45 protein-coding genes (2 of these 45 cut by a window edge) are annotated in these 57,671 nt (G+C 67.8%); 20 read left to right on the top strand and 25 right to left on the bottom strand.

Features of this window, described 5'->3' with window-relative positions; all coding sequences use genetic code 11:
- Nucleotides 1-1,867, bottom strand: the 5' portion of a protein-coding gene (locus tag KEG38_RS19860) for an FAD-dependent oxidoreductase (RefSeq protein ID WP_272421288.1). The gene continues 1,679 nt to the left of window position 1, outside the view; 1,867 of the gene's 3,546 nt are visible here — the first part of the coding sequence; the start codon lies at nt 1,865-1,867; the stop codon falls past the left edge of the window.
- A 226-nt stretch (nt 1,868-2,093) separates the two neighbouring features.
- Here KEG38_RS19860 and KEG38_RS19855 point away from each other — a divergent pair, with 226 nt between their 5' ends.
- Both KEG38_RS19855 and KEG38_RS19850 read left to right on the top strand, forming a co-directional pair.
- Nucleotides 2,094-2,969, top strand: coding sequence for an acetoacetate decarboxylase family protein (locus tag KEG38_RS19855; protein WP_272421287.1), 876 nt, complete (start codon nt 2,094-2,096; stop codon nt 2,967-2,969).
- Between the two features lie 131 nt (nt 2,970-3,100).
- A complete protein-coding gene (locus KEG38_RS19850; protein WP_272421286.1) occupies nt 3,101-5,278 on the top strand; it encodes a polyprenyl synthetase family protein in 2,178 nt (725 codons plus the stop codon).
- Here the strand turns inward: KEG38_RS19850 and KEG38_RS19845 are convergent.
- Together KEG38_RS19845 and KEG38_RS19840 are read right to left on the bottom strand one after the other, a co-directional pair.
- The gene (locus KEG38_RS19845) at nt 5,272-6,321 is read right to left on the bottom strand and encodes a zinc-binding dehydrogenase (RefSeq protein WP_272421285.1); all 1,050 of its coding nucleotides are present in this window, start codon (nt 6,319-6,321) and stop codon (nt 5,272-5,274) included. The two genes, KEG38_RS19850 and KEG38_RS19845, sit on opposite strands and share 7 nt — an antisense overlap.
- 48 nt (nt 6,322-6,369) lie before the next feature.
- The gene (locus KEG38_RS19840) at nt 6,370-7,347 is read right to left on the bottom strand and encodes an acetoacetate decarboxylase family protein (protein ID WP_272421284.1); all 978 of its coding nucleotides are present in this window, start codon (nt 7,345-7,347) and stop codon (nt 6,370-6,372) included.
- Between the two features lie 241 nt (nt 7,348-7,588).
- On the opposite strand from KEG38_RS19840, the gene KEG38_RS19835 reads away from it, so the two are divergent.
- Together KEG38_RS19835 and KEG38_RS19830 are read left to right on the top strand one after the other, a co-directional pair.
- Entirely contained in the window at nt 7,589-8,425 is an 837-nt protein-coding gene (locus tag KEG38_RS19835; RefSeq protein WP_272421283.1) for an acetoacetate decarboxylase family protein, read from the top strand.
- Nucleotides 8,426-8,452: 27 nt separating this feature from the next.
- Nucleotides 8,453-13,777: a trifunctional serine/threonine-protein kinase/ATP-binding protein/sensor histidine kinase gene (locus KEG38_RS19830; RefSeq protein WP_272421282.1), complete on the top strand. Its 5,325-nt coding sequence runs from the start codon at nt 8,453-8,455 to the stop codon at nt 13,775-13,777.
- An 8-nt stretch (nt 13,778-13,785) separates the two neighbouring features.
- Here KEG38_RS19830 and KEG38_RS19825 read toward each other — a convergent pair whose 3' ends face one another.
- The 11 genes from KEG38_RS19825 to KEG38_RS19775 all read right to left on the bottom strand — a co-directional run bounded on the left by KEG38_RS19825 (nt 13,786) and on the right by KEG38_RS19775 (nt 24,565).
- Nucleotides 13,786-14,403, bottom strand: coding sequence for a hypothetical protein (locus tag KEG38_RS19825; protein ID WP_272421281.1), 618 nt, complete (start codon nt 14,401-14,403; stop codon nt 13,786-13,788).
- 44 nt (nt 14,404-14,447) lie between these two features.
- Complete coding sequence (locus KEG38_RS19820; protein ID WP_272421280.1) at nt 14,448-15,026, bottom strand: C-type lectin domain-containing protein; 579 nt, start codon at nt 15,024-15,026, stop codon at nt 14,448-14,450.
- Nucleotides 15,027-15,085: 59 nt separating this feature from the next.
- A complete protein-coding gene (locus KEG38_RS19815; RefSeq protein WP_272421279.1) occupies nt 15,086-16,105 on the bottom strand; it encodes a hypothetical protein in 1,020 nt (339 codons plus the stop codon).
- Nucleotides 16,106-16,110: 5 nt separating this feature from the next.
- Complete coding sequence (locus KEG38_RS19810; RefSeq protein WP_272421278.1) at nt 16,111-17,613, bottom strand: serine/threonine protein kinase; 1,503 nt, start codon at nt 17,611-17,613, stop codon at nt 16,111-16,113.
- Between the two features lie 190 nt (nt 17,614-17,803).
- Nucleotides 17,804-18,340 (bottom strand): OsmC family protein, encoded by a 537-nt coding sequence (locus KEG38_RS19805; RefSeq protein WP_272421277.1) that lies wholly within the window; start codon nt 18,338-18,340, stop codon nt 17,804-17,806.
- Nucleotides 18,341-18,371: 31 nt separating this feature from the next.
- Nucleotides 18,372-19,232: an alpha/beta fold hydrolase gene (locus tag KEG38_RS19800; RefSeq protein ID WP_272421276.1), complete on the bottom strand. Its 861-nt coding sequence runs from the start codon at nt 19,230-19,232 to the stop codon at nt 18,372-18,374.
- A gap of 25 nt (nt 19,233-19,257) precedes the next feature.
- Nucleotides 19,258-20,475, bottom strand: coding sequence for a tetratricopeptide repeat protein (locus tag KEG38_RS19795; protein ID WP_272421275.1), 1,218 nt, complete (start codon nt 20,473-20,475; stop codon nt 19,258-19,260).
- A gap of 256 nt (nt 20,476-20,731) precedes the next feature.
- Complete coding sequence (locus KEG38_RS19790; RefSeq protein WP_272421274.1) at nt 20,732-21,259, bottom strand: hypothetical protein; 528 nt, start codon at nt 21,257-21,259, stop codon at nt 20,732-20,734.
- Nucleotides 21,260-21,282: 23 nt separating this feature from the next.
- Nucleotides 21,283-22,239, bottom strand: a complete 957-nt coding sequence (locus KEG38_RS19785) for a metallophosphoesterase family protein (protein ID WP_272421273.1) — start codon at nt 22,237-22,239, stop codon at nt 21,283-21,285.
- Nucleotides 22,240-22,267: 28 nt separating this feature from the next.
- The gene (locus KEG38_RS19780; protein WP_272421272.1) at nt 22,268-24,166 is read right to left on the bottom strand and encodes a hypothetical protein; all 1,899 of its coding nucleotides are present in this window, start codon (nt 24,164-24,166) and stop codon (nt 22,268-22,270) included.
- Nucleotides 24,167-24,283: 117 nt separating this feature from the next.
- Nucleotides 24,284-24,565, bottom strand: a complete 282-nt coding sequence (locus tag KEG38_RS19775) for a hypothetical protein (RefSeq protein ID WP_272421271.1) — start codon at nt 24,563-24,565, stop codon at nt 24,284-24,286.
- 135 nt (nt 24,566-24,700) lie between these two features.
- Between KEG38_RS19775 and KEG38_RS19770 the strand changes: the two genes are divergently transcribed.
- On the top strand, nt 24,701-25,873 hold the full coding sequence (locus KEG38_RS19770) for a ferritin-like domain-containing protein (protein ID WP_272421270.1): 1,173 nt from the start codon (nt 24,701-24,703) through the stop codon (nt 25,871-25,873).
- A gap of 32 nt (nt 25,874-25,905) precedes the next feature.
- Nucleotides 25,906-26,340 carry a DoxX family protein gene (locus KEG38_RS19765; RefSeq protein ID WP_272421269.1) on the top strand — a complete coding sequence of 145 codons (435 nt, stop codon included), beginning with the start codon at nt 25,906-25,908 and terminating at the stop codon, nt 26,338-26,340.
- An 18-nt stretch (nt 26,341-26,358) separates the two neighbouring features.
- On the opposite strand, the gene KEG38_RS19760 is transcribed toward KEG38_RS19765, so the two are convergent.
- Genes KEG38_RS19760 through KEG38_RS19750 form a run of 3 tightly spaced genes read right to left on the bottom strand, consistent with a single transcriptional unit; the run spans nt 26,359 to nt 30,465 of the window.
- Entirely contained in the window at nt 26,359-29,088 is a 2,730-nt protein-coding gene (locus KEG38_RS19760; protein ID WP_272421268.1) for a M1 family metallopeptidase, read from the bottom strand.
- A 32-nt stretch (nt 29,089-29,120) separates the two neighbouring features.
- A complete protein-coding gene (locus KEG38_RS19755; RefSeq protein WP_272421267.1) occupies nt 29,121-30,212 on the bottom strand; it encodes a hypothetical protein in 1,092 nt (363 codons plus the stop codon).
- A gap of 31 nt (nt 30,213-30,243) precedes the next feature.
- Entirely contained in the window at nt 30,244-30,465 is a 222-nt protein-coding gene (locus KEG38_RS19750) for a DUF350 domain-containing protein (protein WP_272421266.1), read from the bottom strand.
- 78 nt (nt 30,466-30,543) lie between these two features.
- Here KEG38_RS19750 and KEG38_RS19745 point away from each other — a divergent pair, with 78 nt between their 5' ends.
- The 4 genes from KEG38_RS19745 to KEG38_RS19730 all read left to right on the top strand — a co-directional run bounded on the left by KEG38_RS19745 (nt 30,544) and on the right by KEG38_RS19730 (nt 34,698).
- The gene (locus KEG38_RS19745; RefSeq protein ID WP_272421265.1) at nt 30,544-31,389 is read left to right on the top strand and encodes an alpha/beta fold hydrolase; all 846 of its coding nucleotides are present in this window, start codon (nt 30,544-30,546) and stop codon (nt 31,387-31,389) included.
- 57 nt (nt 31,390-31,446) lie between these two features.
- Complete coding sequence (locus tag KEG38_RS19740) at nt 31,447-31,677, top strand: DUF378 domain-containing protein (RefSeq protein WP_272421264.1); 231 nt, start codon at nt 31,447-31,449, stop codon at nt 31,675-31,677.
- 123 nt (nt 31,678-31,800) lie between these two features.
- Nucleotides 31,801-33,849: an EGF domain-containing protein gene (locus KEG38_RS19735; protein WP_272421263.1), complete on the top strand. Its 2,049-nt coding sequence runs from the start codon at nt 31,801-31,803 to the stop codon at nt 33,847-33,849.
- A 42-nt stretch (nt 33,850-33,891) separates the two neighbouring features.
- A complete protein-coding gene (locus KEG38_RS19730; protein ID WP_272421262.1) occupies nt 33,892-34,698 on the top strand; it encodes a fibro-slime domain-containing protein in 807 nt (268 codons plus the stop codon).
- 3 nt (nt 34,699-34,701) lie between these two features.
- Here the strand turns inward: KEG38_RS19730 and KEG38_RS19725 are convergent, their stop codons facing one another.
- Nucleotides 34,702-36,312: a putative signal transducing protein gene (locus tag KEG38_RS19725; RefSeq protein ID WP_272421261.1), complete on the bottom strand. Its 1,611-nt coding sequence runs from the start codon at nt 36,310-36,312 to the stop codon at nt 34,702-34,704.
- 98 nt (nt 36,313-36,410) lie between these two features.
- Here KEG38_RS19725 and KEG38_RS19720 point away from each other — a divergent pair, with 98 nt between their 5' ends.
- Nucleotides 36,411-37,514: a hypothetical protein gene (locus KEG38_RS19720; RefSeq protein WP_272421260.1), complete on the top strand. Its 1,104-nt coding sequence runs from the start codon at nt 36,411-36,413 to the stop codon at nt 37,512-37,514.
- Between the two features lie 7 nt (nt 37,515-37,521).
- Nucleotides 37,522-38,259, top strand: a complete 738-nt coding sequence (gene deoD, locus KEG38_RS19715) for a purine-nucleoside phosphorylase (protein WP_272421259.1) — start codon at nt 37,522-37,524, stop codon at nt 38,257-38,259.
- A gap of 9 nt (nt 38,260-38,268) precedes the next feature.
- On the opposite strand, the gene KEG38_RS19710 is transcribed toward deoD, so the two are convergent.
- From KEG38_RS19710 to KEG38_RS19690, 5 genes are all read right to left on the bottom strand, one after another.
- Nucleotides 38,269-39,051: a hypothetical protein gene (locus KEG38_RS19710; protein WP_272421258.1), complete on the bottom strand. Its 783-nt coding sequence runs from the start codon at nt 39,049-39,051 to the stop codon at nt 38,269-38,271.
- A 12-nt stretch (nt 39,052-39,063) separates the two neighbouring features.
- Nucleotides 39,064-40,341, bottom strand: a complete 1,278-nt coding sequence (locus KEG38_RS19705) for a tetratricopeptide repeat protein (protein ID WP_272421257.1) — start codon at nt 40,339-40,341, stop codon at nt 39,064-39,066.
- Between the two features lie 260 nt (nt 40,342-40,601).
- On the bottom strand, nt 40,602-42,749 hold the full coding sequence (locus KEG38_RS19700) for a hypothetical protein (RefSeq protein WP_272421256.1): 2,148 nt from the start codon (nt 42,747-42,749) through the stop codon (nt 40,602-40,604).
- 7 nt (nt 42,750-42,756) lie between these two features.
- Nucleotides 42,757-45,414, bottom strand: a complete 2,658-nt coding sequence (gene tssI / locus KEG38_RS19695; protein WP_272421255.1) for a type VI secretion system tip protein TssI/VgrG — start codon at nt 45,412-45,414, stop codon at nt 42,757-42,759.
- A gap of 24 nt (nt 45,415-45,438) precedes the next feature.
- The gene (locus KEG38_RS19690) at nt 45,439-46,509 is read right to left on the bottom strand and encodes a class I SAM-dependent methyltransferase (protein ID WP_272421254.1); all 1,071 of its coding nucleotides are present in this window, start codon (nt 46,507-46,509) and stop codon (nt 45,439-45,441) included.
- 159 nt (nt 46,510-46,668) lie between these two features.
- On the opposite strand from KEG38_RS19690, the gene KEG38_RS19685 reads away from it, so the two are divergent.
- The 8 genes from KEG38_RS19685 (at nt 46,669) to KEG38_RS19650 (ending at nt 55,563) form a co-directional block, all read left to right on the top strand.
- Nucleotides 46,669-47,454 (top strand): hypothetical protein, encoded by a 786-nt coding sequence (locus tag KEG38_RS19685; protein ID WP_272421253.1) that lies wholly within the window; start codon nt 46,669-46,671, stop codon nt 47,452-47,454.
- Between the two features lie 98 nt (nt 47,455-47,552).
- Nucleotides 47,553-48,314 carry a CDP-alcohol phosphatidyltransferase family protein gene (locus KEG38_RS19680; protein WP_272421252.1) on the top strand — a complete coding sequence of 254 codons (762 nt, stop codon included), beginning with the start codon at nt 47,553-47,555 and terminating at the stop codon, nt 48,312-48,314.
- A gap of 414 nt (nt 48,315-48,728) precedes the next feature.
- Nucleotides 48,729-50,414 (top strand): hypothetical protein, encoded by a 1,686-nt coding sequence (locus tag KEG38_RS19675; protein WP_272421251.1) that lies wholly within the window; start codon nt 48,729-48,731, stop codon nt 50,412-50,414.
- Nucleotides 50,415-50,485: 71 nt separating this feature from the next.
- Nucleotides 50,486-51,379 (top strand): alpha/beta hydrolase, encoded by an 894-nt coding sequence (locus KEG38_RS19670; RefSeq protein WP_272421250.1) that lies wholly within the window; start codon nt 50,486-50,488, stop codon nt 51,377-51,379.
- 87 nt (nt 51,380-51,466) lie between these two features.
- Nucleotides 51,467-51,646 (top strand): DUF4177 domain-containing protein, encoded by a 180-nt coding sequence (locus KEG38_RS19665; protein ID WP_272421249.1) that lies wholly within the window; start codon nt 51,467-51,469, stop codon nt 51,644-51,646.
- On the top strand, nt 51,643-52,449 hold the full coding sequence (locus KEG38_RS19660; protein ID WP_272421248.1) for a CPBP family intramembrane glutamic endopeptidase: 807 nt from the start codon (nt 51,643-51,645) through the stop codon (nt 52,447-52,449). The genes KEG38_RS19665 and KEG38_RS19660 overlap by 4 nt, the downstream gene beginning before the upstream one ends.
- Before the next feature lie 827 nt (nt 52,450-53,276).
- Complete coding sequence (locus KEG38_RS19655; protein WP_272421247.1) at nt 53,277-54,278, top strand: MBL fold metallo-hydrolase; 1,002 nt, start codon at nt 53,277-53,279, stop codon at nt 54,276-54,278.
- An 82-nt stretch (nt 54,279-54,360) separates the two neighbouring features.
- Nucleotides 54,361-55,563 (top strand): hypothetical protein, encoded by a 1,203-nt coding sequence (locus KEG38_RS19650; protein WP_272421246.1) that lies wholly within the window; start codon nt 54,361-54,363, stop codon nt 55,561-55,563.
- Between the two features lie 605 nt (nt 55,564-56,168).
- On the opposite strand, the gene KEG38_RS19645 is transcribed toward KEG38_RS19650, so the two are convergent.
- Nucleotides 56,169-57,359 (bottom strand): hypothetical protein, encoded by a 1,191-nt coding sequence (locus KEG38_RS19645; protein WP_272421245.1) that lies wholly within the window; start codon nt 57,357-57,359, stop codon nt 56,169-56,171.
- Nucleotides 57,356-57,671: the 3' portion of a hypothetical protein gene (locus KEG38_RS19640; protein ID WP_272421244.1), read on the bottom strand. It continues 188 nt past the right edge of the window; only the last 316 of its 504 coding nucleotides appear in the window; its start codon lies off the right edge, out of view; it ends in the stop codon at nt 57,356-57,358. The genes KEG38_RS19645 and KEG38_RS19640 overlap by 4 nt, the downstream gene beginning before the upstream one ends.

Genomic DNA, 57,671 nt, shown 5'->3' with positions numbered 1-57,671 from the left:
ACGAAGCCCCGTTCCAGCCGAGATTCTGGAGGCTCGGGCGCATCCAGAGCTGCATGGACTGGGTCTGCACGGTGGGGATGTGCTCGACCATGTCCTGCCATTGCCGGCTGTGCTCGATGAGCTCCTGGCAGATGAACGGCAGCGCGCCGAGCGCGATGCCGAGGACCACGATGTCGAAATCCTCGCCCTTCTTCAGAACGCGCTTCTCGACGGGCTTCCACGAGGACCAGAAGGATTCGAGGTTGTAATTGAGCTTCGTCCAGCCCGCCCGCAGCGCGTCGCCGTCCACGATTTGCTCGTAGAGCGGCTCGCTCGGCCAGGAGAGCAGGCCCTTCGTGGAGAAGAGCGGATAATATTCGCGGAGATGGGCCGGCCGCACCGACTTGGGTTGTTCCGAGGGCGGGGGCTCGTCCGTCTCCAAGACCAGCGGCGCTTGCTGGATCGGGGCGTCGTCCTCGTGGCGCGGCGGCTCCTGCGGCCCCGTGGGGGGCGGCTTGATCCACACCTGCCGGTCGATGCGGATTCGCTCGATCTCCGTTTTCGACGCGTCGAGCTCGAGCTTGGTCACGCGATGGAAGAATTCGAAGCGCACGCCGCGGCTCTTCAGGACGATGTAGAGCGGCGCGAAGACGACGTCGCCCATGCCGGCCTGCATCTTCCAGAAGATCGCCCCGCGGTACTCGAAGAGCATCCGCAGCATGGCGCGCACCATCGCGCCCGCGGCCATGTTCGGCCTTCGCGGGTCACCCTTCTCGTAAGCGAACACGAAATCGTACGTGCCGCGGATGATGCCCGATCGGAGCGTGAGCTCGTTCGCCCCATTGCGGCGCAGCCATTCGACGAGATCGTACTTGTCGATGACATCCCAGCCGTGCTCGAGGACCCCGTCGAAGACCACGCCGCGCACACCGGCCGTGATGAGATCGATCAGGATCCACAGGCGCCGGAGGACCGTGTTTTGCTCGACGATGTGCTCGATCTCGTCCCACAACCACTCCCTCAGGTCGGCGAGGATCTCGCAGATGGTCGACCCGTGCTCGTGCGAGGCCCGGGCGAGCTCCCGTGCGCGGAGGAGCTGCAGGTGCGCGGTCGTGGGACCGAGGACGAGCCGCGTCCGGTGCCGCTGGCTCGATGCGTTCGAGCGACGCGCCACGAGGCCGAGCGCGCTGCCCACGACCCCGACGGTCATGGTGGCGATGTCCGCCAGGAAGCTCTCCTTGCGCACTCCCTCCGCGGAGGCCAGACCGACCGGCGGCGAAGTATTTTCGGGGGGAGGGGTTTGCGACGCGGCGCTATCCGGGTTTGCCCCCGGAACGGGCGCGCCCTGGGGCGGGCCGAAGGGCGACGTTTGGAACGCGTGGAGCGCGAGGCCGATCATTTCCCCGGCGATGTCCCAGATTGACAAGAACTCCTTGCCTTGCCCGGGCGTCTGCTTGTTTTCCCGGAAATGCTCGATCCAGAAAACCCAGTCCGGATCGACTTCGAGGCCGCGGATTCCCGCATCCTCCCCCTCGATGCTCTCCATCACGCCGACGTACGAGAATTTCTTGAACGCCTCGTCCCAGCTCGACAGGGGCATGTTTGGATTGCGGCCGAGCTCCTCGTAGCAGCGCCGCATCATGTTGAAGGCGTTCTCGTAGAAGCCGAGCCAAACATGCAGCCCGTGCTCCTCGATGCGATCGGAGGCCTTGCGATTGCGACCGCTCGCGCCCTTGCCGCCGAGGCGAAACCCTTGCTGATAGACGGTCACGTCGTACTCGTCTTTCCAGCCTGGGACGCTCGTGAGCTCGAATGCCGCCGTCATCGCGCCCACGCCGCTGCCGAGGATCGCGATCTTTTTCTTTCTGGTCGGTGCTGATCCGGACATCACTCGCTCCGCCTCCGCGAGAGCCCCCTCCTCAGGTCGCGCGTGTCGCACGCCCGCGGGGAGGGCCGTCGGGAGCCACCGGCCATGGTAAACGTCTTGCGAGAAGCCACGCAAGCTCAGAGCAACGTTTGGCCGAGCGCGGAGCCTGCGTGCAATTGAAGTAGACTTCAGGGTGCGTCTTGGTGTACCATGACGAGTTCCGTACGAGGTCCTTTGCGGAGGATGGATGCTCGAGAGCCCGTACCGGTCCATGAACATCGTCGGAAAGCTGTCCAGTTGCTATGTGACGCTCGTCATGCCTCGTGACGAGGTGGCGTGGATGCTGCCGGAGGGTTTGGCGCTCGGACCCCAGGACCACACGCCTCCGGGGACGCACCCCGTCGTGCTCTCCTTCAGCCACCGCTACGACGTGCGCGTCACGTTGCCTCGCCTGCTCCTGCCCGGGACGACGTACAAGGAGCAGGCCATCGGCGTGCCGTTCGTCCATGCCAAGCGCGACCTCTGCGGGGGGCGCGCGCGTGGCCCTTTCCTCTACGTGCCGCGCCTCTTCGCGAGCCAGATCCTGCCCGTGATCGGCGGATGGCTCTTCTGGGGTTTGGCGAAGCAACTCGGCCGCATTCGGGAGATGTCGTTTGGCCCGGACAAGGGGGCGAACGGCGCGGGCGCGGAGGCGCCTCGTTCCGAGAAAAACCCCCACGAAACGAGGCACGAGACCGGGACGTACCGCGTCTTTCCCCCCGGGGACGACGCCGAGTCGATCGTGTCGCTGAGCTACGAGGTGACCGGCGATTTCCAGCCCATGGCGCGGGTGCCGAACCACGAGGCGATCCTCGACGTCCTGCGCCAGCCGCTCATCTGCTGCCAGCCGGTCGGCCGCGGTCCGCTCTTCTCGTGCGCCGATCACGAAAATGACTGGGAGCGCGCCCAGGCGCGGCCTCTTCATACGACGACGCGCATCGAGGATGCGTTCGTCCCGGGGCTCGTCGTCGGGACCTATCGCTCGCGCGGGCTCGACATGTCGCCGCTCGGGTCGTTCCAGCTCCGCGCCCCTTTCAAGCTCACCCTGCCCCATTGCTGCGGGCGCGGGCACAGCCTCGCTTGATCGATGGAGAACCTTCGGCACGAGACGACGAGATGACATCGACCCCGGCAGCCATGAAGCTCGGAGCCGCGCGCGGCCCGGATCCCGCCCGGACCCCTTCCGAAAACGAGAAAGCCCCCGAGCATGCGAGCGTGGATTTCACGCAGCGCGACGCTCCCGAGGGCGCGTGGTTCGAACGCTGGTCCGCCGCCGTCCACGTCGAGACGAAGGATCAGCGCGCCCTCACGGTGTGGGCCGCCTTCGATCGGAGGCTCTACGCCGGCGCGGACGGCGAGCCGGTGCCGACCCACGGCCTCTCCTTCGCGCTCAGCGACGAGAGCACGAAGCGATACCGCCCGAGGCTGGAGCTCGACGCGGCGCGCCGAAACGCCCTGCGGGACGCCATCACGCACGGCACGGCGCCCATGGATCGGCACCTCGCCCGCGCCGCGCTGGAGATGCTCGACGCGGAAACGCTCCCCGCCCCCGCGCACGGGATGCACGCCGAGCCCACCCTCGACCCGCGGGGCCTCGAGCTGCGTTACGGCGGCAGCCTGCTCTCGCGAAGGCCGGACGGGAGTTATCGGCTCGTGCTCGGGCAACTCCGCGGCGCGCGCGGCTGCGACCTGCGCTTGCGCGCGCTCAAGCCCGCGCTGCTCCTCCACGACGCGCGTGAGAGTTCTCCCGGCGAGGAGGGGGCCTCGCTCCACTACACGCTCCCGAGCTGCTTCGTCGACGGCACGATCTTCCTCGACGGCCAGGAGCTCCGGGTCTCGGGGTTCGGCCACTACGATCGCCTGATCGGGCCTTCTTCCGGCGCATCCGTGAGCGAAGGGCCGAAAGCGCCGAGCGTGGTGCAGCGGGCGTTCCTCCACCTCGACGACGGCAGCTCAGTTGTCGTGCAGGTCCTCGCGCGGGAAGGTCAGGACACGAAGCGCGCGCGGGCCATCGTCATGGACGTCCGCGGGCGTTCGCTCGCCGAGGCGCACGCCACGCTCGCGCCGATCGGCACGTGGCGGAGCCCGCGCTCGTACCAGGAGTATCCTGTCTCCTTCACGCTACGGATCCCCGGCGGCGGGCTCGAGCTCGTGCTCGAAGCGACCATGCCTGCGCAGGAGGTCCATGGCCTTCTGGGCAGCGTCTCCGCGTGGCGAGGACGCGCGCGTGTCAAAGGCACGCGCTGGGGGCGGCCGATCGAGGGCGTCGGCTGGGTCGAGCAGACGTCTCCGCCTGCCTACGTCGATCTCGGGGGCTTCCTCTCCGCCGCGCATCGGAGCGTGCGACGTGAGATCGCCGCGCTCGTCTCGCGCGCCCCTTCCGAGCCGGTGCTCGCGGAGATCCTCGGCTGCGTGGGCCACGAGGAGCGGCTCGAGGGCGTCGAGCCCGAGCTCATCGGCCGTTCGCTCACGGGGCCGCTCCTCGACGTCCTCGATCGCGGCGGCAAGGGCTGGCGCTCGTTCGTCACGCTCGCGTGCATCGACGCGGTTGGCGGCGACGCCACGGGGTTTGCTCCATGGCTCGCGATCCCCGAGCTCATCCACACGGGCTCGCTTCTCGTCGACGACGTGCAGGACGGTTCGACGATCCGCCGCGGCGGCCCGGCCTGTCACCTCCTCCACGGCGAGCCGACGGCGATCAACGCGGGCACGGCGGCGTATTTCCTGGCCGAGCTCTTCCTCTCGCGCTCCGCGCTCCCGCCCGAGCGCGCCGAGCGTGTCATGCACCTCTACTTCGACGCGATGCGCGCGGGGCACGGAGGGCAGGCCCTCGACATCGCCGGCCTCGAGGATCTCTTGCCGGCCGCGGTGGCGTCGGGCGACACGCAGGAGCTCGTGCGTCGCGTCACGGCCATCAACCGGCTCAAGACGGCCGTGCCCGCGGGCGCGCTGGCACGCATGGGCGCGATCGCCGGAGGCGGCACCGAGGCGCAGGTCGAGGGGCTCGGCGTGTACGTCGAGTCCATCGGGCTCGCGTTCCAGATCATCGACGACGTCCTGAACGTGCGCGGCTTCCAGGGGAACTTGAAGCAGCGGGGCGAGGACATTCGTATCGGCAAGGTCACGTTGCCCGTCGTGCGCGCGCTCGGACTCCTCGATCGCGACGAGCGCGAGCACCTCGCGCGCACGCTCCGGGACAAACCCGACGACGACGCCGTGGTCGAGGACCTGATCGGGCGCATCGAGCGCACGGGCGCGCTCGACGCGTGCGTGCGCGACGCCCAGAACCTCGTCGAGACGGCGTGGACGCGGCTCTCACCGCTCGTCGCGCCCTCGGTCGCGACCGCGCGACTGCGCGCGTTCGGCTGGTACGTGCTCGATCGGAGCTACTGAGGACGAATCGAGGCCGGGCCCGCGCCGATGCGCACGACGACCTTCCCGACGTTTTTCCCGGTGTGCAGGTGCTCGACCGCGTCGATGCACGACGCGAGCCCTTCGAATGGCGTCGGGTCCACGTGGACCGAAAGGGCGCCGGCGCCTGAAAGCTCGAGCAGCTCCGCGAGATGCCCGGCGATCCGATCGGCGAAGTGGAACAGGAAGAAGCCGCGAATCTCCGCGGATTTCCAGAGCAGCTCGTGGTAGACGCGCGGCGCCGTGGTCGAGGCGGGCTCGGGGCGCGTGTACTCCGAGACGAACCCGCACACGAGCAGCCTTCCGCGGATGGCCAGGTTCGCGAGCGAGGCGTCGAACAGGGCGCCGCCGACCGATTCGAATGCGATGTCGACGCCCCGCGGGTACTCCTGGGCGAGGACCTCGCCGAGATCCTCGGTCCGATGGTTCACGATACGGTCGCAGCCGAGCCTTTCGAGGAACTCGCGTTTTTCCTCGGCGCCGCAGACGCCGATGACGTGATTGCCCGCGCGCTTGGCGAGCTGCACCGCGAATTGCCCGACACCGCCCGCCGCGGCCGTCACCACGACCGTCTCGCCGGAGCCCATGCGCCCGACCTCCTTCAGGCCGATCGACGCAGTCAGGCCGTTCACGAGGATGGCGAGCATCTCGGGCGTGGCGCGGGGAATGGGGATACACGCCGATGCGGGGGCGAGCAGGTACTCGCGAAACCCGCCGCCGATGACCAGGGCCATCACCAGATCGCCCACCTTGAGGCTCGTCACGCCGGGCCCTACCGCGACGACCTCGCCGGCCGACTCCGCGCCGAGATCGATATCGGACGACCTCGTGCTGGCCACCTTGAACGCATCGTAAGCGGATGCGGAGATGTTCGGGTCCGAAGCGTTCACGCCGGCGACCACGTTGCGAACGAGGACCTCTCCCGGCCCCGGCAAGACGAGATCGGCGTCCACGATCTTCGCGACGGCGCGGAAATCACGGCTCGGGTGAACTGCGATGAGCTTCTTGTAGGTTGTCGGTAGCATGTCGACCGTCCGTGCCTTCCTGGGGCGCTCGCGCGCGCGTGGCTCGATTCAAAACGCCTTCCAGCGCGTGACGCCGGTGTCGAGCGTGAAATCCATGTCCACGAAGAAACCGCGGACCGCGTCGAAGCTGCGCGGCGTGAGCCCCAGCGCGGAGACCATCGGGTGGCTGTCGGCGGTCTTCACGTCGAGCGTGTAGCGCCCATCCAGCAAACCGGCCCAGCGAAAGCAGTCGATCCGCGTGCCGGCCTCGATGCCGGCCTGATAACAGGCGCGGCTGGGATCCGAAACGTCCCGGAATTGCTTGAGGAATGCGAACCTGGGCCCCGTGCGCAGGAGGTCGACCATCGACAGGACGAGCCCGAGGCCGGGGACGGTGATCATGGGGCCGCCGAAGACGAGGTCGACGAGCGCCTCGAGCGCGGCTTTGCCCTCGGTAAAACCCTGCGCCACGACCCCGCGCGAGGTACCTCCGACCCGGTTCACCTGCACGAGGTACTCTCGCTGCGCGAGCACGTCGGGCCCGAAGCGATCGAAGAGCGTGGGCCGGATCTGGAAGAGATCGGCCACGGAGGGCCTCGTCGGGACCGTGATCTCCGCGATTTCTTTGGGCCATCCCTGGTCCTCGCGCCCGCTCGCGACGGCGTGGCTCGAGGTCGCGAACATGTAATAGGGGAAGAGCACGAGGCGCGTGGCGACCGGGATCGGACCTGTTTTATCGATCGACACGAGCGGGATCCAGATCCCTGCCTCGGTGTAGTTGAAGCTGCCCTGGTCGCGGAAGACCGGCACGGTCGAGGACACGGTGCCCGTGTGGGTGAAGACGAGAAATACCTGAGGAAAAAACGCGCGGTAGCTGGCGAGGCCCTTCGAGGGGGCGTTCAAGAACTTGTCAGCGAGCGCTTGTTGCCTCTGCGTGTCGCTCTCGAGCGGGAAAAAATAGGCCGTTACGTTCTGGAGCGCCGCGGGCGTCGGCATCGCTTGGTTGTCCGCTCGCTCGACGTATTTCGGCAAATTGGCTCTGCTCATGCCTTGTCTCGGCCGCGGGGTTCGGGGGCGAGGCCCGTTCGTCCGGGCGGAGCGCCCCTCGTCTCGGAGCCCGGAACGCGGATGACGAGGCTAGCCGAGCTTCGGGGGCGGAAGCAAGTGTCGCGAGGCGACGCTGACTCTTGACACCTGTCCCAATCGAGCCTGACCATGGGACGATGTTCTTACCCGTACAGGTCCGGCTGCGCCGCCTCGCCGTACCACGATGCGTGGGGAGGTCGTCATGTCGCTGAACCCCTACCAGGGCATGAAGCTCGTGGGTCAATGGTCGGTCTACGGCGTCACGATCGCGCTCCCTCGCGAGGACGTCCGGTGGATGCTCCCCGACGGGCTCGAGCTCGGCGATCAGGATTTGACGCACCGGGATACCCATCCGGTGTCGCTGTACTTCGGCCACGTGCGCGACGCGCACATGACGTTTCCGCGGTTTTTTCCCCCCGAGATGACGTATTTCGAGCAGGTCGTCGGCGTGCCGTACGTGTACGCGAAGCGCCCGCTCTGTGGAGGGCGGGTCCGGGGGCCCTTCTTTTACATGCCGCGGCTTTTCTTGACGAACCTGCTCGCGACCCTCGGCGGCATCCTTTTTTGGGGTTTTCCCAAGAAGCTGGTCCGCGTCGTCGAGGGCACGAACCCCGCGAGGACCGACGGGTCGTATGCCGTATGTCCCCTCTATGGAGGAGGCGACGAGATCCTCGGGCTGCAGTGGGGCGCCACGGGGGCGTTCGAGCCGGCAACGGCCGTGCCCTCCTTCCAGCGGCAGCTCGAGATCATGACCCAGCCGCTCGTGTCGCAGCAACCTCTCTCCGTGGGGCCCCTCCTGTCGTGCTCGGACTTCGACAAACTCTGGCGAGAGGCCGAGATTCGGCCCCTGCGCACGAAGACGAACATTCAAGAAGCATTCGTGCCGGGGCTCGCGCCCGGGAGGTATTCGTCCGAGGGCATCGACCAATCACCGACGGGCGCGTTCCAGCTTCGGGCGCCCTGGGAGCTCTCGCTCCCTTATTGTTGTGGAAGAGGGCGCGCCCCGGGGGCCGCGCCAAACGTCCCCTCCATCTGGTGAGCGCGCCGAGGAGCCATCGCGATGGGCATGATGTCAGGATACGAGCCGTCCGATCTCGTCCACGAGGGATCACATTGCTGCATTTACCTCGCGCACCGGGAGGTCGACGGCATGCCCGTCGTCCTCAAGGTCCTCAAGGCGGAGCACCCTTCGCCCGAGGAGATCGCGTGGTTCCGCCGCGAATACGAGCTGCTCGCCCAGGTCAGCTCGCCTTTCGTCGTGCGCACCCATGCCCTCCTCGAGGCGCCGGACGGGCGCCACGCCATCGTCCTCGAGGATTTCGGCGGGCAATCGCTCGATCGCCTGATCCCCGCGCATCCGTGGTCCCTCGCCGAGCAGCTCGCCGTGGCCATCGCCGCCACCGACGCGCTCGCCGCGCTCCATCAGCGCAGCATCGTGCACAAGGATGTGAGCCCGGCGAACCTCGTCTACAACCCCCAAACCCAGGTCTGCAAGCTCATCGATCTGGGCATTTCCACCATCCTGTCGCGCGAGCGCGCGGTCGTGCTGAGCCCCGAGGCGCTCGAAGGCACCCTCCGCTACATCTCCCCGGAGCAGACCGGGCGGATGAACCGAATGCTCGATTATCGCACCGATTTCTATTCGCTCGGCGCGACGCTGTACGAGCTCTTCACCGGGACCCCCCCGTTCTCGTCCGACGATCCGATGGAGCTCGTGCATTGCCACCTCGCGCGCGTGCCGATCGCGCCGTGCAAGCGCAACACGAGCATTGCGAAGCCCCTCTCGGACGTGCTCATGCGCCTCCTGTCGAAGACGCCCGAGGCGCGTTACCAGAGCACGTACGGCATCCAGGCGGACCTTCGCGCGTGCGCCGAAATGCTCGCGGCGAAGAGCACGATCGACGTCTTCCCCCTCGGGCAGCACGACGTTCCGGAGCAGTTCCAGGTACCGCAGAAGCTTTATGGCCGCGAGAAGGAGCTCGCGACGCTGCTCGGCGTCTTCGATCGCGTGACCGAGGGCAAGAGCGCGGCCCTCGCGCTCGTCACGGGCTACTCGGGCGTCGGCAAATCGGCGCTCGTGCACGAGCTCCACAAGCCCATCACCCGGCAGCGCGGTTACTTCATCGAAGGCAAATTCGATCAGTTCTTGCGCACGACGCCTTATTCCGCGCTGGTCTCCGCGTTTCGATCGCTCGTCCGCCAGATCCTCGGCGAGAGCGAGGACGTGCTCGCGGCGCTGCGTGAACAGCTCGTCGCGGCGCTCGGGCCCAATGGCCGGATCATCACGGACGTCATCCCCGAGGTCGAGCTCGTGGTGGGGCCGCAGCCCGAGGTCGCGGAGCTCGGGCCGACGGAGGCCCAGAATCGCTTCAACCTGGCCATCCGGAGCTTCATCCGCGTCTTTGCGCAGCCGTCGCATCCCTTGGTCCTTCTCCTCGACGACCTGCAATGGGCCGACTCGGGGAGCTTGAAGCTCATCGACCTGATCCTGCGCGACGTCGAGCCCCAATGCCTCCTCGTCATCGGCGCGTATCGTGATCACGAGGTCGGGCCCGCGCATCCGCTGCGCATGATGCTGGGCGCCCTCGAGGCGGACGGCGTGCCCATCGACAGGATTCCGCTCTTGCCCCTCGGAATCGAGGACGTGCAGGCGCTCATCGCCGACGCCGTGGGCCGAAGCCCCGCCGACGTCGAGCCCCTCGCGCGCCTCGTCGCCCGGAAGACCGAAGGCAACCCGCTTTTCGTCGGCGAGCTTTTGAAGACGATTTATCAGGAAGGGCTCATCGCCTTCGACCGTGCGGCGGGGCGCTGGACGTGGGACGTCGCGCGTATCGAGGCGCAGGGCATCACCGATAGCGTCGTGGACCTGATGATCGGCAAGCTGCGCCGCCTGCCCGAGGTCAGCCGTCGTGCCATCGAGGTCGCCTCGTGCATGGGCGGCGTCTTCGAATTGAAGCCGCTCGCCGTCGTGCTCGAGATCAGCGAACCCGAAGCGTACGAGAGGCTCTTGCCGGCCCTTCAGGAGGGGTTTGTCGTGGCGCTCTCGGGCCTCGTCCTCGCCCAGCCGGACGTCGCGGGGTCCCCGTTCGTCATTCGGGAATATCGCTTCATTCACGATCGCGTCCAGCAGGCGGCGTACGCCCTCCTCGGTGAGAACGAGCGCGAGGGCGTGCACGTCCGGATCGGGCGTCACCTTATCGTGAGCGGGCACGACGCGGGCGAGCGACTCTTCGACGTCGTCGACCAGCTCAACCGGGGCCGCCGCCTCATCACCGACGAGCACGGCCTGCGCGAGCTTTGCCGATTGAACCTCGACGCGGGTTTGCGCGCCAAGCGCGCCACGGCCTACGCGGCCGCGAGCGCTTACCTCGAAGCGGGCCTCGCCGCCCTGCCCGAGACGAACACGGACCGAGACGCCCCCCTCCCGCTCTCGCTGCACAAAGAGCTCGCCGCGGTCTCGGCGCTGATCGGCAACTACGAGCGCTCCGAGGCCCTCATTCGGCACGTGCTGAAGCACGCCCCGACCGATATCGAGAAGGCCGAATCGTACGAAATGCTCGTCCGCAAGGACACCATGCTGGCGCGGTACGACGAGGCGATGAATGCGGCGAAGGACGGCCTCGCGATCCTCGGGGTCGACCTGCCGATCCACCTCCCGCCGGAGGGCATTCAGGCCGCCATGGGAGCCGAGATCGCCGAGGTGCAGGCGAGCCTCGCGGTCCGCTCGCTCGGCTCGCTCCGTGATGCGCCACCCATGACGGATCCGGCCGCGCGCGCGGCGATGGGCCTGCTCACGACGGTCCTCGCGCCCGCGTTTTTCGTGAGCCCGCTTCTTTACGCGCTCATCATCGTCAAGGCCGTCAACATCTCGCTGAAATTCGGCCCGGCGCCCGAGTCGTCCGACATTTACGCGTATTATGGGCACATCACGAGCAGCATCCTCGGCGATCGCCGGCTGGGCCGCGAGCTCGCGATGCTGGCGCTCTCGCTCTCCGACCGATTCCGCGCGCCCGACGACAAGTGCCGGAGCAGCTTCTTGCTCGCGAACTTCATTTCGCCCTGGGTGAGGCACCTGCGCGAGAGCCTGCCGGTGAACGACGCGGGCTATCAGGCCGGCCTCGAGGGCGGCGAGCTCCAGTACGCGGGCTACATCCTCATCTACAAACTCTTCAATCGATTCTACGAGGGCGCCGCGCTCGACCCGATCGCCCAGGACCTGCCCGGCTTCCTCAAGCTGACGCAGCAGACGAAGAACGAGATCGCCAGCGACATCATCGTCGGGCTGCGCCTCGCGCTCGATAACCTGCTCGGCAATACGCCGTCACGGACCGATTTCAGCGCCGAGGGCCTCGACGATGCGGCCTATCTCGCGGCATGCGAGGCGCACAAGAGCTCCATGGCGCTCGCGTTTTATCCGACGCTGAAGGCCGAGGTGCTGTACCTGCACGACGAACCCGCGCGCGCGCTCGAAGTGGCCACGCGCTCGGAGCCTCTCCTCGCCGCGATCATCGGAAACGTCGCCGTCGCGCACCATCATCTCTATCACGCGTTGAGCCTCGCGGCGGTGATCCCCGACGCACCGGAGGCGGACCGCGCAGGCCTTCGCGAGAAGCTCGGCGCGCTCGCCGCCGATTTCGTCCGATGGGCCGAAACCGGACCGGACAACTTCGCGCACCTCTCGGCCCTCGTCTCGGCGGAGGTCCACCGCGTCGATGGTCGGATCTCCGAGGCGCTGGATCTGTACGAGCAGGCCATCGAGGGCGCGCGGCGAGGCAATTTCTTGCAGCATACCGCGCTCGCCTACGAGCTCGCGGGCAAGGCCTGGTTCGCCCGCGGACGAGACTCGATCGCCCAGGCTTACCTCCGCGAGGCCTACCGCGCTTATCAGCTCCGCGGCGCGCGGCGCAAGCTAGGGCTGCTGCGGGAGCGGTATTCTCCGTCCCTCACGCCCCGCGACATCAGCGAACGCCGCTCTGGGCCGCCCTCCGGTCCCTCCTCGACCACGAGCCGGACCGCGGGCGACAGGCTCGACCTCGGGAGCGTCATCAAGGCATCTCTCGCCATTTCGAGCGAAATCGTACTGGAAAAACTCCTCACGACCCTGATGCACGTCGTGATCGAGAATGCCGGCGCGCAGCGGGGTGCGCTCGTCCTCGAAAAGAAGGGCAGGCTCGTCGTGGAGGTCGACGCCACGGTCGCGGCCACGGGCGAGGTCGTGGGCGTGCTCCGTTCGACGCCGATCGAGGAGTATCCGAATGCGTCCGAGGAGATCGTCCGTTACGTCGCGCGGACCCGTGAAACCGTGATCCTCGACGACGCCGCGCGCGCCGGCGCCTTCACCCGCAGCCCCTACGTCGCGTCGCACGCGTCGAAGAGCATGCTCGTGGCGCCGCTCCTGCACCAGGGCAAACCGCTCGGCATCATTTACCTCGAAAACCACCTGACGACCGGCGCGTTCACCAAGGAGCGCCTCGAGATGCTCCGCCTGCTCTCGTCGCAGATCGCCATCTCGCTGGAGAACGCGCAGCTCTATCGGGAGATGGAGCAGCGGGTGCTCGAACGCACGGAAGAGCTGCGCAAGAAGAACATCAACCTCCAGCAGGCCATCGAGGATCTGAAGACGACGCAGGCGCAGCTCGTGCAATCCGAGAAGATGGCCTCCCTCGGGCGCCTCACCGTCGGGATCGCCCACGAGATCAAAAATCCGCTCAACTTCGTCAACAACTTCGCGCAGATCAACGCCGAGCTCATCCAGGAAATCGAGGAGAGTGCGTCGAGCGGAGCGACGTTCGACGAGGTATCGGACATCCTCGCCGACGTCCGCGCGAATTCGGAGAAGATCGCGTCGCACGGCAAGCGGGCCGACGACATCGTTCGCAGCATGATGCAGCACGCGAGCGGCGCGACGGGCGTCCGGCAGCCCACGGATATCAATGCCCTCGTCGAGGATTACGTCAAGCTCTCGTACCACGGTTCCCGCGGGGAAAACCCGGTCCACATCGAGCGCGATTACGATCCGAGCGTCGGCCTGGTGGAGATCGTCGCGCAGGACTTCGGGCGCGTCATCGTGAACCTGCTCAACAACGCGCTCTACGCCCTCGGCGAGAAACAACAGCGGAGCGATTCTCGGTACGTGCCGACGATCCACGTCTCGAGCCGCCGGCAGGGCAAGATGGTCGAGGTCTCGATCCGTGACAACGGCACGGGCATCCCGGTCTCGGTACGGGACCGGATCTTCGAGCCCTTCTTCACGAGCAAACCCGGCAACGTGGGTACCGGCCTTGGTTTGTCCCTGAGCTACGACATCGTGGTCAATGGCCACGGCGGCAGCATCACCTTCGACAGCGTCGAGGGCGATTACGCAGCATTCCGTGTCTCGCTACCTGGATAGGCCCTCGATCACTGCACCTTGCAGCGCGCCCCCGCCCCTGCCGCGGGCCGACCATACGGGACTTTCGGCCCCTTCGGCTTGACGTACACCGCGCCGCCCGGCCCGGGCCGCGGCACGACCGCCCCCGAGGCTTGCGGACGGCCCGGCGAGAGCTCCTCGATCGTGAGCACCACGTCGGCCCCTTCCTGCTCCACCGCCGCGATGCTGGGCCGCTGTGGCGCGTCCTCGGCCATCCCGGGGCAGGGCACGCCCTTGGCGCTCACCGCGACCACTGCCACGTCCCCGCCGAGCTTCGGCACCTGGGCTTGCCACGTGAGACGCGGATCCTGAGGCGCGCCGACCACGACGGCGAGGCACGAGCACGTCGCGGCGTGGGGCGCGTCCTTCGCGATCATCACGTCGTGACGCACCCGTTTTTCGGTGGGCGGCGTCGTGGTCGTCCCGGTGAGCGGCGCGGGGGGCTGATCGAGCTCGCTCAGCGTCTCGGTGCGGCGGAGCGGCTGGCCCGTGGGATCACCGAGATCCTGGGACCAGCCGGAGTTTGCCGGCGAGTTCTGTTCGCCGCCGCAGCCGACGGCGAGCGCGAGCACGAGCACGGACGAAAGGGAAAGGGGAGCCTTCCGCATACCCCTTCAGAATCGCACCCCGGGCGGGCCGGCGACAAGAAAAGTCACGGCGCCTTGGACTTTTCGCACAGAAATCCGCGCTTCTCGCCGCAGGCCCGGTCGTCGAACGACGCCGCGGTCCCCGGTGATGCCGAGAGCATCACGCAGTCCTGTTTGCTGCCCTGATCTCCGGGCACGCCTTCCTTCCACGCCGTGAACACCCACGGTTCGCCGTTCGACCACGAGAACTCGCCCTCCTGCTGGGCGTCCGTCCCGCCGATCCAGACATCCCCCGACACCACGCTCCCGATGAACCAGAACTCCTCGGCCGAGCTCAGCGCGGCCAGGTCGCCGCCGAGCTCCAGGCAATGCTCGCGCGCCGTGTTCCAGTCGCGCTCGGTGCCATGGTGCAAATAACACGAGCCCGTCGTCGGCGACTTCCATTGCCACGGCAAGGGACATTCGTCGGGGTCGGGGTCGGGGCAGCTCCGGCAAGACGACCCCCCGCCGGCCCCGCCGCCGCCATTCCCTTCGTCCGAGCCCCGGCAGCCGGTCTGATCGATACGCGTGCCGTCCTGGCAAAGCGCGAGCACCCCCTCCTCGATTCCGGCGATTGCATTGCAGCCGAGGGCCTGGCCGAGCACGAAGAGCCCCAGCCACCAAAAGGGACGTCCGCGCGGGCGCCCCGTTTGCCGTTTGATATTCAAAACACACCTCCGACCACGAGCCCCGCGCCCGATCCCACCGTCCCCACGCCGGCACGCGCGGGCGTGCCCTCCGGCGCCGTCAGGTACAGGACGAGCCCTCCCGTCGCCGCGAGGACGCCCGCGATGATCGTCCCCGTCGCAGCGTCGCCGCGCGCGCGCGCCTCGCTGCGCAGGGCGACGCCCGTCGCGTCGCAGAGGTTGCCCTCGATGCAATGGGCGGCCGATGCGTCGTTCCGCGAAATGGCCTGCATTCCCAGAATCGAGCCGGCGACGATGGACACGACCCCCGCGCCTCCCAGCGCGATCCCCGCGATCTTGTGCACCGGGGCCCTCGAATTCGGAAGTGGCTTGCCGGCCGGCGGCGCCGGCGCTTGGGGGACGTCCACGAGCTCGGGAATGGCCGCCGTCACCCGCGTGGCCTCGCCGCCAGGCACTTCCACCTCCACGCGGTAGGGGCGTTTGCCCTCGGCCTGGGCCTCGAGCACGTGTTTGCCCGGGTCCACGGGCACGGCCGTCCCCCAGAGCGCGCGCCCGAGGACCTGCCCGTCCTTGCGAATCTCGAGGTTCTGCACCTTCTCGGACCACGGCGCGGTGATGACGAGCCGCGCGAGCCTCGGCTCGAGCGCTGCCGCCCGCTCGCGCGCGACCTGCTCGCGCTCGACCTGCCCTTTTTCGCGCGCGGCATACGCGGCGGCCCGGAACTCCGCCCAGGCGCTCGCGGTGCGGCCGATTTTTTCCAGACAATCGGCGAGGTTCAAGAGCGTCCCGACGCCCGCGTCGAGCCTCTGGCTCTCGGCGAACTTGGGGCAAGCTTCCGGATATCGCCCCTCGTCCATCAGCCATTTGCCCTCGTCGAAGAGCGCCTCCGCCGCGGCCCGCCGCGCGGCGCGGTCCTCCATCGAGTCGGGCGGATTCGCGGCGGCCTGGCCGGAGACAAGCAGGAAAGCGAGGGCGACCGCGGACGTGAGGATGTTTCTCCTCGGATCACGATGAGCGGCGCGGATCGTATTCGTCATGGGTGTCATTCGCGCCCATCGAAAGGATTGGGGCGCTTCACGGACGACGGAGGTTTCTCCGAGGTCTTGTCCGTGATCGTGCTTTGCGGGCGGGGCTTTGAGAAGCCCCCCTGCGGCGCCTTGTTCATCGGGCGCGGCGCGGGTCGCACGTCCTCCGCGACGGGCGGAGGCGTTTTTGTCTCGGCGGCCTCGACCGACGCTGCCGGCTTCACCTTCGTGAATGCCGGGGCCAGCGTCGCCTCGATTCCCCCGCGCGCCGTGGCCGCGAGGACGTTCGGCGCGCCATACACGCGACGCAGACGAATCCCCGCGCCGCCGACGAGGACGATCGCCGCGACCATGGCGAAGAGCGGCACGGGCCGCAGCATGCGTTGCCATTTCGACCCCGCGAGATCACGCACGAGAATCGCGGTCGCGGCGACCGGCGGCGTCGAGTGCGGAGGCGAAAGTTGCACGCGCGGATCGGTCAACGTCGGGCTCGTGCTCGCGTCCGACACTTGGAGCGGGGCGCGCGCGCTCGGACATGGATCCGCAGACGAACCGCGCGCGAGCAGGCGCACCGCGCGCTCGCTCGACGCAATGGCTCCGGGCCGCCTTCCGAACGGCGAGAGCGCGACCGCGAGCTCGCCGATGTTCGCATACCTGTCGGCCGGGTTTTTGTGAAGGCAACGCAGGATTGCCGCGTCGAGCCCCGGCGGCACGTCGGGCAGACGCTCCTTCAGCGGCATTGGCGGGTCCTTCAGGATGGCCGCGCAGAGCTCGGGCAGGCTTTGCCATGGAAATGGGCCTTCCCCCGCGATGAGCTCGTACAGCGTGACGCCGATGGACCAGATGTCCGAGCGAGGATCGGCGTCGCGCGTGGCGCGGAGCTGCTCGGGCGACATGTACATCGGCGATCCGATGACGGCGGAGGTCGTCGTGAGCGGCCCGCCGCGCTCCGGCGACGTTTCCTTGTCGGCCGACAGCTTGGAAATTCCGAAATCGAGCACCTTCACGGTGCGTGATCCGTCCGGGCGCCGGGCGAGAAAGAGATTGTCGGGCTTCAGATCACGATGGACGATCCCGAGGGAATGGGCCTCGGCGATCGCCTCGCACGCCTCGAGCACGTACGTGACGGCGTCGTCGATGGGGAGGGGGCCGTTCCGGGCGATGTATGCGCCGAGATCCGAGCCTTCGAGCAGCTCGAGCACCATGTACGGCTGTCCGCTCGGCAATCGCCCGATATCGAGCACACGCGTCGCGTGCTCGTTCTGGATCATGGCCGCGGCGCGCGCTTCGCGGGCGAACCGGGCGACGACCTCCTCGTTATGGGTGGCGGATTTCAGCAAGAATTTGAGCGCGACCCGGTGCCCGAGCTCCACGTGCACGGCGGCCACGATGACGCCCATGCCGCCTTTGCCGAGGACGCGCAGGACGCGATACTTGCCATCGAGGACGTCGCCGATGGCCACGGGCAGACCCGAAGGCTCGTCCTCCCACGACGAATCCGACCTGCGCTCGACCTGCATTCGTCCCCCCCGCCCGACGATCTCCCGTGCGACTGCGACCTCGCCCACCATAGCGCAGCGCACCCCTCTCGCCCGTGCCTGAGCGCTGGTATTCTCCCGTACGGCGCTTTTTAGGAGGATACGAACGTCCGCGGCGTCGCGCGGGGGTCGAATGGTGTGCGGAGCGGTGAGGGCAATGGAGACGCGGGGATCAGGCCGAGACGCTCGCAGGGCGCTGGACGACCCCTTCGACCGGTGTCGGACGAAGAAGATTGTCGAACATGGGGCTCGTCCGTTCCACGGCGATTCGGATCTCTTCGAGCGTCGCGGCGTCGGCGTCGGCGTCCACGTCCACGGTATACCGGAGCTGCCCGAACCCGGGCCGGACGGAGGGATCGAGCGCGAGATATCCGCGCAGGTCGAACGGCGCCTGCACCTTGATCACGAGCTTGCGATACTCGATTCCGCGGAGGCGCGCCTGCGTGACCCATCCAATGGTCAGGCACGATCCGAGCGCTGCGAGCAAGAGCTCCATCGGATCGACGTGCTGATCTTTTCCGCCGAGCGGCGTGGGCTCGTCGGTCTCGATGGTGAAGGACCTCGCCCGTGTCACGGCCTGCGCGCCGTCGCGCCATTCGGTCACGGTCTCGAAGCTCCCTTTCCCCGCATCGGGCGCTTTCTCCACCGCGTCGCGCGTCTTCCGGAAGGTGTCGATGTCGAGGGTGCAGCATCCACCAAGCGATTCCATGCTCCTGACCTCCATCGAGCGGCGCGCCCCCTCAAGAAAGGGTGCGCAAGAACTCGAGCAAGACGGCGTCGAATCGAGCCGGCTCCTCGAACTGCGGATTGTGTCCGCTTTGCTCGAAGATGTCGAGACGGCCTCGCGGCAGCTTTTTGCTCGCCTCCGCCCAGAGCTCGACAGGGCAGACGTAATCGTAAAGGCCGCTCAGGGCGAGGACGGGGCAAGGGATCTTGTCGAGCGAAGGGACGAGGCTCCAGCGCTCGGCCTCCGGGCGGATGACCGATTGCATGTAGCGGGCAAACCCCTTCGGAACGCCGCCCCAGAGGGCGCCGGCATCGAGCGCCGGGTCCTGCCAGACGAGCGGATGCAAGGCGAGATATTGCCGCAGGGTGAGCTCGTCGGGATCCATGGCGCTCGTGTCGAGGGCGTGGAGCTCGGCTTGTTTTTGGGCGAGCAGCTCCTTCTTTTGCACATTCGCCTCCGCCTCCCAGCGAGCGATTCCCACGCTCATGGCGCGGCTGAAATCGGGCACGCTCGCCACGGAGACGACGGCGGCCGCATGCTCGGGGTGCCGAAGCCCAAATTCGAGCGCGATGGCCCCGTGGTTCGAATGACCCATCACGACGGCGCGATCGATTCCGAGTTTGTCACGTACGGCGTCGAGGTCGTCGGCGAGCGTCGCATACGTGGCCCCCTCGGGGCTGCCGGTCGAGGGCCCCGTACCTCGCATCTCTACGTACACGAACGAATGCGCATCGAGGAGCCGCCTTGAAAACGTGCGCCGGTAGAATTCGATGCCGCAGCCTGTGGGGACGAGGATCGGAGGCCCCGAGCCCTCCGTGAAAACGTGGATCTCCACGTCGCCCACGCGAACGAGCCTGCTCGTGGTTTCAGTCATGGGCGAGGTTGTAGCAGAAGATCGTTCAGAACGTGCCGACGCAGCCCACGCCGCCGCCCTTGCCGCCCACGTGCGGGCCGCACTGGAGGGTCAAGGCCGGCGCGCGTCCCACCTTCGGGCATTCGAGGTCGGGCGTCGAGCGCGACAGCGCGAAGACCACGATCCCCGTGGTGACCGCGGCGGTTCCGAGGATGTACCCCACGACCTGGAGCCCGGTCGTCACCTTGATCCCGGATTCGATCGAGGGACATTCGGGGCTCGCGCCCGACCCGCCGCAGAGGTTCGCATCGAAATTGTCGAGCCTGCCCGAATGCACGACCGAGGCCGCAATCGCGCCGCCCATCACCGCGAGGCCCCCGACGCCCACCACGATGGGCCAGACAGGCGCCGTGACCGCGGTGACGGGCGCCGCGACCGCGCCGACCGGCGCCGTGACAGCACCGACCGGCGCCGAAAGATTCGGGGCGCCAATGTTGGGATTGGGCACATTGAGGGAAGGGTTCGGCGCCTCGAGCCCAGGATTGGGCGCCGAGAGCCCGCCGGTGAGCCCTCCGGTGAGCCCTCCGACGGGCGCCGTGAGTCCGCCGACCGCTCCCGTGAGTTGTCCCGTCGGTTTGCCGAGCCCACCCGCGAGCCCGCCGACCGTCCCGGTGAGCCCGCCGGCCGCGACGCCAATGCCCGGCGTATCCAGGTTCGCGCTTGCACGGGCAATGGCGCCCACGGCGACACGCGCGCGGACCGTCAGGTCGGGCTTTCCAGGGGGACGGACCACGACCGATACATCCCCAGGCGCGAGGTAAATGGGCGACGCCATGGGCAATTTTGCGGCGATTTGCCCCCGCACGAGTACGAGCGCGCCCGGCACGCCGCCCTCCACGACGAGGCCGCCGAGCTTCCCCGAAAGCTCGCCGAGCGCCGCGTCGATTTTCGCGCGGATCGGCTCGTACGCCGCGCGCGCCTCGACGCGGAATCGATGCAGCGCGAGCCAAGCCTCGTCGAGGCGCCCGGCCGCTTGCAGCGCGAGGCCGAGATCTCCGAGGATCGTCACGTCGCCCGAGAGCTCGAACGCGCGCTCGAGATCCGGCAACGCCTCCCGCAGACGACCCGCATCGATGTTCACCTTGGCCCGCGCGCGCAGCTCGGCGGCCTCGCGGAGCTGCGCCTCGGTCCGCGGCGGCTCGACGTTCGCGTTTGCCCTGGCATCGGCCGCCGCATCCACGCGCGCGCCCGCCGTCCCGCTCATCCCTGCATCCACGCGAGGCGCTTGTGCCGCGACGTCTCCGGAGATCGCGGGGCGACAATTTTCCGTGGTCGAGCCGCAGCCCAGCGGACCGGCGGCGAAGAACATCGTGAGGAGCAACGGGGCGACGGGAAAGGATCGACGCGTCGAGGCCATCATCCTTCGAGGTGTTATCACAGGTGACGCATCGTAATCAATTGCGAGCGCAATGATACAGCTCGATTGTGCGTTGCAGCAATGTGCGCATCCTCGATGTGTTTCACCTCTCGATGCCAAAAACGCCAAACAGTCCGCCGATCGGCGCGGCCACATGGGACGGAACGAAGAGCGCGCGTGCGTCGAGCCCCGCGTGCAGAGCCCCGAAACGAAAGAGAAAATCGACGCCGGGGCCGAGTGCGAACCGCGGCTCCATCCCTTCGCGTATCACCCCGCCGAGCTCAGCCTCGTCGACAATGAAGAAAGAACCGAGGATGAGCCTCGGCCTTACGAGCAGTCGCCCCGCCAGGATCGTCCGATCGTAACCGGCTGCGGCGTGCACGAACACGCTCCGTCGACGCGACCAGTAGACGAGCGTATCGTTTGCGGCCGATTCGATGCTGCCCACGTGATACGCCGCGCCGAGCTCGACGTGTATCGGCACGCGGAACGTCCATCCACCGATGAGCCCGGTTGCCGGGCCCAGGTACGACTGCCCGGTGGTCCACGACGTGGCATACCCGAGGCGGGCATCAACACTCCATCGAGACCCCGTTTCACCACGGACGTTTTGCGTGAACAGGGTGGTCATGAGAGAGACCAGGAAGGCGCACGTCAATCGTGACACGCCGCCTCGCCCTCGTCGGCGAACGAGCCGCCCGCGGCTGGGACGAATCGCCACGCGTATCCTTCCGACCGAAGCTCGAGCCGCAGGACGCCGTGTGTATCGATATTCCTTATCTCGCTCCCGGCGTGGACCTCGTCGACGGCGTGCAGCGGTACCTTTCCGCCGGTGCCAATGACGAACCCGCGCATTCCCCGCACGACGTCGATTTGTCCCTCTGCATTCATCGGCGCGAACCGCTCATACAGGTGCGCGTGGCCGGCGAGGATGACGTCGGCGCCGGCGTCTTGCAAAACCCTCCAGAGATGCCGCATGGAATCGGCGCTCCCGTGCTCCCCGGAGGTGAACCGCGGGTGATGCCACATCGCGAGCGTGCAGCGCGACGGATGCGCTGCGAGGTCCTCTTTGAGCCACCGCGCCTGCGGCGAGTCCGGGCCGCAACCGCCGAAATCGTCCGGCACCGAGGCGGGCACGTCGAGATCACCGCCGCAATTGGAGTTCAGCATCACGACGTGCCAAGCGCCGATGTCGAAGCTCGCGCGCCCCTCGAAGGGCGCCCCCACGCCGCCGCAGAAATAAGCGAAAAATGGCCCGGCGCGCGGCGCGTGATATTCGTGGTTTCCCACGACCGCGCGCGTAATCGGGCGAAACTTGCCCCAGCTCGGGTGATAACAATCGAGGAACTCGTCGAGCGTGCCGTCGGGATACGTGGTGTCGCCGAGCGTGAACACCGCGTCCGGCCCGATCTGCTCGACGAGAGCCGCCGTCTCCTCCTGCCGCCCCCCGGGACACTCGGCGATATCCCCGGCCGCGACGATCACGGCGGCCGCGGGATCCTTCGGTGTCACGGGGAGCGCGGGGGAAGCGTCACACGGCGGGAGCTCGCGGGTGCGGGAGCACGCGGAAACACAAGTCGCCGCGAGGACGAGCGCGCGAAGCGCCAGCATCACGTGCTCCCGATTGCCATGAAGCCCGTCACTCCTTCCAGCGCTCGGCGAGCTCGGGGAGCACGGTCACGGACATTTGCACGAGGTGCGCCATGTGCTGATCGGGCGTTTGTCCCGAATAACCACGCACGTGCATTCCGCTCTTTTTCGCCTCCGTCGTCTGTTCGAGCCGCGTTTCCTGCGCTCCCTTGTTGAACGCCGTGAGCGCGGCCTTCGTGGTCACGCGCGGCGGCGTCGCCTGCGCCGGGCCGCGCTCGGCGCCCACGTCGCGCAGGAGCGCGTCCGCGCTCTCCGCCGAGCTCGCGTACTCCGTGCCCCCGATGTCCGAGTGCGTGATCGAAAAGAGCCGCTTCCCCTCGGCCGCGAGCTTCGCGAATCGCGAAAACGGCGCGAGCCGGAGAGGATCGACCGTCTTCGCCTTCGGGTCGAGGTACGCCGCGTGAATCCCGTCGAGCACGAGCACCGAATCGATCCGCTCGACATTTTTCGCGACATCGAGGAGCTTCGCGAGCGCTCCATATCCCGCGCTCCACGAGCCCAGCGCCACGCGCCGCACCCGGGCGTCGCGCAGCCCTTGTTTTTTCGCCGTCTCCTGGATCTTGTCGATCGTCTGGTCGAGCACGCCCACGACCGAGAACTTGTCCTCGTACGGCCCGGAGCCATTCCCCAGGTTCACCGTGTACACGAGCGCATTCAGCCCGGCCGCGGTGGCGCTCTCCTCGACGAGGTTCGTGTTGCCGTGGAAATGCATGTACAGATCGAACGCGCCGTCGTCGGAGCGGAATTTCGGCGGGACGTGCAAAAGTCCGCCGTTCACGAAGACGTGGCCTTCGCGCTTCAACTTGTAATCGGCGCGCTGCTCGGGCGGCAGCTCCGGCTTCGGCGGGAGCTTCGGCGGCGGCATGTGCTTGGCGCGCAAGAGCTCGCCGGGGCTTCCGGTCGCCGCGGCGACGCCGCCCGTGATCGCGGATCCGAGCACGAGCGAGGCGACGACGCTTCCGATCAGCGCGTTTCGCGCCTGTGATGACGGCGCCGGCGCCGCGGAGGTGTCCTTCCGCGAGCGGACGAGCCAGAACGCCGCGCCCGCGAGCAAGGTCGCCGCGAGCGAAATCGTCCCGAAAAAACCGCCGATGATCCGCAATGCACCGACGTTCGTGACGGCGAGAAGCACGAGCGAGAGGACGGCCGCGACGGCCGCGACGAGGGCCACGTGCTCGAATCCGAGCGCTTTGGAGCTACCGACCTTCACGGACCCGAGCAGCGTCGATGCGCGCGCGGCGAGTTCGGCGGAAATCGCTCCCTCGGCCGGCGCCGCCTTCGGGGGCGGCGGGATGACGGCTGGGGCTTCGGGCTCGTTCACCGTCGCGGCCAATCCGTCGGAGGCCACCGGCGGGAGATCCCCAGGTCCGGCGGGCGCCGTGGTTTCGACGGCCGGAGCTGCGGGCACGGTGACTTCGAGGGGCTTTCCCTCGACGGGCGGAGGCTCGGCCGCCGGAGGATCGACCGGGACGGTCGCCGCGAGCGCATCGGCCTTTTCCGACGCATTGGTCGCGGGCTCCGGCGGCACGGCGCGGATCAAGGTGGGACCGTCGAGGACCGGCGGCGCGGCCGGCTCCGGCGCGGCCGTTCGTTGCGCGCCGGGGACGATCGGCAGCGGGCCTCCATTCGGCGGCAGCAGGATCGTATCTACCTGCCCCGCCAGGGAACCGGGTTTTTTCGCGGGCGCCTTCGCCTCGGCGGGCGGCGGCGGCGCGACGTCGGCCGTTCCGGGGACCTTGAGCGCCGGCAAGGTCTGGTCGCGCGGAATCGCGTCGATCGGCACGAAGCCCTTTGCGCAGCGCGGGCACGTCGTCTGCGCGCGCAATGCTTCCGTCTCGATGGATAACTTCTGCCCGCAGAAGGGGCAGTACAGTTGGATCGCTGCCATGTCGTCCGACGACCGAGGCTATCCGAAGAGCCCGCCGGGCAGAAGCGGGGAATCGGTCCTCAGATCGTGCGACATCAAACGATCTCGGTAGGTTTTTCCAATTGTCGGGGAAGGGGGTCAGGAGCCGCCCGACCCTCCGATCCCGGGTCCACCTCCGCGGTCGCTGGGGTCGACCGGCTCTTTCGGGCCGCCCACGCGACCGAGAGGTGAGCCGCTGCCTGGCGGGTCCCCCGCAATGGCTTCCGCCTCGTTGCCCGTTTCCGCGTCGGGCTCCTGGCGCCCTGCGTCGCTGCTCATCATGTCGGTTCTCTTTATCTCCACGCCGCTCGGCTCGTTCGTTTTCACCATGACCATGATCTGGGGCTCGCCCGCGCGAATGGCCTCTCCCCGAACACGCATCGCAGCAGCATGAGCACGGCTGCGCACATTTCGCGGGTCCGCTCCACGGTCGCGCTCGCTTTCCTGGGAGAATCGCCATACGATGCGCTCGCTCTGCATCACGCAGAAACTTCCTTCCTTCTCACGAGGTCATCCATGAATGCTTCGCATGACTTTCGCCGGACCCTCGCGCGTCGGCTCCTCGCGCTCGTCGCCGCCGCGCTCCCCGTCACGATGAGCGTGCTCTCGGGCTGCGTCGTGCAAGAATCCACGGGCGGCGATTGCCCGGAGGCGTCCCCGAAGCAGGCGTGTTTCGCCTGGCCCCAGGATTTCGGTACCGTAGGCAGCGGGGGCTCTGGCGGAAGCGGTGGCGGCGCGGGTGGAGCCGGGGGAGGCGCCCCCGTGATGTGTCCCGCGCAGGCCGAAGCGAAGTCCATCCTCGACCACGAAACCGCCGGGCGTCATACGATGAAATCGGATGGCACGTTCCAGAATGGTCAGTGCTGTTACGACACGCTCTTTCAGCCCTTGTGTATCGGGGGTCGCCCCTTCCTCGTGAACGACGCGCCCCGCACGGCCGAGCCCGTTCGCGGCGCCTTCGCGTCGGGCGCGCGCAGCCCGGAGGCGATGGCTCCGAACCTCGACGATCTCTCCGCGGACGAGCGCGCCTTGCTCGCGGCGGCATGGACGCGTGATGGGCTCTTCGAGCACGCGTCCGTCGCCTCCTTCGGACGGTTTGCCCTGGAACTGCTCGCCGTCGGTGCCCCAGCAGATCTCGTCACGCGGGCACACCGAGCCGCGGAGGACGAAGTGCGCCACGCGGAGCTCTGTTTTGCGCTCGCCTCGAATTACGCCGGGGAAGCCAGGGCCCCGGGGCCGTTCCCCTTCGAGGGACGCATCGATATTTGCGCCGATCTCGCCTCGGTCGCCGCGCGCGCCGCGCGGGAAGGTTGCATTGGAGAGACGATTGCCGCGGCCGTCGCCGCCGAGCAGCTCGCGGCCGCCACGGATCCGGCCGTGCACGCGGTCCTCCGGCTCATCGCCGAGGACGAGGCGCGTCACGCCGAGCTTGCATGGCGCACGGTGGCCTGGGCCGTGCGCGTGGGCGGCGACGCGGTGCGCGCGGCCGTCCTCGAGGTCTTCGCGTCGCTCGGGCAAGGCGCGCCCGGCGAGCGAACGCCGAGCGATCCGCGTCTCGCGGCGCATGGTCGGCTCGGCGAGGCCGAGGTGCAGGAGGTGGCCCGACGCGCGACGGTCGAGGTCGTTTTGCCCGCGGTGCGGCTTTTCGTGGAGCGGCTCGGAGGCGGCGAAATTCGCGCGGAGGCTTGACGGGGCCCGCCAAGCGCTCGAAAAGAGGGCGAATGGCCCCCGCCGATCGTCCCGCCGAACCCGCCCCGCCCGAGAGCCGTGTGAAGGTCGCTCTGCGCGTCGTCCTCGCCCTGGCCATGATCGGGGTGGGCATCCTGCATTTCACGTCCCCCGAGCCTTTCGTGCACATCGTCCCCGCGGCCCTGCCCGCGCCGCTCGCGCTCGTGTACGTGAGCGGGGTGGCCGAGATTGCCGGGGGCGTGGGCCTCTTGATCCCGCGGCTCCGGCGCGCGGCGGGCATCGGCCTCATTGCGCTTTACGTCGCGGTTTTTCCGGCAAACATCAACATGGCGATTCACGAGATCCCGATCGGCGAGGACCCCGTGCCGGAATGGGCACTCTGGGCGCGGCTCCCCTTTCAGATCGTGTTCATCGCCTGGGCTTACTGGGTCGGCGTGCGTTCGCGTTCGGGTCGCATTTCCAGCTGACCGTCGAAAAAGAATCGCTCAGCGCGTCCCGAGCCCGAGCTTCTTTCGCAGCCGCGGCGTCTCGCGCTCCCGCACCGCAATGCACTGGTTCGCCTGCTCTTCGAGCGCCGCGAGCTTCCGCGGGTTCACGTCCACGGTCTCGAAGATCGCCTTGAAGACCTTGAGCGCGTCGTCCCGGGTCACCGGATCACACGCCTCGCCCACCGCGCTCGAAAGCTCGAGCAAGAGCCCTCCGCCGAACCGCGGCGCGAGCTCGGGGCCACGCGCGCGGATCCACCCGAGGGAGGTCGACAAGGTCTCCGGCGCGCGCGCCGATTCGTGGAACGCGCGGGCAAACTCGTGCGCCCGTAGCTCACCGGCCCGCGCGATGTCGAGGCCCCGACCGAGCTCCGCCGGATCACCGATCCTCCCGATCGCGCGCGCCGCGATGACCCGCTCCTCCGGCGTCGCCGCGAGCCGCACCGCGTCCCGCAGCGCTTGCAGCCGCTCGTCGCCGCCGGTCCGCGCGGCCACGAGCAGCGCGACGGCCGTCGTGTCCGCGTCGATCGCCCGCGGATCGTCGAGGTACGCCGTCGCGCGCGAGGCCGCTTGCCGGAGCGTCCACGGATCCTCCGCGAGCACGCCGAGCGCTTCGAGCACGGCCACGCGAGCGAGGCGCGTGGCTTCGTCGTCTTGCTTGCGTGTCGCCCAGCCGAGCTCCTTGCCGAGCGGAAGGAACAACGAACCGACGAAGCGACCGAGCGCCTCGCGTGACCCCGAGTCCGGCAGCACCACGCGGATCCAGCGCAGGCTCTCCGTCATCTCGGCGAGCACCGCGGGGTGCCGCTCGCCCCGCAGCGACGAAAGGAGTTCGAGCAGCGCATCCGCCCCGAGCTCTCCGCTTCGCACGAGCGCGAGCGCGTTCGCCACGAGGCCCACGCGTTCCGTCGGCGCGAGCTTCTTCGCGACCTTCGCGAGCGCGTCCCACGAGGCGCGCGGCAGCGTGAACCGATAGTACCCGCGCTCGTCCGCGTTCGGATGGATCCACGAAGGGCAGCCTCGCCGCGGCAGCTCCAGCGTCAGGCGATCGGAGAGAAGCCCGCACACCGGCGCCGCTGCGCCCTCGTACGCGACGCACGCGGGCACGACGAACGCCCGCGCCTCCTCGCCGCCCGCGCCCGCCCGCGAGGTCGGCGGCGTGAGCGCCAGCGAGACGCGGGGCGCTTTGTCCGCCTCGCAGGTGAGCTCGGCGCGCACGAAGGGCACGCCCGTGCGTTCGAGGAACGGGCGCGCGACAGCCGCGACGTCCTTGCCCGACGCCTCGGCCAGCGCCGCGAGCAAGCCGTCCGTCGACGCCGTGCCGTGAGCATGCGCGGACGTGTGCGCGGCGAGGCCCTTCCGCATCACGTCTTCCCCGAGCCACCCTTCGAGCATCCGCACGAGGCTCGCGCCCTTCTCGTAGGTGATCGCGTCGAAGATCTCCTCGGCGTCTCCCGTGCTCACCACGGGTGCGCGCACGGCGCGCGACGAGGGCAGCTCGTCGAGCTTCATCGCGAGGTGTTTGTCCCGCACGGCCGACGCGGCGGCGCCCGTGTCCTTCGTGATCGTGTCGATGACCTTCGCCGTCATCCACGTCGCGAGGCCCTCGTTGAGCCAGAGCTCATCCCACCACGGCGGCCCGACGAGGTTGCCGAACCACTGATGCGCGAGCTCGTGCGCCACGATCGACGCCATCTCCTGCTTCCCTTGCGCCGAGGCCGCGTCAGGGTCGAGCAGCGCGAGATCCTCGCGGAGCGTCACGAGCCCTGGGTGCTCCATCGCCGCGGCCATGAGATCGGGGACCGCCACGAGATCGAGCTTGCGGTATGGATACGCGCGGCCGAAGAAGCCCGCGAGCACCGCGAGCTCGCGCGCCGCCGTGTCGAGCACGAGCTCGCCGAGCTTCGCCTTGCCGCGCGTCGTGACGAGGCGCAGGCGGATCGGTTCCTTTTGACCACCAACGGTCGTCTTCGCCTCGCGGATCTCGAACGGCCCCACGGCGAGCGCGACCAGATACGTCGGGAGCGGCTCCGTCGTGGCGAAGGAAAACGTCTCGTGCGCGGCGTCCGGCGAGGCTGTCCGGCTGGTCTCCGGCGCGTTCGACAGCGCGAGCTGGCCCTTCGGCACCGTCACCTTCACGTCGAACGGCACCTTGAAGCCGGGCTCGTCGAAGCACGGGAAGACCCGCCGCGCGTCGACGGGCTCGAACTGCGTGAACGCGTACGACGCGCCCGCGTCCTCGACGCGGAACAGGCCCGCGGTGCCCTCGCCGAAGGGCGCGACGTAGGTGATCTCGATCGACGCGCGCCCCGCGGGCAGCGGTTTTTCGAACGCGAGCACGAGCTCGTTCGGCGTCGTTTGTCCCGCGCTCGGCCGTGTCGAGGTCCGCGCCGGGCGCCGCTCGTTTCCGACGACCACGTGCGCGCGCCGCAGATCGATCTCGGCCGCGTGCAGCACCACGTGCGACGTCGGGCGCGGGATCTCCACGTCGATCGTGACCTCGCCCGTGAAGCGCGGTTCCTTCGGGTTCACCCAGAGCGAGAGCGCGTAACGGAGCGGCCGCGCCGTGTCCGGCAGGCGGCCGTTCGCGAGCGGCGGCGGCGGCTTCGGCGCCTGCTCCGCGGGCGTCGTCGCGGGCTCGACGCGGAAGACCGGCGCGTTCGGGATGCAGCCCGCGAGGGCGACCACGAGGAAGGGCAGGGCGAGCCTCCCGCGAGACCAAGCAAGCATCGATCGAACGTTCGCCGCGCGGCGCGGCCCGGTCAAGCGGCAGGCTCCGGCGCGCCCCGGAATCCGAGCGCCCGCGCCTGCGCCGGGCCCGTGTCCTTGCGGCGCCAGAGCACCGCGTCGAGCACGTAATGCGTGGCCTGCGGCAGCGCGAGCAGAGGCACGACGAGCGCGCGCGCCGAGGGGCCGAGCAGCGGCGCCTCGCGCATCCCGCCGAAGAGCGAGGGTCTGTCGTGCCAGACCAGCCGATCCCAGAGCGCCTCCTCGGCGAACGCGAGCGCGAGCGCCGCCGCGGCGAACGCGAGCACGCCGCCCGCCGCGATGCGCGCGACGAGCCCCGCGGGAGCCTCGCGCGCCCGCTCCCGCGTGTACGCCCAGAGCAGCGCCATGTACGGGATCCCGTGCACGAGCACGTTCGTCACGGTGAACTGGAAGTCCGAGTTCGTCGCGACGATCCCGGAGAACCACGTGATCGCCGTCGTCGCCACCACGAGATGTTTGCCCGGGTTCCGCGGCCCGCCCCGCCGCCAAACGAGCACGGCGCGCGCGGCGTACGCGACGAGCAGACCGGCCCAGACGACGCCCGCGGGCACGACGAGCGCGCGGAGCCATGGCGAGGTCACGAAGTCGTCCTCGACGAACCACCGGAACGCGCGGGGCAGGTGGGCGTGCCAGTAGAGCAACGGGAAGCACGTCGACGCGTAGATCGTGGCGTCGTCAAGCATGCGTCCGAGCCGCGAGCGCTCACCGGCCCGTGCTCGGTAGATCGCCACCCAGCCCGCTTGTTGCCGCACGAAGTGGAGCACCGCCACGTACGCGAGCACGCGCCAGAAGAGCCGCTCGGACGTGGCGTGGAGCAGCGCGCCCGCGGCCCAGCACGCGAGCGGCGTGGCCACGTAGAGCGCGCGGCGCTTTCCGAGCTCCTCGCGATCGAAGTACGTCCGGAAGAACGTCGTGTGGACGTGCGCGACGTCGACCGCGAGCACGAACGTGATCCATCCCCAGAGCGGCAGCGCGCCCTCGTCGCTCAGCGCGGGCGCGAGCGCGGCGAGCACGAGCGCGAGCGCCGCGGACCCGCCAAAGACGGCCACGTCGACGCGCGCGCCCCAGATCCAGGGCCCGTTCACGAGGCGCTCGGGGACCTTCCTCGCCCCTCCCTCAGCCGTGGATGGCCGCGGCGATGATCCAGGAGAGCCCCAGGATCACCGAGCCGATCACGATCGCGAGCGCGGTGTTCTGGTCCTCCTCGATCTCCTTGCGGATCGAGAACGGCGTCACCTTCGTGATGATGAAGAACGCCACGGCGAAGACGACGAGCCCGATCACGACGAAGATCAGCGTGGCGATCGAGGCCTTGAGCAGCTGCGAAATGTCGAGCATCGATGCTCTCCCGAGGGCCCGGAGGGGCCGTGCCGGCAGGGTAAGGGAAGATGGGCCCGGCTGGGAAGCCTCGACGTCGTGGGCGGAAGCGACTACCTCACGCGGAGGACCATGGGCATCGCGCGGATCGGCGACGTCGACATTCATTACGAAACCTTCGGCGAGGCCGGTCCGGCCGTGCTGCTCGTCATGGGCCTCGGCTCGCGGGGGGACAACTGGACGGCCATTTCGCGCGCCCTCGCCGGCCGCGGCTTTCGTGCGATCCAGTTCGATAACCGCGACGTCGGCCGCTCCTCGCGTTTCCCGGGCGGAAGCTACGAGATCGCCGACATGGCCCAGGATGCCGTGGGGCTGCTCGATCACCTCGGCATCGGCGAGGCGCGGCTCGTCGGCATTTCGATGGGCGGCATGATCGCGCAGGAGCTCGCCGTGCGTTTCCCCGAGCGGTTCTCGCGCCTCGTGCTCCTCGCGACCTGGCCTGGCGGGGACGTCGCGAAGACGCCCGAAGGCGCAATCCTCTCCGAGCTCGCCTCGCTCGCCCCCGATGACGATCGCGCGGCGGCCGAGGCGCGCCTTGCCGCGTTTTATCGCGCCATCACGGGCCCCGCGTTCGCCCAGAAGAACCCCGAGATCCTCGACATGGCCATCGCGTTCGCGCTCGAAGGCGTCCCCGAGGTGGACGGTCTTCTGCGGCAGATCCAGGCGATCAGCCGGTTCTCCATCTGGGACCGCCTCGGCGACGTCCGCGTGCCGACCCTCGTCTTGCACGGCGACGCCGATCCGCTCATTCCGCACGAAAATGGCGAGCTCCTCGCGCGGCGGATTCCGGGCGCGCGGCTCCGCACGCTGCGCGGCGTGGGGCACCTCGTGCCGCTGGAGGCGCCGCTCGAAACCTACGGCGCGCTGCTCGATTTTCTATCGTGACGTGGCTCGGCTCGCCTGGGCGGATCGCTGGTCCGTCCCATGCATCGCTGTCTTCGCATGGTAGATACACGCACGGATGGGATGTCGGGGCTTTCGTGGGTGGCGCTGGTCCTCGTGATCGTCGGCGCCTTGAACTGGGCGCTCGTGGGGCTCTTCGACTGGAACCTCGTCGCCGCTCTATTCGGGACGTTCTCGGCGCTCACGCGCATCGTGTACGTGCTCGTGGGCCTTTCGGGTCTGTATTTGATTTTCCTCTCGACGCGGCTGGTGCAACGGCCAAGAGCTTGACAGCGGAGCGAGCCCTCAATCGCCCGTGATCCCTCACGAAAATTTCTGGACAAGCGCGGCTGTCCAGGTTTCGATGCCCGACGTTTGTGCGCTGCATGGAGCAGCCCATGAGGAGGTCGGAGCATGCGTTTCGGGATTCGGGCGATCGGCGGGGTTTTGCTCCTCGGGGCCATATCGGGCGCAGCGGCGGGCTGTAGCGACGATCCCGCGACGACCGCGACGGGGGCGGGGGGCCAGGGCGGCAGCGCGGGCCAGGGCGGGGCGGGCGGTCAAGGCGGCCAGGGCGGCGATGCAGGCCAGGGCGGCGACGCAGGGCAGGGCGGCCAGGGCGGACAGGGTGGGGCGGGCGGGCAAGGCGGCGCGGGCGGGCAAGGCGGCGCGGGCGGGCAAGGCGGTGCGGGCGGCACGGGCGGCAGCAGCGCGGTCTGCGGCGACGGCGCGGTCGAGGGCAGCGAGGGGTGTGACGACGGCAATACGGCCGATACGGACGGCTGTTCGGCGGCGTGCGCGGTCGAAGCTGGATGGAGCTGCGCCGGGGAGCCGAGCACGTGCACGACCGGTTGCGGCGACGGGGTGATCGCCGGCCTGGAGGCGTGCGACGACGGCAATACGGCCGATGCGGACGGCTGCTCGGCGGCCTGCGGGCTCGAGTCCGGCTGGAATTGCGCCGGAGAGCCGACCGTGTGCACGGACCTCGACGAATGCGCGCTCGGCACGCACAACTGCGACGCGAATGCGACGTGCACGAACACGCCGGGCTCGTTCACCTGCGCCTGCAACATGGGATATGCGGGCAATGGCGTCCTGTGCATGGACGTGGACGAGTGCGCGCTGAACACGGACAACTGTGACGCGAATGCGACGTGCACGAATACGCCCGGCTCGTTCGCCTGCGCCTGCAACATGGGATATGCGGGCAATGGCGTCCTGTGCATGGACGTGGACGAGTGCGCGCTGAACACGGACAACTGCGACGCGAACGCGACCTGCACGAACCAGCCCGGCACGTTCGCCTGCGCCTGCAACATGGGGTACACCGGCGACGGCCTCATGTGCACGGACGTGGACGAGTGCGCGTTGAATACGGACAACTGCCACGCGAATGCGACGTGCACGAATACGCCCGGCTCGTTCGCCTGCGCGTGCAACATGGGATACACCGGCAGCGGCGTCATGTGCACGGATGTGAACGAATGTTCCGCCGGCACGGACGACTGTGACGCGAACGCGACCTGCACGAACCAGCCCGGCACCTTCTCCTGCGCCTGCAATCAGGGTTTTACCGGCAATGGCAAGACGTGTTCGTCGGTCTGCGGCGACGGCCTCGTGGTCGCGGGCGAGGCGTGTGACGACGCGGGCACGATGTCGGGCGACGGGTGCTCGGCGACCTGCCAGGTGGAGACCGGCTATTCCTGCACTGGCATGCCGAGCGTGTGCGGACCGCTCTGCGGCGACGGCATTCTCTTGTCCGGCGAGAAATGCGACGATGGGGACGCCATGGGCGGCGACGGGTGCAGCGCGACATGCAAGGTCGAGCCGTACTTCCGGTGCAAGGGCACCCCGAGCACGTGCGCGCGCATCAAGATCGCGTATGCCCCGTCGAACGCCGACGCCTCCACCTATCGCTCCGCCATCGCGGCGATCACGGGCGGCACGGTCACATACGTCGATCCCCGCACGACCACGCCCTCGCTCGCCACGCTGAACGCCTATGATTGCGTGCACACGTGGGTGAACACGGGTTATGCCAACGGGACCACGTTCGGCAACAACCTCGGCGATTTCGTGGACGCGGGCGGAAACGTCGTCCTCGGCGTGTTCTCGACCTACACGAGCAACATCTCGCTCGCCGGCAAGATCATGACCGCCGCCTATTCGCCCGTGGTCTCGCCGACCGGGGACAACCGCTACACCTCGTCGAGTTATTCGGGCAATGGCACGACGTTCCTCCACAGCGGCGTCTCGACATATGCCTCGTTCTACCGCGACATCCTCATCCTGCAGGGCGCCGGGATCGTCGACGGCACGTACGCCGACGGCGAGATCGCGCATGCGTACCGACCCGACTTCAAGGTCGTTTACTCGAACGGCACGGGGCACCCGAACATGCAAGGCACCGGCGACTGGGCGCGGCTCGTGGCGAACGGCTGCGCGGCTGGCTTCCTCCAGTAAAATCGATTGATTTCCGCCGGGTCCGGGGAGACGATGATCGTCATGGCGACGAGCGTTCGTGGGCTCCTCCTCCTGGCCCTCCTGGCAGGCTGCGGCGCGCGCACCGAGCTGCCCGTCTGCCAGGTGGAGGGGGAAAAGCGTGAATGCGAGACCATCTGCGGCAAGGGCGTGGAGACATGCGTCTTCGGCAAATGGGAGGGCTGTACGGCGCCCCGGCCCTCCACCACGATCCCCATCGGGGTGACGATCCGCGATTTCAGCGCTTCGCACCCCGATATGGAGGAGCTCTCGATCGGGCTCGATCTCGGGATCGTCGAGACGAACCTCGGCAGCGACGGCAAACCCGTCTACGCGGGAAACCCCACGACGCTCACGACGAGCGGCAAGGCGAGCTTCGACGAATGGTACCGCGACGTCCCCGGGATCAACGCGTCGACGTCATTCACGCTCGAGCTCGCGTCGGGCCCAGGCGCGCCGAATCTGTACCAGTTCAACGCCCCCGACTTTTTTCCGATCGACGGGCAACTCCTCGGGAACGAGGGAAACCCGCATAATTTCCACTTCACACTGGAGATGCAGATCCCGTTCCGATACGTCGGCGGCGAGTCACTCACGTTCCGCGGGGATGACGACCTCTGGGTCTTCATCAACGACAGGCTCGCCATCGACCTCGGGGGCGTGCACGCGACCGAGAGCCGGACGATTCTCCTCGACGACGAGGCCGAGACCCTCGGCATCACGAAAGGCGAGGTGTTCCCCTTCGCGCTCTTCTTCGCCGAGCGGCACACGTCGGGCTCGAATTTTTACCTCGAGACGACGATCGCCGAGTTCGACGTCTGCCCGAAGTGACGGTCACGCCGTCGCCGCGTCCTCGGCCGGCTTCTTCTTGCGTTTCTTCTTTTTGGCGGGAGGCGCGGGTTCGTCCGTTCGAACCTCCGCGGGCGGGAGCTCGCCGAGCATGATTTGCCGCACGATTCGCGTCGCGTCCTCGGCGCGGGACGCGGGAACCATCACCTCGATGGGGACGAACGGGTGGGCGAAACGCGCCATCGTCCGGTAGAGGACGCCACGCAGGAGGACCGGAATTCCCTCGCTGCGAAGGGCGGCGGCGACCATGTCGGCGGCAAAGACGCGGTGCTCCGGCCAAACCGAGACGAGCTCGCCTTCGATTCGCATGCGCGCACGGACCTCGGCGACGAGATCGAGGACGAGCATGGTCAGGAGCGGCACGAGATAAAGGCTCGCCCCTGGGCCGACGTCCACGAGCAGCGGGAGGATCACGAAGACGCAGAGCGGCAGGATGCTCCGGCGCAGGGCCGCGAGGACCTCGGAGTCCCCTTCCTCGAGCGGCCGGCTGTCGGGCGAGTATTCCCGAACGCGGCGCCATAACGCCTCGCGCGCGGTCGGCGCCTGAAAGCCCCATCCGAAGACGAGGACGAGGGCGGCCGTGAGGACGAGCCTGATGACGAGGGGCGCGCCGTCTGTCTCGAAATACAACGCGCCGGCGTTGTAGGGGATGAGGCCGACGGTCGAGAGACGCCAGAGCAGCACAGCGAGGCCCGCGGGGATGAGCGCGGGCGCGATGCCGCTCGCGGGCAGCCGGAGCGGCGGCGGATTCGCGCCCCGCGGGCCCGCGCCTTGGCGATAAGGCTCCGCGCCGGACGCTCCCACAAGAACGCCTTCGTCCCGCCTCGTAGGCCAGCGCGCGCACGCGAACGTCGTGCCCGCGAGCAGCGCCGGAATGGCGAAGATGCGGGCCATTTCGGCGGAGGTGGGCGGCCCGTCCGGAAGCACCCCCGAGAGAACCGCGTGGAGCAGCTCGCCTTGCGTGACGAGCTCAGGGACGAGGTAGAGCAACGCAAATCCATTGCCGAGGCCTCGCCTCGTCACCCACGTGGCGAGCAGCACGAGCAGGCTCGTTCCGGCGAGCAGGCTGCCGATGATGTCGAGCTGCGACGCCCCCGGATCGAGAAGCGACTGGAAACGGGCGATGGCATAGGCCTGGAAGAGCGTGAGCACCATCCCCAGGAGGATCGCAGCCCGCCCGAGTTTTTCGCGCCCTTCGGGGCCCGCGTGCCGGAGCGGGCGCAGGGAGGGGACGATCCAGGCGACGAGCTCGACGAACAACGCCGCCGTGAGGATCGGGGACAGGCCGACCGAAAACACGTTTCGCTGGTTCAGCGATATTTCTGGCAGGCGCGTCCCTGTTTCTATCTGTGGAAGGAGCAAGAGCCTCGGCCCGGCGATCGCGATGGCGAGCGCCACGACCGTCACCCCGATCCGCGACGAAAGACCCGGCGGAAACGGGCGCGCGGCGGTATCCGACGATGGAGCGGCGTAATACGCCGGCCCGTCCATGAGCGCGGCCCCGCAATCGGCGCAGTCCGGACGCTCCACGTCGTATTCGGCCGGCGTTCCGGTGCGCTGGCGATGCGAACACGCGACGTTCGGACAAAATTTCATGATGCCCCTCGCCCCGAGCATCCGCGCCCGCGCCCCCGGCGTCAAGCCCTTGTTCCCGGCGTCGTCTGCGCGTAGCCTGGGCCTTGCGAGGGCGAGCGATGCAACGACGAACGCTTCACGGGGCGATCCTGGTTTGTCTCTTCACGGGCGTAATTTCGGGCTGCGGGGACGACGCCGCTCCGGCGCCGATCGATCCCAAGACGAACCCGGACGAGGGGCCTGTCGCGGGAAACCCGGACGGCGCCTGCACCGTGCCGGCCGAGGCTCAGGCGGTGGATACGTCGAATCCAACGCAGGTCGTCGGCAATGGCACGAAGGAGAGTTGCACCTCGGATGCATTCGTCGATGCCGTGGCGAAGGGCGGCATCATCACGTTCGATTGCGGCCCGGATCCCGTGGTCATCACGCTCGACCGCACCGCGAAGATCTTCAACGATACCGGTCCCGAGATCGTGATCGACGGCGGCGGGAAGGTCACGCTGAGCGGCGCGGGGGCGCGGCGCATTCTCTACATGAACACCTGCGACGAGGCGCAACACTGGACCACGTCGATGTGCCAGAACCAGGACCACCCCCGGCTCACGGTGCAAAACCTGACGTTCGTCGACGGCAATGCAAAAGGCGAGGACCCGGACGGCGGCGGCGCGATCTTCGTGCGGGGAGGCCGCTTCAAGGTGGTGAACAGCCGATTCTTCAACAACGTCTGCGACGATGTCGGCCCGGACGTCGGGGGCGGCGCGATTCGTGTCCTCAGCCAATACGAGGGGCTGCCCGTGTACGTCGTGAACAGCACGTTCGGCGGGAGCGAAAAACTCGGGAACGTCTGCTCGAACGGCGGCGCGCTGAGCAGCATCGGTGTTTCGTACACGGTCCTGAACAGCCTGATGTCCCACCAGCGCGCGATCGGCAACGGCGCGAACCCGGCGAAAGACGGGACCCCGGGCGGCGGGAGCGGCGGCGCCATTTACAACGACGGCAATACGTTCACGTTGACGGTCTGCGGGACGAAGATCACGGAGAACCATGCGAACGAAGGGGGCGGCGCCATCTTCTTCGTCAGCAACGATCGCACGGGCACGCTCGTGATCCAGGATTCGGTGCTCTCGAAGAACCCGAGCCTCGGGTTCGAGACGCCGGGTTATCCCGGCATCTTCGTGCTCGCGAACGGCGACCCGCAGGTCACGAACTCCACCCTGGAATGACAGATCCATGTCCACCATTCACATCTCCGCAGCGCCCGGCGACTTCGCCGACGTGGTCCTGATGCCGGGTGACCCCCTGCGCGCCCGCTACATTGCCGAGCGATTCCTGGAGCAGCCGCGCGAGGTCACGGCCGTGCGCAACATGCTCGGGTTCACCGGCCAGTACCAGGGACAGCGCATCTCCGTCATGGGGCACGGGATGGGCATCCCCTCGATCTCCATTTACGCGACCGAGCTCATTCGCAATTACGGCGCGCGCGTGCTCATCCGGGTCGGGAGCTGCGGCGCACTCCGGCCGGAGGTCGATCTGAAGGAGGTGATCGTGGCCCTCGCCGCAGGCACGGACTCCCGGGTCAATCGCCATCGCTTCCTCGAGCACGATTTCCCGGCGGTCGCGGATTTCAACCTGGCGCGACGGGCGGTGGAGATCGCGGAGCGCCGCGGCCAGCCCGTCCGCGTGGGCTCCGTGTTCAGCGCAGACCTGTTTTACATGCCGGAGGTCGCGCGGCTGCACGAGACGCTCGTGCGCATGGGGATGCTCGCGATCGAAATGGAGGTGGCGGGTCTTTATGGCGTCGCCGCGGAGCAGGGCGCGCGGGCGCTCGCGCTCCTCTCGGTCGCGGACAACCTGCCGAAGGGCACCGGGCTCTCCTCGGCGGAGCGCGAGACGAGTTTCAATGCGATGATCGGTCTCGCGCTGGAGCTCGCGGCCGAGGAGGCCGCGGCCGTCGCGCCTGCGCCATAGTGTGTTTCGTCAGCGTCCGGGCCGACCTGGCCCTTTGGGGAGATCGTCGGGCCCGATGATCACGGATTGGGCCAGCTTGTCGCCATCGGGCGGCGTCCCCTGGAACGGCAAGGGTTTGCGCGGGACGAACGAGCTGATATCGGCCGTATCGCCGAACCCGGGCGCGCGCGCCGGGGGAGGCGGCGCGGGCGATGCGGGAGGCATTTCGGGGGCCGACGCGTCCGGCGGCATCTGGAAGGGCATCGTCGGCAGCTTGGTTTGAGGTCGAAATGCCGGGCGTGTCGCGCCGAGGTCTTCGTGAGAAGGTGCGGGGACACGCGCGGGAAGGGGGGGCGGTGCGGGTGTGGGCGCGGGGGGCTTCACGTATTGCTTCCACACGGAGCCGGCGCTCTGGGGCGCACGCGAGGGCGGCTCGTCGAGCATGAAGGAAGGCCGCTCGGGGGCTCGCTCTTCGGGATCGGGCGCGTCCGGATCGATGGGCTCGCCGAGCGACTCCAGGCGCGGAGGCCATTCGCGGAGCTTGCGCGACGTGCCGCCGAACGCGCGGGCAAAGCGGAGCACGATGTCGGGTTTTTCCTCGGCCGCGGCCTCGGCGAGCGCCTCCCCCCACGCCGCCGCGGCCCGCGCCCAGCGCGCGGGACGAATGCCGCAGCGGAGGAGGACCTCCTCGGCGAAGTGCGGCGGGAAAAACTTTCGGTAGGCCATCACCTCGGCGAACCGTTCGAGGGTGAGGCCCTCGCGGCGTTCCTCGGGGGGGACTTGGGGGGACGAAAAACCGGGCTTCGTGGTCATGAACCGCTCCCCTCACTTTTTGGTTGGCTTCACGAAATCAATCCATTCGGGGCGCCATGCGCGGTCGGGGGCCTTGAGCCATACACAAGCCGGGCCGCTGCCCAGTGCGCACGCCGTCTTGGCGAAATCCTCGGCCTTTCCGTGATTCTTCGGGACACCCACACCGAGATCGTGGACCCAGGCTGCGTAGAAGCAGGCGAAGTGATCTCCCTCGTCGCATGAAAAAACGAGCAGGCGCAGGGCCTCCGCATGAGCCTCTTTCGAGGGGATCCCGTGCGTGTCCGTGCCGAGCAGAGCTTCGCCGACGTCTCGGCAGCCCATCGGGCTGCCGAGACCACAAGCCCTCCGGTAAAGCGCCATGGCCTTCGCGGGGTCCTTCGTCGTGCCCATGCCGTCCGCGAACCTCGTGCCGAGCCACGAGCAGCTCTGCGCATGTCCCAGATCGCATGCCCGATGGAGCAGCTCATCGTACCGTTTGTCGTCCCTGGGCACGCCAAGGCCCCTGTAATGCATGTTCCCGAGCTTGCCGCAGCCGCTGCCATAACCGTCGTCGCATGCGCGGCGATACAGAGCGACGGCTCCGTCGATGTCCTTGCGTTTGTCTTGCTCCAGCAGCGCCCCCAGCTCCACGCAGGACGCCGAGTCACCTCGATCGCAAGCGTCCCGCAAGACCAACCGCTGTTTTTCCGGGTCGACCGCCGTCCCAAAGCCCTTCGCGTGCCACGCGGCGAGGGTGGAGCAGGAATCGAGCTCCTCGGCGCAGTCTTTCTGAAGGAGCTCGAAGGCCTTCCTGCTCAGCGTAGCCGCTCGCTCCTTGTCGGGTTGCTCCCCGTCCCAGCCGTTCTCGTAAAGGATCGATGCAATCGCGCATCCGCGCCGGTCTCCGCCGTCGCACCCGCGCTCGAGCATCTGCTTTGCGAGTGCGTGATTCCTCGGGAGCACCTTTCCCTTCCGATGGACGTTGCCGAGGACGGTGCACGCGCGTGCATATCCCCCCTCGCACGCCTTCTGGGCGAGGGAAACCGCAGCTTGCACGTCGGCCTCCTTTTCGACGCGGATGCGCATCGCGCCGTCCGTCAGGAAAAGGGCCGCGAGATGGCCGCAGGCTGGCAGGTACCCCGCGTCACACGCTTTTCTCTGGAGGGCCACGGAGGCGTCGTCGTCCCGAGGCAGCTCTTCGAGGAAAAGTGCTCCGAGCTCGTGGCATGCGGCTAGATCATTTCCGTCGCATGCCTTGCGGAAGACGGCCTCGGCGCGGCGCACGTCGCGCCGTCCAGCTTTCCCACGCATGACGAGCACGCCGAGGTTCCTGCAGCTCGCGAAGTCGCCAGCGTCACATGCTGCCTTGCATGCTTCAGCGCTGCTTTCGAGCGTGCATGGCTCGGGCCGGGATGCCATAGACGAAGGCGCGTCCTTGGCCGAGGCCTTCGTAGGAGGCAGAGACGGTCGACCCTCGAGGTCATGGTGCGCCGGCGCGGAAGATCCACACGCGGCGACCAGGCCCGACGCAACGACGAGCCCCACAAGAATGGTTTGGCGCGCAGTAACGATCATGCGAAAGCGACCTCCGGCGCGGATTGGTCCTCGTCGTGCACGATGGCGGAGTCCGCGAGAGCCTCGGGGGCGGGCAGCGGCGCCGTCGCGGGCTTGCCGTCGCGAAAGAGATCGGGGATCTCGATGGTGTGGTCTTCGGTATCGGGATCGCAGAACCGATCGTGCACGTGCTCGCCATCGTAGGACATGCGCTTGCCGGCGTCTTGCTTGGGCTTCGGCGCGACGCGGGCGCGGATGGCGTCCGGGATGGCGTTGCCCTCGAAGCTCTCGGTCGTCGACCCGAAATTGAGATCCGAGCGCTTGCGGTGCCAGTAGAGGCAGGTCCCGTTCGCCGCGTTCGTCAAGACGATCGTGTCACGGTAGTCGTGTATGTACGAGAGCCCGGGCGTCGGCTCGACGAGCGGGTCTTTTTTCTTGTCTCGGTTCGGGTTTGCCTTTTTGATCTCGTACTTCTTCTTCTTCGCTGCGTAAACGACGGGCTCCATCTCCGCGAGCTTTCGCTTGCGGGCGCCGTGCTCCCACATCATCCGCGCGAGCTCGCCCTGGGGCGTGTAGATGATGAACCAGCCCTGGAGCTTCGTGAACCCCGGCATGTTCCGCAGCGCCCACACGCAGCGCGAGATGTGGAAGTTTTCCTCGTCGTTATCCCCGTACATCCGAAACATCTTGCTCACGTACAAGATATGGTCGTCCGTCATCTTGGCGGGCGGCACGCGCTCGGTGATGACGAGGCGCAAGAGGCCGATCGGGCGCGCACGGCGGATGAACTCCGCCATTTCGAGTAGATCTTCCGGCGGTTCGGGCGGCACGCCGAGGCCGCAGAACGTATTGCCCTGGTAGACCTGTGAGATGAAGTTCCCGTCGTAAATCCCTGCCTTGCTCACCGGATCCATGAGCGTGTGGGCCATGTGCTCGTCGAGCGGATGCCCGTTCGTCGTGTCGAGGAGCTGGACCTTCTTCTTGTCCTTGCTGATCCGCAGCACGAGATGGATGTGTGATCCTTTCCGTTGCCCCGAGACCGGCACGTCGACTTGCACGGAAAAGTTCTCTGCAGGTATGTTGGCGAGGCTGGGGTCACTCGAGAGAACAGTCTTCTGAACCGAGACGTTGCTCTCTGTGTCCTCGTGCAAGTACTGCTGGTCCTTGAGCTGGCTCGTTTTCTCCGGCAGGTCGTTGAGGGCCTGCTCGCGATGTTCCTTCTTGAGCTGCGGGACGCCCTTTTCGTCGACGGTCACCCAATGGGGGGGGACCCATGCCGTCGTGTACTTCGCGTCGCCGAATGGGTTGTAACAATAGGCCGAGCCCGGGCGGAGAGGCACGGGGATCACCTGCGTGCTGTCGGCCGGCGCCCCTTTGGCCTTTGGCATCGGCTCGATCCCCGTCGCGACGGGAACGCGCAGGTGCGCGAGGTTCGTCGGGTACCACCTCCCGCCATTCTTCTCGTCGAAGAGGGGTTTGCCCTTGTTCTGGCTCGCAGCCAGGTTCGCCCCGTCGAGGTGCTGCTCCAGCGTGAAGCCGCGGGTCAGGACGCCGTACGTCGTGAGGTGCTGGCAGGCGCAGGCGATGGACACGGCGGGGTCTGTGTTTTCGACCATCACCTCCTCGAGCTTCCGGTCGTTCTTGGCGAGCTTGACCTTGTACGCCTGGATTTCGAGGTGCGTCGCCGGGAACGTCGCGTCCTTGCGGGCCTTGCACGCCTCCTCGTAGTCGACGCTGCGCCGCTGGATCCGCGAAAAAATGTACGAATCCCACTTCGAGTTCTGGAAATACGCCTGCCCCGGGCCCCCATACCGCATGCCGAAGACGATCTCCGAGAGCGCGCGCGCCCACGCCTCCTCGCCCGCACTCGCGTCCCAGTCCTCGTTTTTCCCGGCCGGACCCGCCCACGCCTCGTCGAGGCTCCGGTGCAGCCGTTCCTCGATCCAGGCAAGAATCGACCCGAGCGTCTCGGGTTTCTCCTTGTCGAGCTCGCTCTCCAGGTACGGACCCGCGCCGATCGCGCCTTCCGGGATGTCCGTCTCCGTGTGATTCAGGCACACGACGAGGCGCGGCGGAGCGCCCGGGTGCGCCGCTGGGTTCGATACCTTGCCGATGGCCTCGGCAACCGCCTGGATGAATTGCTTGTCCGCCTCGGGGATCGCCATGACTCCCTCAATTCCCGTGCACGTCGAGCAGCGTTCGTTGGGTCGCCTCGTCGAGCGCCCCCGTCTCTTCGAGCTTGTGATCCTTCTGGAACCAGGCGAGCGCCGCCCGCGTCTCGTCGTCGATCCCGCCCCGGATCGCGCCCACGTAATAGCCGAGGTTCTTCAGCCGCACCTGCGCGCCCGCAATCGAAGCGATGTCGGGCAAGGCGCCGATCTTCACCGAATACTCCCGCTTCGGCCCCGTGCGATCCTCACCGAGCCACAACGTGATCCGTGCCGTCTGCGCGTCCTTCGGGACGTCCCGCTCCACGAGACCATCGGGCCCCGTGGTTCCGTCGCCTTTAAAACCCTCGCAGACGAGGTCGTAGAGCTTGCCCGCGTAGGGCTCGAAGTTCTCGTCCGTGAGCTTGATGCGTAGCTTCACGGTCTCCGGCTCGGGCTCGTCGCGCGTCGGGTCCTTCGGGCGGCTGTCCTTGCAGTTCAAAAGGACCCGCGTCCCCTTCACGCTGGCGTCCCGATCGAGCTCGATCGACGATTTCTCGCCGTAGAGCTTCAGCACCTTCGAGACGATCTCCGCCTCCTCGCCGAGGCGCACGGCGGGGCCCTTGCCCGTCATGGCCGCGCTCTCCTGCCCCTCGATCTCCACACGGCGCGCGCGCAGGACGATCCGATCCGAGAGGATCTCCACCACGCTGTCCCCCACCACCAATGAAATGCCCTGAACCGCCTGGATCCGCGCGGTTTTTCCGGCCGATACGATCCACTTCCCGGAGACGTTCGTCTCGACGATCCCGTCGTCGCGCCCATCGCCCACAACGACCGCGTGCTCCGCCTCCACGCGGAGCACGCTCTGGCCCATCACCACCGTCAGGTGATCGCCGTGCACCGTGTGCCGGTCCGATCCGTGCACGACCTCTGCGCGGCTGCCCCGGACCTCGCTCGCCACGTCGCCGCCCGTCGATTGCGCCATGCCGCCCGAGACGCTCACGGTCGCGCCGCCGTCGATCGTCTGTACGAGCGCGCCGGCCACGTGATCGTCGCGGTCGCCCTGCACGCGCAGGACGTGCTTGCCGCCGATCGTCACGGTCTTGTCGTGGGTGACCGTCTCGTCGTGGTCGTTTTCGATCGTCTCGCGCAGATCCTTCTGCGCGTGGATCGAGATCTCCTCGGCGCCCGCGCGATCCTCGAAGGAGATTTCATTGTAGCCGTCGCCGCCGGGCGTGGTCTGCGTGCGAATGCCGCTCCGGGTCTTCGCGTCGGGCAGCTTGAACGTGGGCGGGTGTGTCGCGTCGTTCAGGCAGCCCATCACGACGGGCCTGTCGAGGTCGCCGCCGAGGAAGCCGACGAGCACCTCCATCCCGACGCGTGGGATGAATTGAAAACCCCAGCCGGTGCCCGCCCACGCCTGCGCGATGCGGATCCAAGAGGATGAATGCTCGTCGCGTTTTCCTTCCAGATCCCAGTGGAATTGCACCTTGATCCGGCCGTACGGATCCGTATGAATTTCCTGCCCCGAGGGCCCCACGACCGTCGCCGTCTCCATCACCTGGCGCATCGTGCGGCGCGGTTTCTTCGGGCGGATGGCGACGGTTGCAGGCGCCGCGCGGAACGTCGTGGTGAAGACCGGATCGTTCGTCCCGGCGTGTTGCGGATCGTGGCCCTCGTGGACGGCGCGGACGACGACGTAAGGGCCGTTCAGCGCGGGGACGTCATGATCTTCGAGCGTGAAGCGATGGCCCGGCGAGAGCCTGCGGCAATACGTCGTCCCCTCGGCGAGCGCGGCGCGCGCCCTTCGTTGTTCGAGCATGGTGATCGCCCGCGCCGGATCGATCTCGGGCTCCTCGTCCTCGCCGTGGTGCTCGTACACGACGAGCCCCTCGGCCTTGCCCGCGCTCGCCCGCAGCTCGGCCGTGGGCTTGCGGAAATCGTGATCCCGGACGAGCGTGCCTTCCGTCGCCGCGCTCGTTTGTCGGATGAAACGCGTGACCTGATCCTCGCGGACCGTGAGCGCGGTCGCGCCGTCGGCCCGGCGGAACACGAGGACGTCGGCGCCGGGGATGCGCGGATAAAGCGTGGGGGCGTCGCCGAAGACCACGACCTCCCGGGCGTCGTCGGTCCCGTCGCCGGGAAACTCGAAATGGTAGAAGACGCCGGCCTCCGCGGCGAGGCGCTGTACGAAGGCGAGGTCGCTCTCGCGGTGCTGTACGCAATACGCGCGGCGCGGGTGCGGGCCGAGGAGGTCGAAGCGGCAAGGAATGCCGTGCCCCGCGAGCACGGTGGCGACGATTTCGGGGAACGTACGGTCTTGAAAGATGCGGCTGCGCTGGTTGAGTCGGCAGAGCGCGAGGCGCGGCACGAGGCGGAGGCGGAAGGCGATCCGGCCTTGTTCGACCGCGCCCTCGGCCCGCACGCGCGAGACCACGCCGCGCACGATCCGCGGCGCGTGATCGGGGACCGCGATGCAGAGGACGGCGTCCTTGCCGATCATGTCCCGCTCGAAGCTAGCTTCGTCGAGCCCCTGGGCCTCGGCAAACGCGACCACGTCGAAGGCAAAGGGCCGCGAGATGCGCTCCTCGCCAGCGATTTTCACGACCGTGAGGCGGCCTTTGCCGAACTCGGAAGCGCGGAACTCGAAGTGGGTCCTGGGCTCGGAAGAATGGGCCATGGGCGAGGTTCTCGCCCAACGATATCACCCGGGCGGCCGCACCGCGAGCGTGTAGAGCACGGATAAGTCGTTCTGGAGATCCATCGCGTCCTCGCCCTGATCCCAGCCGAGGACGTGCCCGATCGTCCGGATGGCCTCGGCGTCGTCCCGATCGAAGACTTTCACCTCGAAACCCGCCGCCGTGAAAGCCTCGCGCGGGAACGGGGAGCGGCCGTCGGACCAAGGAGCGAAGGGTTTGTCCGGGGGCGTCGGGGCCGGGCAGATGTTGTAGATGAGGAAAACCCCTCCGGGCCGCAAGCGCTCGAAGACGGCGCCGAGGAAGGCCGCGTCGTCGACGCCGAGCCGGATGAGCTTGCTCTCGTCCGCGGGTCTGTCCGGGTGGATGTATCCTTTCTTGAGGACATTTTTCGAGACAATCACGTCGAACGGCCCTGCGGCGGCCGCGCGGATCGCGGGATCACCGGGAAAGGTCCCGTGGAGGAGGCGCAGCGAGCCTGGCGCACCGGAGAGGCTGCGGATCTCGCCTTGATCGCCGGGCACGCCGTAGAGCGCGGCGAGCAGTGGATCGACGTCCACGCCGACCGCATGGACGCCGAGGCTCGCGAGCATCCGGAGGTGCCCCGCGGCGCCATACCCGAAATCGAAGAATCGTGATCCGGGCGGCAACGTGACCCCAGCCTCGCCGAGCACCTCGAGCGCGCGCGTATACGCGAGCGGCGAGCCATAACGCGTGCTGTAATAAAATTCCTCGTCGACGGGCAGGGGCTTGAAGGCGTCTCGGTCCGGGATGCGCGACAAACCGTCCGCGTCGACGACGCGTTTCTTCTCGGCATCACGATACAACGTGCGCGGCGTGATGGACGGGAGCGATGGAGCGGCCGCGAGGAATCGGCGCGCGAGATCCGAGCGGACGAGGGGGCCGAGTTTTTCGGCGTCGGCGCGAATGCGCGCCACGCCTTGTAAAGCGTCCGCGGGCGCGGCGGGCGAGGGCGCAGGCGCGCGGGCCGGCTCGCGTGGCGCGGCGCCGCTGCACGCCGGAAGGACGAGGGGGATCGTGAGAATGGCGGCGAGGGGAAGCCCGAGGCGCGTCGACATGAAACCCGCGTAGCAGGGGCGCCTGGGCGAAGCAATCTTCGTGGACCCCCGCGGACTGCCAATTTTTCCGGGCGCGCCGTCCGCGTGATGCGCTCATGGACAACGTGGCAATCGACGGAGGCGCTGGAATCTCGCTCCTGCGGGGCCGTTTCTCCCGGCGTGAAAAAACTCAAAGCATGGGTGGCGGAGGCCTTCGAGTTTTCGGTCTGGGTTGTCGAGAAGGTGTTCTTCTCCGTCCTCGTCTGCGTCCTCGTCCCCATCCTCCTGGCGATGCTCTTCGCTCCGTGCCTCGGCGTCGTTCTCGCATGCAAGCGGTGGGTCCTCGACGTCCCCGGAGGGATGTCGTGGTATCCGACCGCGTTCGGAGGGCTCTTCATCGGGGCGTACTTGTTCCCGATCTCCCTCGCGAAAGGCACCTTCGGTCGGCGCCTCTCCCTGCGCGTGGTGCGCGCGCGAGAGGTCCCCGTGGACGAGGCGCTGCCCCATGAATTCGTGGCGATCGATGCCTGGGTCGTGAGCGGTCGCCCGATCGAGCGCCCCGCGGCCCCCGGCGGCGACGAATGGGTCACCTATCCGCTGGTCCTCGCGGACGCGAGCGGGGGCGTGCTGCGTGTCGAGCGCGCCGACGGCGCGGATCAGCCGGCCGGCGAGGGCCTACATTATTATGGCGCGGCCCGCGTCGGGCACCGCGTCGTCGCCCTCGGCGAGGTCCGCCGCGACGAGGTGGATGGGTCGCTCTACCGCCTGCCCGCCCGCGGCGCGCGGCTCGTGCGCGGCAAGTCGCCCTACTTCCTTGTCCGTGAAGGGGATCTCGCCGCCGTGGTTGCAGAGATCCGCCGTGAAGAGACTTCACCCGCCTGGGGTATCTTCTCGCTCGTCTTGCTGGCGGTTGGCTTCGGCTCGATGATCGGCGCCCAGTCCGCAGTGCCGTCGTGGTTTCTGTGATGGCGCTGCTGCGAAGCATTTTGCGCACCGTGCTGCCGACACGCGACCATGCAATGGCTTTTGACGCGGCGCCCCGGACGGAGGTAGCATCCCGCGCCGTGCCGCCGCTTCGTTACTTCGTACCCAATGGGTTCACCGGGCTTTCGCTTCTCCTCGGCCTCGGCTCCGTCGTGATGAGCTCGGAGGGCAATTTCCGCCTCGCGGCGTGGATGATCCTCTGGGGCGTCTTGCTCGACAAGCTCGACGGCAGCGCCGCGCGTCTGCTCAACGCCACGAGCAAGTTCGGCGTCGAGTTCGACAGCTTCGCCGACTTCGTGGTCTTCGGCATCGCCCCGGCCGCGCTGGTCTACTACCGGCTCTTGCCGATCGGTCCGCTGCTCGGCTGGGAGAAACCCGCGCTCCTCGCGACCTCGGGCCTCTACGCGCTCGCGCTCGCCGTGCGCCTCGCGCGCTTCAACGTCACGACGGGCGGCGAGGGCATCTTCTACGGCCTGCCCGGCACGTTGATGGGTGCAATCGTCGCCACGGCGTACCTCACCTGGGACAAGTACGGTTTGCCCGAGCGCTCGCTCATCGTGAGCCCCGCGGTGCTCGTGATCGCCGCGGGCCTCATGGTGAGCACGGTCCGCCTGCCGAAGCTGAAGCTCGGCAAGAACAAGGTCATGAAGGCGTTCACGGTGTGCAACGTCGTCGGGGCGTACCTGTGCGGGCCGCTCCGGATCTTGCCGGAGTACCTGCTCGGCATCGCCCTGATCTACACCCTGGGCGGGGTCGTGTATTGCCTGATGAACCCGAGTGCCGGCCTCGACGCCGAACCCGAGTCCGCCCCCGAGCCCGCCCAGGCCGAGCGTCTCGCCTGACTTTCCCGCGTTTTCCCGCATGCGTGGGTCGCGCGAGGCCTTGACGAAGGGCCGTTTTCCTGACGGCATCCCGCCCGATCGACCACGCCGTCAGCGCCCGATGCCCCGGGCGCGGCACCTCTGACAAAGCCACCATTGCCATCATCCGGGACGCGACGGCATGTCCCGACGCAATGTGCGTGTGGGATATCTCACTTTTGGGTGGTCACGCGAGTTATCCCCGCTATCCTCCCCCCTGAGCCGTGTGCGTGACACCCTGGCGTGGCGCCAGGGCGAAAAGCACCGGTCATTGCTTGGCTCGCGGGCGCAAGCGCTTCGTGAAGCGAGCCACTAGGGAGGGGCTACATGAGGGCCATCGGTGCTCCGACGGACCGCTTACATTCATTTCGCCGTACGACCCCCGCATATCTTTCGATGCTTCTGCTGCTCGGCGTCAGCGCCTGCGACACGCCGTCAGGGGAGGAGCCCACGCAGGAGGTCGAGGAGGCACTCGGCTTCAAACCCAACAAGCCGGAGCCGGTGATCAACATCGACCGCTCGTTGATGGTGGTGGATCTGCCGACACTCGAGGCAAAGGACTCGAAGGGCAACTTTCTCTTTTCGCTCCAGCGGGTGCTCGGCCAGCTCGTGGCCACGAGCGGCTCGAACCCGGGCCTCGACGCGGCGAAGCTCTACCAGCGCATCTACGATACGAACAACACGAAGGCCGGGGGCCTCGTGCCCGACGGGCAGCACTGCGACGACGAGAAGGACGCAAGTGGCAATCCGGTGCTGAACGGATTCCCGCTCGAATGTCCGCGGCAGGAGGGCGCGCTCGCGGATCTCTCGAAGCACAACCCGTTCTGCAGCGGTCCGAACTGCGATCCTTACACGCCGATCGCCATCGCCAACCGGTTCGATCTGGCCCCGAGCAATGGGCAAACCTGCGGCCAGTACCGCATCATCTTCGCCAAGGGCTCCCAGCAATCGCCGCTCGAGACGGCGGGCAATCAGCTCCTGACCAATCGTAACCTCCTCATTTTCGAGGCGGTCTTGCCGAATCCGAAGCCGGCATCGGGCCTCAAGGGCTGCGCCAAGGTGGCCGAGTTCTGGGCGGGGCTCACGAAGATCCACGATCCGGCGCAGCGGGCAGCAGAGCTCGAGCGCTTCTTCTTCAAGGGCGTCCAGGGCCTGCCTGCGGCCTTGCAGTGGGACCACTTCACGGGGGAGGTGGATCCAAAGACCGGCGAGCAGCTCAGCGGCCAGATCCGCAGCAACCAGTTCTTGAACGACGCCGCCGGCGGCGGGCTCGGGCAACCCTGGCAGCTCCGCGAATACAACCTCCGTCGTACCTGCTCCGGAAAGGCCAAAAAGCAGAATTGTAAGGCCGAGGTCCGGATGGTCCCGACCGGGGTCAACCCCGAGGCCAGCCTGTTCAACGACGACAACACGAGCCCCCGGGCGCTCAAGTTCCGCGACCCGAGCTACGCCGGCAGCTTCATCAACCAGGTCCCGGCGCTCGCGCTGGGCGACCCGAACCTTTTCAACATGAATCGATTGGGTCGGGAGTTCAACGGCGGGCAAAGCACGTCGCAGCCAGCGCTCGCGCCCGGAGGGCCGCCGGTGGAAAACGACTCGAACTACAACCTCGTGTTCAGTCCCACCGGGCCCTTCGCCCAGAAGATCAAGGCGAAGCTCAACGAGATCGGGAGCTCGCTCAAGCCCATGGAAATCGTGCGCCGCGCCCAATCCCAGGCCTGCGCAGGCTGCCACGAGCTCTCCACGTCGACGGCGCCGGTCTTCGGCGGAGCGATTGACGCAAACAAACTCGGCGAGAGCGTCGTCTGGCCCGACGTGGCGCAAGGGCCGGAGGTCGCGCCGGGCGTGCGTCCCCCCGCGTTCACGCAGGTCTCCGATTCGCTCCTCGTGCCGACGGCCACCGGGGTCACGTGCAATACGGCGTGCACCGCGGAGCCCTCCTCCTGCCAGTGCGCGTGGGCCGTCTCGTCGGCGCTGTCCACGATCTTCCTGCCGTTCCGGCGCGACAACATGGTCAATTACTTGAAGAGCCTGGGCAAAGGCAACCCGCACGCGATGGAGGACGAGGGCAGCTCCGAGTGAACACACGGCCCGTCCCGTCCGCCTGATTTTTTCGCGATTTTCCGCCCGTCTACGCTATCATGGGTTCGTCCATGAAGCGCCCCGCCCCGCCCTCGATCGCGACGATCGTGTTCACGCTCGTCCTCCTCCTCGCCGCGTCCCCCGCGTGGGCCAAGGGCAAGAAGAAGCCGCCTCCGCCGCCTCCGCTCGATGGCAAGACGATCGATTACGCGTGGGACGGCAAGGACATCGGACATCCCGAGCGCGCCTGGCTCGGACGTGCGTTCGTGCATCGCACGGCCCTCGCCGACGCCGGCGCCAAGCGGCCGCTCCTCGTCTTCATCCACGGCCTGAACACCGAGCGCATCAAGTATCGCTGGATGGGCGGCGGAAACGAGGGCGACGTGCGGCGCATCGTGGCCGGGCTCGTCGAGACAGGGAAAATCCCGCCGGTGATCGTGGCCGCGCCGAGTTCGATCGTCCCCTCGGCCGTGACGAACGCCGTGACGAGCTGGCCCGCTTTCGATCTCGATCGGTTCATCGAGGAGACGAACAAAGCGCTGGGCGGAACGGCCACCATCGACGCGAGCCGCATCCTCGTCGCGGCGCACTCGGGCGGCGGGTGCAATACACGCGGCGGTATCGGAAGCGCGATCGGCGGGAAAACCAAGGTGCACGCGGCGCTCGTGATCGACACGTGCATGCTGCCCGATATGGCGAAGGTGCTCGCGAGCGGTCGATCCGACATGCACGTGATCGTCTCGTGGCAGACGCTCTCCTGGGCGAAGCGGCCGTTCGGCGAATTTCGCTCGGTGTTCACGAAGGGCGTGGCCCAGAACCCCGCTGCGGCCGGGTTTCTGCGGGAGCTCGAGCACGTGCAGCCGCGCGAGCCGATGCCACACGACGCCATGGTGGGGTTGACGCTCGGCCGGTGGCTTCCGATTTTGCTCACTGCCCCCGGTGGAGGGGCTCCGATCGGCCCCTGATGGGGCCCCCAAGGATTCCGCGCATGGGAAGCATGCTACGCGCCGAGGAGCAGAAATCCTGATTTATTCGTCCTGAGCGCACGAGCCATGAGCAGTCGTTGGCGTCACCAGATCAGCGAATTGAAGCCGTCGCTGATAGGCAACTTCAAGCCCGAAGCGATGCAGGAAGAACTCAACAGGCAGGGCAACCTGGGCTGGGAACTGGTCCAGCTCATCGTTCCCGCGCCGATAGCGCCGGCGATGCTGGTGTTCAAGATAGCGCAATGATGGCCGCCACGACCACCCTGCCCGCTTCCACCGCCCCGTGGAAGCCCGACCTGAAGATCGCCGTGCTGCTCGGCGTGGTTTCGGCGCTGGCTGTGGCCGCGCTGGTCCCGTACCTGGTGCAGCTGATGCCGGACACGTTCGCGAAGCTGCCGGTGCCGATCCCGGTGTTGGTCGTCGCACAGTCGCTGCAGGCGCTGGTCCTGATGGGCCTGATGTCGCTGGCCGGCCTGCGCATGGGCCGTCGCGTCGGCCTCGGCGCGCCGCTGCTGCAACGCTGGATCAACCGCGAGCCGCTGGTCATCGCGCCGCGGCCGCTGCAGGCGATCCTGCTCGGCGTTGCCGCCGCGCTTGCGGTCGTCGCCCTGTCCGCGGTGATCGATCCGTTCCTGCCGCCGATGCTGCACCCGCCGGCGAAATCCGGTGCCGGAGAATCGGCGCTGAACGGTTTCCTCGCTTCGTTCTATGGCGGCATCGCCGAGGAACTGCAACTGCGCCTGTTCCTGATGACGCTGATGGTGTGGCTGGTCGCGGTGCTGCGCAAGGCCATGCCGTCGCCGCGCGTCTACTGGATTGCGATAGCCATTGCCGCGCTGCTGTTCGGCGTGGGCCACCTGGCCGCCGCGCACCACGTCTGGGGGCTCGATGCGGTTGTCGTCGTACGCACCGTGCTGCTCAACTCCATCGCCGGACTGGCGTTCGGTTGGCTGTACTGGAAGCGCGGGCTGGAGATGGCGATCCTCGCCCACTTCAGCGCCGACATCGTGTTGCACGTACTGGCTCCACTGATAGCGAAAGGAGCCTGACGTGGCGAAAGAAGATTTCCGGCTCGCGCCGCTGTCCCGCTCCGCCGCGGACTGCTCCACCCATGGGCCGAGATGGGACGCCGATGGTCCGTTTGTGGCTGCATTGCGTCGCGCCTGAGAGTCTTCGCCGATGGTTGGCGAGCTCGAGGGCGCGGAAGCACGAAGGAAACATTTCGTCGAGCGCGGTCACGGCCGCGGGACCTCGGGGAAGATTTCGGCGGGGAATTCCGGGCTCGCCGAGCACCTCGATGCCCGGGCCGCGGCATATCGATGAAGCGTACCTCGGCTCCGAGCCCGCGCCGAGGTGACTTCGAGGATGCAGCGAGGCGCTTGCCGGGTGGGGCCCGCCATGGCGGGGGTGGCGGCCGTCATCCTTCGGTGGATGAAATGAGCGATTGGGGGCGGCCGTTTCGCATGGCACGGCGCACGCAAATGCGGTGAGCGTGGGACTCGCCAGGCATTGAACATCCATCGCTGTTCGGGCAGATGGAGGCTCAGTCGGGTTTTGACGCGGGCAAGATGCGCCGCAAGCCGTAGGCGTGGCTCTTGCGGCATGTGTTTGCGATTGACGTGACGGTGTGTCCCGAATGCTCGGGCAAGACGCCCAAGACGGAGAGAACGGGGAGCTCCAGGGCAGGAAGCGGGGCTCCGAATGGTGTATAAGGATATCGTTGGCCGCCGCATGGCAAGAATGCTACGCGCCGAGGAGGCAGAAATCCTGGTTTGTTCGTCCTGAGCGCTCCAGGCATCGACCGCGCAGGTACAAACCAATGGACGCATTCGCATCGTCGAGTGGATGCTTGGAGCCCATTTACTGGAGATACATCATGGGTATTCACAAGACTCTCTTGACTTTGATGGCGGCCGGCGTCATTGCCACGCTCGGGCTCGTCGGATGCGGCAGCTCACATGCCGCCGAACCCAAGGGTGCAGCGCGCGGACTGCTGAAGTCGCAAGCGCCCGCTTTCTACCGCATGCAACTGGGCGACTATGAGCTCACGGCGCTGTCCGACGGCACCGTTTCACTGCCTCTGGATCAGATGATGTCCAACATCACCCCCGCCGAGGTGCGTGGCTTGCTCACGGCGGGGTTCGAAGCCTATCCGACCGAAACATCGATCAATGCGCTCCTGGTCAATACGGGCAGCAAGCTGTTGCTCATCGATGCCGGCGCGGGAACGCTCTTCGGCACCAGCGGCGGCCGGCTGGTCGACAACCTCAAAGCCGCCGGCTACGACCCGGATGAAATCGATGCGGTTCTGCTGACGCACCTGCATGGGGACCACTCCGGCGGCCTGACGGTCGATGGCAAACGCGTCTTTCCCAACGCCGTCGTCTACGTGGACAAGGCCGACCGCGACTACCGCTTCGATCCTCAGGCCGAGGCGGCCGCTCCCGCCAACCAGAAAGACATGTTCCCGCAATCGCGGGCTGCCCTGATGCCGTACGAGGCTGCGGGAAAGGTGGCCCTGTTCCAGGGGGCCGGTGAGCTGTTTCCAGGCATCAAGACCATTCCCGCGCACGGCCACACACCCGGGCATACCCTTTTTCAAGTCGAGAGCAAGGGAGAAAAGCTCGTGTTCTTTGGCGACCTGGTGCATGCGGCCGCCGTGCAGCTGCCCCAACCGCAAGCGACGATCAACTTCGACGCAAACGAAAGCGCTGCCGCTGCGGACCGATGGGAGATGCTCAAGAAATTCGCAGACGACCGCACGCTGGTGGCCGCTGCGCACATCTCGTTTCCGGGCTTGGGTTATGTCCGATCCGACAAGGCAGGAGGCTTCCAGTGGATCCCTCGCTACTACAGTCTTCAGGGCCTGACCCGCTGATTGGCTCTTTCAGCTGCGCTCCGCAAGACACGAGGGCCGACAAGCTTGCAGCGAACGAGCTGAAGGATTAAGCGAGGCGCCGATGCAGGTGCCGCTCCGCCCGTCCAGAGTCGAAGCGCGCAGGTCGATCCTCGCGGCTTGCGCATGGCTGCTCCTCGCCGGCTGCTCGCTCGCATGCAATCGAGGCGCGACGGCGCCCGCCCCACCGCGCACGCTCGACGTCGCAGCCCCTCCGCTACCTGCGCGGACGGTGACCAGACCAACCTGGACCGGTCCGATCACCGTCCCACAAGAAGCCACCTTTCGTGATCTCGTCGCGCGAGCCCGCGACGTTGCGCCGGCCAAGCGGGCCGGCGCCTGCCTCGTACGAGAGGACGAGACCCGCGCGCTCGTGCTCGAGACGCTCGACGTCAATGAGGGCGACCTCCCCGACCCTCCCGACGATCTCGATGCATTGCTCGACCGCAACGTCTACGTCGGTGGCGACCTCGCTTGGGGCACCCGACTCGTGCGTCCTTTCGTGACAGACGGCGGGAACTACCTCGATCTCGTTGCGCTCACGCCCGTCCCACGTCTCGTCTTGCGCGCGAACACAATGGTCCTGGTCGTCACGGACCGTTCGGTCTACCTCGGCATGCACGGTACCGTGGGGTTTCGGCATCTCGAGAAGGTGCCACCCAAGCTCGTGACCGCCGCTCTCGCGCAGGCGGCCGTGTGGATCGTCGCGGCCGAAGGCGCGGCTCCGCTCACGCGCGTTCAGGAGACGCTCGACACGCTCCGCGAGGCGACAGGCAGCGTCGTCCTCGCGACGCCGCTTCCGACGGCAGCGCCGGGCCCGACCGCGTTGACGAGGCCTCACTGGCCCGTGCCGACCGAAGCGCCCGAGCGCTGCCGACCGGGTGTGTACGAGAGCACGGCGATCCAGCCCCAAGGGGACTACAGCGACGAGAAGCACGCAGGTGTCATGAAGGCGTTCGAGCGCGCAGCGTCCTCGTGCGGGACGAAGCTTCCCGCAGGGGTCGGCGGGACGCTCGACGTCCGTGCTCTGATTCGCCCCGACGGGAACGTGGAGGACGCATGCATCGACAGCGACGACGCTCTCGATGGCACGCTTCGATCGTGTCTCGTCGACGCCGTGCGGCACACCCGCTTCCCCCCACCCGACAAGAGGTCCGGATGGGTGGCCTTTGGAACACGCCCCGCCGTGGCGGGGCCCCCGATCCGCGGCACCTGCGGCCCACACTCGGTCGCCCCCGCGCAATCGACGTCTGCTCCCGCGAAGTGAGCGGCTCACGCGAGCTACGGGGGGAGTCGCGACGCTCGCGACGCGATGATCGTTGCCATCGGCGTCCTCCTTCGTCGATGCTTTTGCGTTCAACCGAAGGCTTGCTCGCGACGCGGGAGGCAGGCCTCGAGCAGCTTCGGCGCCTCGCGCGTCAGGGCCGAGCGCGCGAGCAGCGCGGCCGACGTCGCGGCCGAGCTGTGGATGGGCTCTGGGACGAGGGGAGTACGGTGGACGATTTCGATCCAGCGCTCGTCGCTTGTTATGGTGTGGCAGCTCGTGCGTCCGCGCTTCGGATGTGTGGAGGGCGGTCGACCGCGCGACGGTGAGCGTGTTTCCGTGGTGATGGGCTTCGACATTCACGCGGACGTGGTGATCGATGGCCGCGATCGCCACCGTGTGGAGAGGCTGTGCCGGTATCGGCTAGGAGGTGGTCTGCGACAACTGCGGTGGGATCGCCTGGCTAGAGGTCCCCATCCATATTGCCCCAGCGCTGCTACACGACCAAAACCCGACCTACGCCGATGCGGCGCCCGCCGACGTCTCAACCGTAGGGGGGCAACGTTCGTGCGCGATGACGCGGGCCTCGGTTCGCCCGGGACGCGTGATCAGGGCACGCAGGGATCGACCGGCGGCGGGTCCGGCGGGGCCACGGCGCCGAGCTCGACCGCCTTCATCGTGAATCCGATTCCGATCGAGATCCCGTCGCACGTCTTCGTCGGGTCCTGCGTCCCGTCCTTCAGGATATCGGACGCCTGGCGGATCTGGTTGAGGATCGATTGCATCGTCGGCGAGTTCTGATCACAGAACGACGAATCGAACTTCGCTGCCGACTTCGCGATCTCCGCCACGAACGCCTCGGTATCGATGATGCCGCCGAGCTGGCCCTCGATGGCCCCGTCGTGGCCTGGAGAGAGCTTCATTTCGAGGCGCGCGTGGCGAATGGGGATCGCCGAGATGATCGCGCCGCTTCCATCACCGAGCACCAGGTCGAAGTTAGCCTCGGGGCCGGATCGGTACACGTCCTGATCGATCACGCTCTGCAGAAACACGTTCTTCGCCGAGGCCGGATTCATCGGGTCGAGCAGGAAATCCGGGCCGAGGGGCCAGGCGTCGGTCCCGTCCCATTGCGGCAGCGTCCCCAGGTTGTCGCCGCGATAGAGCTTGCTCGTCGCCGTGCACGACGTCGACGCGCCCAGCCCCTCGATGGCCAGCATGTAGGTGAAGTTGCCGGCCTGCACGTCCTGGTTCACGACGCTCGGGTACGCGGTGTAGAGCCCCAGGATGATGGGAAAGATGTTCTTGCCGAAGGAGTTGTCTTTGCCATCGTACCCGTCCGGGTACGCTGCGGCGGGGACGCCGCCGGCCGCCGGCTGGCACAAGCCGACGGAGTTCTTCGTCGAGGTCACGCCATCGAGGTTGAATCCATAGTGCTTCCAGGCCGTGGCGGGGTTCGGCGTGCCGTCGGGATCCGTCTCGCCCAGCAGGAACTTGTCGATGGCCAGGACCGTCGTCGTCCCGTCATTACAGGCCGGCAAGCTTCCGCCGCCGCCTCCCTGCCCGCCGCCGCCTCCCTGTCCGCCGCTGCCTCCCTGACCGCTGCTGCCTACCTGACCGCTGCTATCGCCCCCGGTGCTGCCTTCACCGAGCTCTTCTTTGCTGCCTCCCTGCCGCCCGCTGCCATCCAGGTCGTCACCTGCGCCGGCGCTCGTCACGATGGCATTGCAGCCGGCCGCGAATGCGAAGGCCGCCGCCGCCAGAACGACTCCACCCGCTCGAAACAACAATGAATGCCTCATGCCTCTCTCCTCTCCTTGGGAATTGCCTGGAGCAATTCGACACTCCAGGCCTGGAGCATGGCAACGTGCATGCCGCGGAAATTGCGGCGCTTTTTTCGGTCTGCGCCCTCGCGCCTTGGCAACCCTGGTTGGCGCCTGCCGGTTATCCTGCCAACGCGGCAAGAATCCGACGTTGCTGCGGCACCGGCGCCCGGAGGGGTGATTTTCTGCGCACGGTTGCCGGCGCCGCGCTGAAGAAGCGCGGACGAACTGTGGAGGGGCTCTGGGACGACGGGAATACGGTGGACGATTTCGATCCAGCGCTCGTCGCTT

The sequence above is a fragment of the Polyangium jinanense genome, from assembly GCF_028435265.1.
Lineage (GTDB): Bacteria > Myxococcota_A > Polyangia > Polyangiales > Polyangiaceae > Polyangium > Polyangium jinanense.
Note: the sequence above shows the minus strand (reverse complement) of the source record. Positions and strands in the feature narration are given on the sequence as shown.

Excerpts from the sequence above, each read along its gene's own strand:
- KEG38_RS19855 (WP_272421287.1), top strand. The coding sequence starts at position 2,094 with ATGCTCGAGAGCCCGTACCGGTCCATGAACATCGTCGGAAAGCTGTCC.
- KEG38_RS19845 (WP_272421285.1), bottom strand. The coding sequence starts at position 6,321 with ATGCTACCGACAACCTACAAGAAGCTCATCGCAGTTCACCCGAGCCGT.
- KEG38_RS19840 (WP_272421284.1), bottom strand. The coding sequence starts at position 7,347 with ATGAGCAGAGCCAATTTGCCGAAATACGTCGAGCGAGCGGACAACCAA.
- KEG38_RS19835 (WP_272421283.1), top strand. The coding sequence starts at position 7,589 with ATGTCGCTGAACCCCTACCAGGGCATGAAGCTCGTGGGTCAATGGTCG.
- KEG38_RS19830 (WP_272421282.1), top strand. The coding sequence starts at position 8,453 with ATGATGTCAGGATACGAGCCGTCCGATCTCGTCCACGAGGGATCACAT.
- KEG38_RS19825 (WP_272421281.1), bottom strand. The coding sequence starts at position 14,403 with ATGCGGAAGGCTCCCCTTTCCCTTTCGTCCGTGCTCGTGCTCGCGCTC.
- KEG38_RS19815 (WP_272421279.1), bottom strand. The coding sequence starts at position 16,105 with ATGACGAATACGATCCGCGCCGCTCATCGTGATCCGAGGAGAAACATC.
- KEG38_RS19810 (WP_272421278.1), bottom strand. The coding sequence starts at position 17,613 with ATGCAGGTCGAGCGCAGGTCGGATTCGTCGTGGGAGGACGAGCCTTCG.
- KEG38_RS19805 (WP_272421277.1), bottom strand. The coding sequence starts at position 18,340 with ATGGAATCGCTTGGTGGATGCTGCACCCTCGACATCGACACCTTCCGG.
- KEG38_RS19800 (WP_272421276.1), bottom strand. The coding sequence starts at position 19,232 with ATGACTGAAACCACGAGCAGGCTCGTTCGCGTGGGCGACGTGGAGATC.
- KEG38_RS19795 (WP_272421275.1), bottom strand. The coding sequence starts at position 20,475 with ATGAGCGGGACGGCGGGCGCGCGCGTGGATGCGGCGGCCGATGCCAGG.
- KEG38_RS19790 (WP_272421274.1), bottom strand. The coding sequence starts at position 21,259 with ATGACCACCCTGTTCACGCAAAACGTCCGTGGTGAAACGGGGTCTCGA.
- KEG38_RS19785 (WP_272421273.1), bottom strand. The coding sequence starts at position 22,239 with ATGCTGGCGCTTCGCGCGCTCGTCCTCGCGGCGACTTGTGTTTCCGCG.
- KEG38_RS19780 (WP_272421272.1), bottom strand. The coding sequence starts at position 24,166 with ATGGCAGCGATCCAACTGTACTGCCCCTTCTGCGGGCAGAAGTTATCC.
- KEG38_RS19775 (WP_272421271.1), bottom strand. The coding sequence starts at position 24,565 with ATGCGTGTTCGGGGAGAGGCCATTCGCGCGGGCGAGCCCCAGATCATG.
- KEG38_RS19770 (WP_272421270.1), top strand. The coding sequence starts at position 24,701 with ATGAATGCTTCGCATGACTTTCGCCGGACCCTCGCGCGTCGGCTCCTC.
- KEG38_RS19765 (WP_272421269.1), top strand. The coding sequence starts at position 25,906 with ATGGCCCCCGCCGATCGTCCCGCCGAACCCGCCCCGCCCGAGAGCCGT.
- KEG38_RS19760 (WP_272421268.1), bottom strand. The coding sequence starts at position 29,088 with ATGCTTGCTTGGTCTCGCGGGAGGCTCGCCCTGCCCTTCCTCGTGGTC.
- KEG38_RS19750 (WP_272421266.1), bottom strand. The coding sequence starts at position 30,465 with ATGCTCGACATTTCGCAGCTGCTCAAGGCCTCGATCGCCACGCTGATC.
- KEG38_RS19740 (WP_272421264.1), top strand. The coding sequence starts at position 31,447 with ATGGTAGATACACGCACGGATGGGATGTCGGGGCTTTCGTGGGTGGCG.
- KEG38_RS19735 (WP_272421263.1), top strand. The coding sequence starts at position 31,801 with ATGCGTTTCGGGATTCGGGCGATCGGCGGGGTTTTGCTCCTCGGGGCC.
- KEG38_RS19730 (WP_272421262.1), top strand. The coding sequence starts at position 33,892 with ATGGCGACGAGCGTTCGTGGGCTCCTCCTCCTGGCCCTCCTGGCAGGC.
- KEG38_RS19725 (WP_272421261.1), bottom strand. The coding sequence starts at position 36,312 with ATGAAATTTTGTCCGAACGTCGCGTGTTCGCATCGCCAGCGCACCGGA.
- KEG38_RS19720 (WP_272421260.1), top strand. The coding sequence starts at position 36,411 with ATGCAACGACGAACGCTTCACGGGGCGATCCTGGTTTGTCTCTTCACG.
- deoD (WP_272421259.1), top strand. The coding sequence starts at position 37,522 with ATGTCCACCATTCACATCTCCGCAGCGCCCGGCGACTTCGCCGACGTG.
- KEG38_RS19710 (WP_272421258.1), bottom strand. The coding sequence starts at position 39,051 with ATGACCACGAAGCCCGGTTTTTCGTCCCCCCAAGTCCCCCCCGAGGAA.
- KEG38_RS19705 (WP_272421257.1), bottom strand. The coding sequence starts at position 40,341 with ATGCGTGGGAAAGCTGGACGGCGCGACGTGCGCCGCGCCGAGGCCGTC.
- KEG38_RS19700 (WP_272421256.1), bottom strand. The coding sequence starts at position 42,749 with ATGGCGATCCCCGAGGCGGACAAGCAATTCATCCAGGCGGTTGCCGAG.
- tssI (WP_272421255.1), bottom strand. The coding sequence starts at position 45,414 with ATGGCCCATTCTTCCGAGCCCAGGACCCACTTCGAGTTCCGCGCTTCC.
- KEG38_RS19690 (WP_272421254.1), bottom strand. The coding sequence starts at position 46,509 with ATGTCGACGCGCCTCGGGCTTCCCCTCGCCGCCATTCTCACGATCCCC.
- KEG38_RS19675 (WP_272421251.1), top strand. The coding sequence starts at position 48,729 with ATGCTTCTGCTGCTCGGCGTCAGCGCCTGCGACACGCCGTCAGGGGAG.
- KEG38_RS19670 (WP_272421250.1), top strand. The coding sequence starts at position 50,486 with ATGAAGCGCCCCGCCCCGCCCTCGATCGCGACGATCGTGTTCACGCTC.
- KEG38_RS19665 (WP_272421249.1), top strand. The coding sequence starts at position 51,467 with ATGAGCAGTCGTTGGCGTCACCAGATCAGCGAATTGAAGCCGTCGCTG.
- KEG38_RS19660 (WP_272421248.1), top strand. The coding sequence starts at position 51,643 with ATGATGGCCGCCACGACCACCCTGCCCGCTTCCACCGCCCCGTGGAAG.
- KEG38_RS19655 (WP_272421247.1), top strand. The coding sequence starts at position 53,277 with ATGGGTATTCACAAGACTCTCTTGACTTTGATGGCGGCCGGCGTCATT.
- KEG38_RS19650 (WP_272421246.1), top strand. The coding sequence starts at position 54,361 with ATGCAGGTGCCGCTCCGCCCGTCCAGAGTCGAAGCGCGCAGGTCGATC.
- KEG38_RS19645 (WP_272421245.1), bottom strand. The coding sequence starts at position 57,359 with ATGAGGCATTCATTGTTGTTTCGAGCGGGTGGAGTCGTTCTGGCGGCG.